The sequence below is a fragment of the Burkholderia singularis genome (assembly GCF_001718875.1).
Taxonomy (GTDB): Bacteria; Pseudomonadota; Gammaproteobacteria; order Burkholderiales; family Burkholderiaceae; genus Burkholderia; species Burkholderia singularis.
Genome location: NZ_CP013448.1, coordinates 3,440,676 through 3,498,346, shown reverse-complemented (window position 1 = coordinate 3,498,346; position 57,671 = coordinate 3,440,676). Strand labels below are relative to the sequence as shown.

Annotated in this window: 47 protein-coding genes (2 of these 47 cut by a window edge); 31 read left to right on the top strand and 16 right to left on the bottom strand. The window is 64.8% G+C overall.

The window, feature by feature from the left end; genetic code table 11:
- Window positions 1–182, top strand: the end of a protein-coding gene (locus AQ611_RS15430; RefSeq protein ID WP_069234998.1) for a putative bifunctional diguanylate cyclase/phosphodiesterase. The gene continues 1,993 nt to the left of window position 1, outside the view; the window shows 182 of its 2,175 coding nt (coding positions 1,994–2,175); its start codon lies beyond the left edge, outside the window; it ends in the stop codon at window positions 180–182.
- Between the two features lie 56 nt (window positions 183–238).
- On the opposite strand, the gene AQ611_RS15425 is transcribed toward AQ611_RS15430, so the two are convergent.
- The 4 genes from AQ611_RS15425 to AQ611_RS15410 all read right to left on the bottom strand — a co-directional run bounded on the left by AQ611_RS15425 (window position 239) and on the right by AQ611_RS15410 (window position 5,000).
- Complete coding sequence (locus AQ611_RS15425; protein ID WP_069234997.1) at window positions 239–1,516, bottom strand: flippase; 1,278 nt, start codon at window positions 1,514–1,516, stop codon at window positions 239–241.
- Between the two features lie 78 nt (window positions 1,517–1,594).
- A complete protein-coding gene (locus AQ611_RS15420) occupies window positions 1,595–2,791 on the bottom strand; it encodes a glycosyltransferase family 4 protein (RefSeq protein ID WP_069234996.1) in 1,197 nt (398 codons plus the stop codon).
- A gap of 29 nt (window positions 2,792–2,820) precedes the next feature.
- Window positions 2,821–4,401 (bottom strand): mannose-1-phosphate guanylyltransferase/mannose-6-phosphate isomerase, encoded by a 1,581-nt coding sequence (locus AQ611_RS15415; RefSeq protein WP_069234995.1) that lies wholly within the window; start codon window positions 4,399–4,401, stop codon window positions 2,821–2,823.
- Window positions 4,398–5,000: a GNAT family N-acetyltransferase gene (locus AQ611_RS15410; protein WP_069234994.1), complete on the bottom strand. Its 603-nt coding sequence runs from the start codon at window positions 4,998–5,000 to the stop codon at window positions 4,398–4,400. Before AQ611_RS15410 ends, AQ611_RS15415 begins: the two co-directional genes overlap by 4 nt.
- Before the next feature lie 383 nt (window positions 5,001–5,383).
- Here AQ611_RS15410 and AQ611_RS15405 point away from each other — a divergent pair, with 383 nt between their 5' ends.
- From AQ611_RS15405 to AQ611_RS15395, 3 genes are all read left to right on the top strand, one after another.
- Entirely contained in the window at window positions 5,384–6,661 is a 1,278-nt protein-coding gene (locus AQ611_RS15405; RefSeq protein WP_069234993.1) for a glycosyltransferase family 4 protein, read from the top strand.
- A 253-nt stretch (window positions 6,662–6,914) separates the two neighbouring features.
- The gene (locus tag AQ611_RS26740) at window positions 6,915–7,199 is read left to right on the top strand and encodes a phosphatase PAP2 family protein (RefSeq protein WP_374755091.1); all 285 of its coding nucleotides are present in this window, start codon (window positions 6,915–6,917) and stop codon (window positions 7,197–7,199) included.
- An 838-nt stretch (window positions 7,200–8,037) separates the two neighbouring features.
- On the top strand, window positions 8,038–9,426 hold the full coding sequence (locus tag AQ611_RS15395; RefSeq protein ID WP_069234992.1) for a sigma-54 dependent transcriptional regulator: 1,389 nt from the start codon (window positions 8,038–8,040) through the stop codon (window positions 9,424–9,426).
- Window positions 9,427–9,516: 90 nt separating this feature from the next.
- Here AQ611_RS15395 and AQ611_RS15390 read toward each other — a convergent pair whose 3' ends face one another.
- From AQ611_RS15390 to AQ611_RS15360, 7 genes are all read right to left on the bottom strand, one after another.
- Entirely contained in the window at window positions 9,517–11,373 is a 1,857-nt protein-coding gene (locus AQ611_RS15390; protein WP_059517844.1) for a serine aminopeptidase domain-containing protein, read from the bottom strand.
- Entirely contained in the window at window positions 11,370–13,892 is a 2,523-nt protein-coding gene (locus AQ611_RS15385) for a glycoside hydrolase family 2 protein (protein ID WP_069234991.1), read from the bottom strand. Before AQ611_RS15385 ends, AQ611_RS15390 begins: the two co-directional genes overlap by 4 nt.
- On the bottom strand, window positions 13,889–14,980 hold the full coding sequence (locus AQ611_RS15380) for a DUF1839 family protein (RefSeq protein ID WP_059518045.1): 1,092 nt from the start codon (window positions 14,978–14,980) through the stop codon (window positions 13,889–13,891). Before AQ611_RS15380 ends, AQ611_RS15385 begins: the two co-directional genes overlap by 4 nt.
- Entirely contained in the window at window positions 14,980–15,951 is a 972-nt protein-coding gene (locus AQ611_RS15375) for an amino acid--[acyl-carrier-protein] ligase (RefSeq protein ID WP_059517848.1), read from the bottom strand. The genes AQ611_RS15380 and AQ611_RS15375 overlap by 1 nt, the downstream gene beginning before the upstream one ends.
- Complete coding sequence (locus AQ611_RS15370; protein WP_059517850.1) at window positions 15,948–17,171, bottom strand: acyl-CoA dehydrogenase family protein; 1,224 nt, start codon at window positions 17,169–17,171, stop codon at window positions 15,948–15,950. The genes AQ611_RS15375 and AQ611_RS15370 overlap by 4 nt, the downstream gene beginning before the upstream one ends.
- A complete protein-coding gene (locus AQ611_RS15365) occupies window positions 17,168–17,419 on the bottom strand; it encodes an acyl carrier protein (RefSeq protein ID WP_059517852.1) in 252 nt (83 codons plus the stop codon). The genes AQ611_RS15370 and AQ611_RS15365 overlap by 4 nt, the downstream gene beginning before the upstream one ends.
- Window positions 17,420–17,657: 238 nt before the next feature.
- On the bottom strand, window positions 17,658–18,446 hold the full coding sequence (locus tag AQ611_RS15360; protein ID WP_059517854.1) for a Crp/Fnr family transcriptional regulator: 789 nt from the start codon (window positions 18,444–18,446) through the stop codon (window positions 17,658–17,660).
- A gap of 928 nt (window positions 18,447–19,374) precedes the next feature.
- Between AQ611_RS15360 and AQ611_RS15355 the strand changes: the two genes are divergently transcribed.
- From AQ611_RS15355 to AQ611_RS15330, 6 genes are all read left to right on the top strand, one after another.
- Window positions 19,375–20,178 carry a Crp/Fnr family transcriptional regulator gene (locus AQ611_RS15355; RefSeq protein WP_059517856.1) on the top strand — a complete coding sequence of 268 codons (804 nt, stop codon included), beginning with the start codon at window positions 19,375–19,377 and terminating at the stop codon, window positions 20,176–20,178.
- Window positions 20,179–20,233: 55 nt separating this feature from the next.
- Entirely contained in the window at window positions 20,234–21,610 is a 1,377-nt protein-coding gene (locus AQ611_RS15350; protein ID WP_069234990.1) for an undecaprenyl-phosphate glucose phosphotransferase, read from the top strand.
- A 48-nt stretch (window positions 21,611–21,658) separates the two neighbouring features.
- On the top strand, window positions 21,659–22,954 hold the full coding sequence (locus tag AQ611_RS15345) for a polysaccharide biosynthesis/export family protein (RefSeq protein ID WP_069235343.1): 1,296 nt from the start codon (window positions 21,659–21,661) through the stop codon (window positions 22,952–22,954).
- A gap of 171 nt (window positions 22,955–23,125) precedes the next feature.
- Entirely contained in the window at window positions 23,126–24,370 is a 1,245-nt protein-coding gene (locus tag AQ611_RS15340; RefSeq protein WP_069234989.1) for a glycosyltransferase family 4 protein, read from the top strand.
- 523 nt (window positions 24,371–24,893) lie between these two features.
- Entirely contained in the window at window positions 24,894–25,328 is a 435-nt protein-coding gene (locus tag AQ611_RS15335) for a CHRD domain-containing protein (protein WP_069234988.1), read from the top strand.
- Window positions 25,329–25,466: 138 nt separating this feature from the next.
- A complete protein-coding gene (locus AQ611_RS15330) occupies window positions 25,467–26,435 on the top strand; it encodes an alpha/beta hydrolase (protein ID WP_069234987.1) in 969 nt (322 codons plus the stop codon).
- Here AQ611_RS15330 and AQ611_RS15325 read toward each other — a convergent pair.
- A complete protein-coding gene (locus AQ611_RS15325) occupies window positions 26,405–27,304 on the bottom strand; it encodes an EcsC family protein (protein ID WP_069234986.1) in 900 nt (299 codons plus the stop codon). The genes AQ611_RS15330 and AQ611_RS15325 overlap by 31 nt on opposite strands.
- 106 nt (window positions 27,305–27,410) lie before the next feature.
- Here AQ611_RS15325 and AQ611_RS15320 point away from each other — a divergent pair, with 106 nt between their 5' ends.
- Both AQ611_RS15320 and AQ611_RS15315 read left to right on the top strand, forming a co-directional pair.
- Window positions 27,411–29,003, top strand: a complete 1,593-nt coding sequence (locus AQ611_RS15320) for an MFS transporter (protein ID WP_069235342.1) — start codon at window positions 27,411–27,413, stop codon at window positions 29,001–29,003.
- Between the two features lie 61 nt (window positions 29,004–29,064).
- Window positions 29,065–29,535, top strand: a complete 471-nt coding sequence (locus tag AQ611_RS15315; protein ID WP_069234985.1) for a MarR family winged helix-turn-helix transcriptional regulator — start codon at window positions 29,065–29,067, stop codon at window positions 29,533–29,535.
- Window positions 29,536–29,727: 192 nt separating this feature from the next.
- Here the strand turns inward: AQ611_RS15315 and AQ611_RS15310 are convergent, their stop codons facing one another.
- Complete coding sequence (locus AQ611_RS15310) at window positions 29,728–30,309, bottom strand: DJ-1/PfpI family protein (protein WP_069234984.1); 582 nt, start codon at window positions 30,307–30,309, stop codon at window positions 29,728–29,730.
- 304 nt (window positions 30,310–30,613) lie between these two features.
- Window positions 30,614–31,906, bottom strand: coding sequence for an amino acid deaminase (locus AQ611_RS15305; protein WP_059517874.1), 1,293 nt, complete (start codon window positions 31,904–31,906; stop codon window positions 30,614–30,616).
- A 163-nt stretch (window positions 31,907–32,069) separates the two neighbouring features.
- Here AQ611_RS15305 and AQ611_RS15300 point away from each other — a divergent pair, with 163 nt between their 5' ends.
- The 3 genes from AQ611_RS15300 (at window position 32,070) to AQ611_RS15290 (ending at window position 35,013) form a co-directional block, all read left to right on the top strand.
- A complete protein-coding gene (locus AQ611_RS15300) occupies window positions 32,070–32,963 on the top strand; it encodes a MurR/RpiR family transcriptional regulator (RefSeq protein ID WP_059517876.1) in 894 nt (297 codons plus the stop codon).
- A gap of 27 nt (window positions 32,964–32,990) precedes the next feature.
- Entirely contained in the window at window positions 32,991–34,472 is a 1,482-nt protein-coding gene (locus AQ611_RS15295; protein WP_069234983.1) for an N-acyl-D-amino-acid deacylase family protein, read from the top strand.
- Between the two features lie 151 nt (window positions 34,473–34,623).
- Window positions 34,624–35,013 carry a RidA family protein gene (locus AQ611_RS15290; protein WP_059518049.1) on the top strand — a complete coding sequence of 130 codons (390 nt, stop codon included), beginning with the start codon at window positions 34,624–34,626 and terminating at the stop codon, window positions 35,011–35,013.
- A 267-nt stretch (window positions 35,014–35,280) separates the two neighbouring features.
- Here the strand turns inward: AQ611_RS15290 and queF are convergent, their stop codons facing one another.
- Both queF and ilvA read right to left on the bottom strand, forming a co-directional pair.
- On the bottom strand, window positions 35,281–36,105 hold the full coding sequence (queF, locus tag AQ611_RS15285) for an NADPH-dependent 7-cyano-7-deazaguanine reductase QueF (protein ID WP_069234982.1): 825 nt from the start codon (window positions 36,103–36,105) through the stop codon (window positions 35,281–35,283).
- Between the two features lie 22 nt (window positions 36,106–36,127).
- Window positions 36,128–37,651 carry a threonine ammonia-lyase, biosynthetic gene (ilvA, locus tag AQ611_RS15280; protein WP_069234981.1) on the bottom strand — a complete coding sequence of 508 codons (1,524 nt, stop codon included), beginning with the start codon at window positions 37,649–37,651 and terminating at the stop codon, window positions 36,128–36,130.
- Between the two features lie 682 nt (window positions 37,652–38,333).
- Between ilvA and AQ611_RS15275 the strand changes: the two genes are divergently transcribed.
- From AQ611_RS15275 to AQ611_RS15200, 16 genes are all read left to right on the top strand, one after another.
- Window positions 38,334–42,356, top strand: a complete 4,023-nt coding sequence (locus tag AQ611_RS15275; protein WP_069234980.1) for a DUF3683 domain-containing protein — start codon at window positions 38,334–38,336, stop codon at window positions 42,354–42,356.
- A gap of 34 nt (window positions 42,357–42,390) precedes the next feature.
- Window positions 42,391–42,840: an HIT family protein gene (locus AQ611_RS15270; RefSeq protein ID WP_059519544.1), complete on the top strand. Its 450-nt coding sequence runs from the start codon at window positions 42,391–42,393 to the stop codon at window positions 42,838–42,840.
- Window positions 42,830–43,246, top strand: coding sequence for a gamma-butyrobetaine hydroxylase family protein (locus tag AQ611_RS15265; protein ID WP_059519546.1), 417 nt, complete (start codon window positions 42,830–42,832; stop codon window positions 43,244–43,246). Before AQ611_RS15270 ends, AQ611_RS15265 begins: the two co-directional genes overlap by 11 nt.
- 52 nt (window positions 43,247–43,298) lie before the next feature.
- Window positions 43,299–44,030, top strand: coding sequence for a bifunctional demethylmenaquinone methyltransferase/2-methoxy-6-polyprenyl-1,4-benzoquinol methylase UbiE (ubiE, locus tag AQ611_RS15260; RefSeq protein ID WP_059519548.1), 732 nt, complete (start codon window positions 43,299–43,301; stop codon window positions 44,028–44,030).
- 45 nt (window positions 44,031–44,075) lie between these two features.
- Window positions 44,076–45,128 (top strand): Tim44 domain-containing protein, encoded by a 1,053-nt coding sequence (locus AQ611_RS15255; protein WP_069234979.1) that lies wholly within the window; start codon window positions 44,076–44,078, stop codon window positions 45,126–45,128.
- A gap of 107 nt (window positions 45,129–45,235) precedes the next feature.
- Complete coding sequence (locus AQ611_RS15250) at window positions 45,236–45,883, top strand: ubiquinone biosynthesis accessory factor UbiJ (protein ID WP_059519551.1); 648 nt, start codon at window positions 45,236–45,238, stop codon at window positions 45,881–45,883.
- Between the two features lie 12 nt (window positions 45,884–45,895).
- Complete coding sequence (gene ubiB / locus AQ611_RS15245; protein ID WP_059519553.1) at window positions 45,896–47,473, top strand: ubiquinone biosynthesis regulatory protein kinase UbiB; 1,578 nt, start codon at window positions 45,896–45,898, stop codon at window positions 47,471–47,473.
- Between the two features lie 129 nt (window positions 47,474–47,602).
- Window positions 47,603–48,268, top strand: a complete 666-nt coding sequence (locus tag AQ611_RS15240) for a class I SAM-dependent methyltransferase (protein ID WP_069234978.1) — start codon at window positions 47,603–47,605, stop codon at window positions 48,266–48,268.
- Between the two features lie 101 nt (window positions 48,269–48,369).
- Window positions 48,370–48,741 (top strand): FmdB family zinc ribbon protein, encoded by a 372-nt coding sequence (locus AQ611_RS15235; RefSeq protein ID WP_069234977.1) that lies wholly within the window; start codon window positions 48,370–48,372, stop codon window positions 48,739–48,741.
- Window positions 48,742–48,811: 70 nt separating this feature from the next.
- On the top strand, window positions 48,812–49,471 hold the full coding sequence (locus AQ611_RS15230) for a DUF502 domain-containing protein (protein WP_069234976.1): 660 nt from the start codon (window positions 48,812–48,814) through the stop codon (window positions 49,469–49,471).
- Window positions 49,472–49,527: 56 nt separating this feature from the next.
- Window positions 49,528–51,330, top strand: a complete 1,803-nt coding sequence (gene aspS, locus AQ611_RS15225; protein ID WP_059519561.1) for an aspartate--tRNA ligase — start codon at window positions 49,528–49,530, stop codon at window positions 51,328–51,330.
- Window positions 51,331–51,576: 246 nt separating this feature from the next.
- Window positions 51,577–52,053 (top strand): dihydroneopterin triphosphate diphosphatase, encoded by a 477-nt coding sequence (gene nudB / locus AQ611_RS15220; RefSeq protein WP_069234975.1) that lies wholly within the window; start codon window positions 51,577–51,579, stop codon window positions 52,051–52,053.
- The gene (gene clsB / locus AQ611_RS15215; protein ID WP_069234974.1) at window positions 52,050–53,330 is read left to right on the top strand and encodes a cardiolipin synthase ClsB; all 1,281 of its coding nucleotides are present in this window, start codon (window positions 52,050–52,052) and stop codon (window positions 53,328–53,330) included. The genes nudB and clsB overlap by 4 nt, the downstream gene beginning before the upstream one ends.
- Before the next feature lie 190 nt (window positions 53,331–53,520).
- The gene (locus AQ611_RS15210) at window positions 53,521–54,120 is read left to right on the top strand and encodes a TetR/AcrR family transcriptional regulator (protein ID WP_059519567.1); all 600 of its coding nucleotides are present in this window, start codon (window positions 53,521–53,523) and stop codon (window positions 54,118–54,120) included.
- A gap of 58 nt (window positions 54,121–54,178) precedes the next feature.
- Window positions 54,179–55,966 carry an acyl-CoA dehydrogenase C-terminal domain-containing protein gene (locus AQ611_RS15205; RefSeq protein WP_069234973.1) on the top strand — a complete coding sequence of 596 codons (1,788 nt, stop codon included), beginning with the start codon at window positions 54,179–54,181 and terminating at the stop codon, window positions 55,964–55,966.
- A gap of 116 nt (window positions 55,967–56,082) precedes the next feature.
- Window positions 56,083–57,671, top strand: the 5' portion of a protein-coding gene (locus tag AQ611_RS15200; RefSeq protein ID WP_059519571.1) for a 3-hydroxyacyl-CoA dehydrogenase/enoyl-CoA hydratase family protein. It continues 847 nt past the right edge of the window; 1,589 of the gene's 2,436 nt are visible here — the first part of the coding sequence; its start codon is at window positions 56,083–56,085; the stop codon falls past the right edge of the window.

Here is a 57,671-nt window from a genome sequence, read left to right as displayed (position 1 = left end):
CCGCGAGCCTGGACATCGTCGCCTCGATCAACGATATCGGCCATGCGATGAACTGCAAGACGGTTGCCGAATACGTGGATAGCGAGGTGACGCTGCAAAAGCTTACCGCGTTGGGCGTCGATTACGCGCAGGGCTATTACATCGGGCGGCCGATGCCGTGGTGCGAGTCGGTGCGGCCGTAACGCAGGGCGCCGCGGCGGCAGAACGCAAGGGCGGGCGCAGCTGTTGAGCTGCGCCGTCAGTCAGCGGCGGGCCCGGCGGCGGGCCGCGTCGCGGGGCGGGCGAACAGCGACACGCGGCGCCGGTACAGCACGTAGGCGAGCGCGGCCGCGACTGCCGTTTCCGCGATCAGCACCGCGGCGGCCGCGCCTTGCTCGGCGAAGAATTTCGCGAGCAGCGGCAGCAGCGCGACGTTCAGGATGCCGGATGAAATCAGAATGCGGCTGAATGCGCTTTTCATGCCGAGCGGCAGCATAGTCTGCACGCCGAACAGATCGGTCATGCCGGCCATGAACGGAATGAACGCCATGCAGCGCAACACGCCAATGGTGGGCTCGTAGGTGGGGCCATACAGGATGTGCACGGCGAGCGGCGCGAGCGCGAAGATCGACAGCGAGATCGTGAGCACCATTGCGCCTTGCACGACGAGCAGCTTGCGCAGGAACGACATCGCATCTTCACGCGCATGGTGCATCAGGTAGCTGACGTGCGGATACGCGGCTGCCTTCAGCGGCTGCAGCAGGCTGATCGCCGAGCGGATCAGCTTGTCGCCGGCGGCGAAGTAACCGGCCGCGACGTTGCCCGATACGAAGCCGAGCAGCACGGTGTTCGTCGACGCGTAGAACGCGATCGACGTCGAGGCGAGAAACACCTGCCAGCCGCCTTTGAGCGATGCGACGATGTCGGACAGGCCGATGCGCGCGGGCACCACTTCGCGCTTGACGATCAGATAGCCGAACACGAGCACGCCGCAGATGAGCGGGACGGCCGCGTTGACCGCGACGGCCGCGATCAGGTCGGCGGGCGAGCGCACGAGCAGGAACATCGCGGGCACGCTGAGCGCGCGGCAGATGAAGAGCGTCGTGCTGTAAATGCGCAGTTTCTGAATGCCCTGGAAGTACCAGCCCGGCGTGAGTGCGGCACCGAGCGTCATTCCGAAGCCGATGATGAGCAGTGTGCGATCGAGCGCGAAACGTGCGATCACGAACGTCAGCGCGAGCAGGATGGCAAAGCCGGCGACGGTGATCGCGGCTTGCGCGGCGAAGGTCGCCCAGAAGATCTTCGAGCGCTCCTTGATGTCGTCGCGCGCGAGCGCGACGCGCGGCGTCGCGGTCAGATCGAAGCTGTAGTTCGTGAAGTTGATGAAGTACGTGATGACGGCCAGCACGAACGACAATTGCCCGTATCCGTCAGGCCCGAGCACGCGTGTGAGCAGCGGCAGCGTGACGAGTGGCACGACATAGGTCGAAATCTGCAGCGTCATCAGCAGCAGAAAATTCTTGCGAACGGTCGTCATGCTAGCCTTTCACGTCGCACCGGGGCGACATCGGATCGCGCACGCACGCAGCGTGCGCGACGGGATGAAACGGAACGATCAGTCGCATTGCGGTGCTAGTTCCTGTGCTTTGTCGGCGCTTAGCTGCAGCAGCGCGGCGAGACGCTCGGCGTAGTGCTGCCGAGTGTAATGCGACCAGTCGTAGCGGCGCTGCGGCTCGCGCAGATGCGCGCGCAGCGCGCCGAGCGCGGCCGCGAGGCTCGCGGCGTTGCCAGTGTAGCGGAATTTGTTGCCGATTTCGTTACCGAAACTCGACAAGCTGCCGACGTCATGAACGAGCACCGGCAGCCCGATCATCGCGGCTTCGACGATCACGAGCGGCGCATTCTCGGCCCAGACTGACGGCAGCAACAGCGCGTCATGTTCGCGTAAGGCGACGAAGAGTTGCGCGTGATCGAGCCGGCCGGCGAAGCGAAGCTGCTTGGCGGCAATCAGGTCTGCATACTTTTGTTCGAGCGCCGGGCGTTGGCTGCCGTCTCCATAGACGGTCACGCTCGCGATCTGGTCGAAATGCGTATCGCGCGCGAGCGCGAGGAATTCGTCGAGCCCTTTTTCGGGGTCGATACGGCCGACGAACGCGAGATCGAGTTTCTCGCGCTCGACGCACTTGGGCTCCTGCGGCGTCAGCGCGGTGCTGACCGGATTGTGCAGCAGCGCGGTGCGCGTCAGGCCGCGCTGCGCGAGCGCGTCGCGCATGTACGGGCTTGGGCAGAGCAGCAGGTCGAACACGTCGGCCGGATTCACGAGCGCGTCGACCGCATGCCAGTGCAACTTCTTGATTGCGTCGTGCAGCGCGCCGCGCGGGCTCGAACGCTCGAAGAACCGCGCGCCGCGCGCGAGCGTGGCGAGCGGCAACGGCGTGGGGCGGCCGCCCGGATAGGTCAGAAGATTCGGATTGTAGAAAACCAGGTGGTAATCGTGGCACGTGAGAAACACGCGGCAACCGGAGCGCCGCTTGTAGCGCGCGAGAACGGGCACGATCGAGGGCGACAGCAGGTTGTGATAGTTGTGCACGAGGATGCGCTGCGGCGCCTCGCGTTCGATCACCGCTGCGAGCGCGCGCGCGGCCGCCGCGTTCCATGCGCGAGACGTACCGCCCGAGCCGCTGTCGAAAGCGTGTTCGTCGAAGGTCGCGACCTCCACGCCGGGTTGCGCGCGCAACACGTCGACCGAGGTCCGATACACCTCTTCTGCGCCGCCCTTGCGGCCGAAATCATTGATGACGAGTACTTTCATACGAAAGGCGCGGCGAGCCGCGCGTTCATTCATTGGGTATCGGGCGCGCGCGCGGATTCGGCGGGCCGGGCGGATTCGGTCGGAACGGGCGGCTGTTGCGCGCCGGCGCGGCCGTAGCGATCGTCAAAACGGACAATGTCGTCCTCGCCGAGATAATTGCCTGACTGGACTTCGATGATCTCGAGGGGAACCTTGCCCGGATTTTCAAGCCGGTGGACCTCGCCGACTTCGATATACGTCGATTCGTTCTCGCTCAGCAGAAAGGTTTTTTCGCCGCGCGTGACCTTCGCGGTGCCGCTCACGACAATCCAGTGCTCTGCACGATGATAGTGCATCTGCAGCGACAATTGCTTGCCCGGATCGACGACGATGCGCTTGACCTGAAAGCGTTCGCCGCGGTCGATCGAATCGTAGTAGCCCCACGGGCGCTGCACCTTGCGGTGATCGCGCACCTGTTCGCTTTGTCCGGACTTCAGCCGCGCCACCACGGTCTTCACGTCCTGTACGCGATGTTTGTTCGCGACGAGCACGGCATCCGGCGTTTCGACGACCACCACGTCCTTGAGCCCGACGCACGCAACGAGGCGGCCTTCCGAGCGTGCGAAGCTGTCTTCGGTGCCTTCGAACAGAACTTCGCCGCGCGCGACGTTGCCGGCCTCGTCCTTGGGCATCAGTTCCCAAATTGCGTCCCACGAGCCGACGTCGGACCAGCCCGCCGTTAGCGGCACGATCACGCCCAGAATACCGAGTTCGTGCGAGCCGGACAGCCGCTCCATCACCGCGTAGTCGATTGAATCGGACGGGCACGCGTCGAACGCGGCCGCATCGATCTTGACGAACTCACCGTCCGTCACGCCTTTCTTCCACGCGGCTTCGCACGCTTCGTAAATCTTCGGGCGCAGCGCGCGGATCGCAGTGAGCCACGTCGACGCACGCACGACGAAGATGCCGCTATTCCACCAATAGTCGCCGGATTGCAGATATTGCTGCGCGAGTTCCTGGTGCGGTTTCTCGACAAAGCTGTCGATCGCGTGTCCGCCTTCGACACCCTGCGAATCCGCGAGCGGCGCGCCGACCTTGATGTAGCCGTAGCCGGTTTCCGCGCGGCGCGGCAGCACGCCGAGCGTGACGATCGCGCCGTCCTGCGCGTAGCGCGCGGCTTGCGCGATTGCTTCCTGGAACGCGCGCGTATCGGAGACCGCGTGATCGGCTGGCATTGCCGCCAGCACGAGGTCGCCGTGATGTTCGAGCGCGGCGAGCGCGGCAAGCGTGAGCGCGGGCGCCGTGTTGCGCGCGCTCGGCTCGAGCACGATGCGCGTTTTCAAGCCGCGCGCGCGGACTTGCGCGGCGCTCGTGAAGCGATGCTGTTCGCCGCACACGAGCAGCAGCGTATCGGCGAGCTTGGCGTTCGCAATGCCGCTCAACCGGCGGGCGGTCGCGGACAGCGGCGATTCGTCGGCGATCAGGTCGATGAGCTGCTTCGGATGATGCTCGCGTGACAGCGGCCAGAGACGCGTGCCGGAGCCGCCGGCGAGAATGACGGGCAGGATGTGAGGCAGCGTGTCGTGCGACGTGCCGGCGGAGGATTGAGTCGTGGTCTGTTCGGTCATCGGTTCGCCCCGGAATCGGCGGAAAGTCGGGCGGCGAAGGCATAGCGCTCGCCTTTGGTTACGGTTTCGTCGTCGGCATGCGACGCATCGGACGACGCCGCGCCGACGAGGTTGAGCAGATTGCGTGTCGTGTTGGACGGACGTTGCGCCGCGCGCTGCAGGCCCATGTACGGCACGCCATGCTCGAGGAACGGACCATCGACCTTGCGGAAGCCGAAACGGTTGTAGAACGCCTCGTGATGAACGGGTGCCTGAACGCGCACGGGCGCGTCGGGCCAGCGTGCATACGCGGCGGCGAGCGCGTGCTCGATCAGCGCGTCGATGGTGTTGTCGTCGCGATGCGCGGTGCTCGTCAGGATCTTGTCGATCGTCGTTTCGGGATCGATTTCATCGCCTGGCAGAAGACGCGCATAGGCGGCAATCGATGCTTGCTCGCCATTTTTATCGATGGCGAAAACATGGATCGCAAAGGTGTCCTTACCATCTATATCGAGATGCGAGTGCGCTTCTTCAACGACCAGGACCGCGTTGCGTGCGCGCAGGATCATGTAAAGCTCATTCGAATTCAGATGCCTGAATTCGCTGCATGTCCAGTCCATGATTAGGTTCCTCGTTGCTTTATGGCGCGGGCGTCGCGCGAGAATTTCGTTAAATTTCGTTAATCACTTAACTGAATGAATCCGATAGTGCCGGATGAATCAGACAGTGTTTCATGGTCGCCACGATACGAGCGGACACCTTGCTGTTCTGTTCGCGAGCGTACCGTGCTCGTGACAAGCGAAAAGCGCTGTCGAAAGGATGTCAGCACATGTCAAATCCGGCGTTATGGTGCGATGCCGTACAGAGGGTGTCCGGGCGTGTTTCGATAATGCGGCTCATCTTGAATGGCCTCGTGTCGTCATTTCGCGCACGACACGCGTAATCCGGCGTAATTGCCGCTCCATCCGACATGTTCGCGCGAATATCAAAAAGGATTCCCTGCGTGAAGGTCGCAATCGTTCACGACTGGCTGGTGGTGCATGGCGGTGCGGAGCGCGTGCTCGCACAAATGATCGACTGCTTTCCGCAAGCCGATATCTACAGCCTCGTCGATTTCTTGGAGGATCGCACGTGCTTGCGCGGGCGTCCGGTGCACACGTCGTTTATTCAGAAACTGCCTTTCGCGCGCAAGCGTTATCGCAACTATTTGCCGCTTTTCCCACTCGCCATTGAGCAATTCGATTTATCCGGTTACGACTTGATCATCTCGAGTTCGTATGCGGTCGCAAAGGGCGTGTTGAACGGGCCGGATCAATTGCATGTGAGCTATGTGCACTCGCCCGTGCGTTACGCATGGGATCTGCAACATCAATATCTGAACGAGGCGGGGCTCGCACGCGGCTTGAAATCGGGGCTCGCGCGCGTATTGCTGCATTACATCCGCAACTGGGATGCGCGTTCCGCGAACGGTGTCGATCTGATTGCCGCGAATTCGCGTTTCGTCGCCCGACGCATTCGCAAAACCTACCGGCGTGATGCCACCGTCATCTATCCGCCGGTGGATGTCGATCATCTCGCGCTGTGCGATAAGAAGGACGATTTCTACCTGACCGCATCGCGTCTCGTGCCATACAAGCGCATCGATTTGATCGTCGAGGCGTTTTCGCGCACACCTTCGCGAAAGCTCGTCGTAATCGGTGACGGACCGGAAGCCGACAAGATCCGCGCGCTCGCGGGCCCGAACGTCACGTTGCTCGGTTATCAGCCGTTCGACGTGCTGCACGATCATTTGCAGCGCGCGAAGGCATTCGTGTTCGCGGCCGAAGAGGATTTCGGCATCTCGCCCGTCGAGGCTCAGGCGTGCGGTACGCCGGTGATTGCATACGGCAAGGGCGGCGTGTGCGAATCGGTGCGTGCGACGGGGCCGGCGCCGACGGGACTGTTCTATGCGGAGCAAACGTGTGAATCGTTGATCGACGCACTCGATCGGTTCGATGCAATGCCGGCCGGCACGTTCGATTCGCGCGCCTGCCGCGAGAATGCGCAGCGCTTCAGTGCGCAGCACTTTCGCGACGCGTTTTCGCGTTTCGCGCTCGAAGGCTACGCTGCGTTGCAGGCGGAATTGCGCGTGGCGCCGGGCGCAAGTGCTGCGCCTGCCGCTGCCGGGCAAGCTGGCGTGCGCGCCGCGCAACATGACGCGGACGATGTAGCCGGGGAGTCCGCAGCCGCACCTGCGCCGGAAAACGACGCTGCCACGCACGAAACGTTTGCGCGCAGTTGAGCGCGCACGTTTGTCGCCTTTCGTGCAATGCGTATGTTTTTTTACTGACCCTTTTCGGCGATTCGTTCATCACCGGGCCGCTTGCGATGGCAGTGCTCGCTTGGTTTGCGGCGCCGGATACCGCCGCGCCCCGCTGTACTGAGTGTTGAGTTTTGCGGGCGGCGTCGGTTTGGTTGCTCTGACGAAATTTGTTTATTCGGGATGGGGAATCGGCATTGCCGCATGGCGATACGTCGGCATCAGCGGCGATACGATGCTCAGCGCGTCGGTTTATCCACGCGTTGCGCCCGTCTGCGCACGCGGGAAAATGGACCTGCGATTTGCGATCATAGCCGGGCTTACATTTGCGTTTTCAATCGGTGTGTCGCGGGTCGTACTCGGTTTTCATTCGTGGTCGGAAATTTTGCCCGGATGGAGGGTAGGCGCATGCGCTGCCGTATTCACGGTACCGTGCCGGCGAGTGCACGGGCGGCAGACCTGCTCGCACCGGGCACGGGGCGCTGCAACCCACCGGCCCGCGCATGCCAGGGACGAGTGAATCCACGGCCGGCGTGACGCGTTTTACCGCTGCATTCGTTGTCGTAGCATGTATTATTGCGATGTTGTTCTATGGGCGTAGCGTGCCATTCAGTACCTGGATTTCGCACGCCGCGCCCAAGGTTGCGCAATGGGGCCGAGGCTGGCTCGCCGCGCGTGCCGACGCGCAAGCATGACGGCCGCCCGATGAGATAGCCATCTTGTCTAGATAACTCGACTCCGCGTGCCGCGAGTCCGGCGCAATCCTCATGTTTCATTCATACACAAACATTACGGTTCGGCATCACACCAATGTCCGAATAACTCGGAAAATGCTTAACCTTGGCTTGTGCAACCGCCTGTTCAATGGTCAACGATGGTCAAATTAACGTTTGAATTCAAACGCAAATGGGCGTGAATGGTAGAGTAACTTCGACATTCGGTTTTATCAGTATGACGCTTTAAAGTTACTTTGAAAGCGAGGTGCCGAAGCTTGCGCAGCGGTGTGGCGCGCAAGCTGCCCGAACGAGTTTAGCGGGCCCGGTGACGGGGCTATCCAACGCGTTTCGCGGCTACCGATTGACAAGCTCGATGCCGCCGCCGCTTGCCCGGCGGGGTGCACGCGAAAAGCGCGGCCGGTATGCTCCGTCGCGGCTTCCTTTGCTAAATCGCATCTTCATACAGAGATCACCGAGACACCCGAGGTACGCTCCCGTATGACCCGAACGGGCGCATGCAGGCAGATGCGACGCGCGGTGCTGGCCGCACGCGCACGGCATCGTCCGCGCAGGTTTGCCGGCAGATAGCGCCAATGATCGGGTTTATGGGACCATAAGATTGCTCATTAATCGGAGGCACCAATGACGGCTAGCGCGATCATCGGGGGTCTCTCCACGAGATCTCTCCGACAACGTCCGCTGATTTACTGGACGCATCAGCCTTCGACGCTGCTGCGCAAGGAACTCTCGCGCCGTGACTGGCAGGTAAGCCTGGTCACGAGCGCGAATCAAGTCCGCACGACGGCCGGCGAAGTCACGGGCGGCATTCTCGATTTGAGCGCGGTGTCGATTGACGAGATGGTGGAGGTCGCGGCCGTTTGCTCGTCGGTGCGCAATGTTGCATGGGTGGCGCTCGTGGAGTCGCATCAGGCCGCGTTGCCCGATGTGCGCACGCTGCTGCGGGACTATTGCTTCGACTACATTACGCTGCCGGCGTCGCATCAGCGTATTGCGGATGCGGTCGGCCATGCGTATGGGATGGAGTGCCTGTTCGCGCCCAGCACGGCGCCGATCGCGTCCGCCGATCAAGGCATGGTCGGCACGTGCGATGCGATGCTCCAACTGTTCGATGCGGTGCGCCGGATCGCGCGCACCGACGCGCCCGTGCTGGTATCGGGCGAGACGGGCACCGGCAAGGAACTGACGGCGGCCGCGATCCATCAGCATTCGGCGCGTCGTGCTGGACCGTTCGTCGCGGTCAATTGTGGTGCGATTCCCCCGCATCTATTGCAGTCCGAATTGTTCGGCTACGAGCGCGGTGCGTTCACTGGCGCGAGCACGCGCAAGATCGGTCATGTCGAGGCGGCAAACGGCGGCACGCTGCTGCTCGACGAAATCGGCGATCTGCCGCTCGAAAGCCAGGCGAGTTTGCTGCGATTTTTGCAGGAGCGCACGATTCATCGGCTGGGCGGCAGCGATCCGGTGCCGGTCGACGTGCGCATCGTGTCGGCAACGCACGTCGATTTGCGAGGTGCGATGAACGACGGCCGTTTTCGGCCGGACTTGTACCACCGGCTGTGCGTGCTGCGAGTCGAGCAGCCGCCGCTGCGCGCGCGGGGCAAGGACATCGAGCTGCTCGCGCGTCACATGCTCGAGCGTTTTCGCGCGGATGCCCGGCACCGCGTGCGCGGGTTTTCAACCGACGCGGTATCCGCGCTGTACAAGCACGATTGGCCGGGCAATGTGCGCGAGCTGATCAATCGCGTGCGCCGTGCGCTCGTGATGGCGGAAGGACGGCTCATTACCGCTCATGATCTGGAACTCGATCATTGCATCGAGGTTGCGCCGCTGTCGGTCGCGGCGATTCGCAAATCGATCGAGCGCGAAGTGATCGAGCTTGCGTTGCTGCGTAATCGCGGGCGTCTTGCCGGCACCGCGCGCGAGCTTGGCATCTCGCGTGCGACCCTCTATCGATGGATGGAGGCTTACGGCATCGAGCGGCCGCGCAGCGCCGTCGCGTCCTCGAGCTGACCCGCGCTTCGCGCGCAGCGGTCCGGGCAAGCCGGCCGTGCGCGCCGTCGTCGAATCCTACTCTCCGTCAAATCCCGTGCTTGGCCTGCGTCAGGACGCGGCCGCTGCATCGGCCGCGCGTTGCGGCGTTTCATTTTGCAGCTTGCCGCTGCGACGCGCGTGCAATCGCGGCCCCGGCGTTTTACCGCCCCAGCCGATCAATGTATCGACGCAAATCGAGATGACGGTATCGGCCGCATAGGTTCCGTAAACCGAATGGTCGAGCAGGCGAATCGTCTCGACTTGCACCAGCGGCGAGCCTTTGAACGCGCTGCGCAGCGAGCCGAAGCTGCGGGTCAGTTCGTCCACGCCCGGATCGAATTCTCCGTACACGAGCATCGAGCGCACGTTGCGCTCGGCGAGCGTGTTCATCAGCGCGCGCGGCGTACCGCGCTTGGGCTGCCAGCCCAAACGTTCGGCGATCTGGGCGGCCGGCGCTTTCACGCGTGCCGTCAGATGGCGTTGCAGCGCATTCAGCACCGGACGAAGATCGCGCCCCTCGCGCAGCAGCCGGCGCCATTTGCTCCAATCGCGCAACGACGCGAGGTAGCCGCGCGTGGAATTCGTTTGCTGCTTGCGCGCTTCGAGCACCGTCAGCCCGCGCGGCCAGATGAAACGCGGCAGGTTGATCGCGATCACGCCACTGACCGATTGCGCGTGCGCGGCCGCGTGGATCGACAAGTAAGCGCCCGAGCATACGCCGAATGCGACCACTTGCCGGCCGCAGCGCGCAGCCAGCCAATCGGCGGACATCGTGACGTCCGAGACCGCCTGATCCGAGAACACCACTTTCGACTGATCGTCTGGCGCATGCGCGCCGCTGTCGCCGATGCCTTCGACATCGATGCGCAACGACGCGATGCCCTGCTGCGCGAGCGCGCGCGCGAGACGCACGCCGATGCGGCCGTCGGCGCTGCGCGGGTTGGCCGACGTGTTCGAGATCAACACGCACGGCGCGCTGGCGCGCGCGGGCGTCGCCGGCTCGCACAACGTGCCGACGAGTTGCTTTTCGCCGACGCGAACGAGCGTCTCCGTGATACCGTTGAACGCGAAGCGAACGGGCGCGTCGGTATCGAACGTATGTTCGGCGCGACGGGCGATCGGTTGTCCGATTTCCTGGGCGGCGCGGCCGCCGTTGCGGCCGATCCAGCGCGCGACCGAATCGAGCACCGTGTGCGGCAGGCGCGAGCGCACGCCCTCTTGCAATACGGTCGGCCAATCGGGAAACGGCACGATGTCGGTCGGCACGCCCCGCGCTGTCAGCGCATCGCCGAGCGCGGCGCTGTCGCCGTAGTCGGTATCGACGAGCAGCGCGGCGCGCGGCGGCGCAGATATCCGGGCGACTGCGTCACCCAGGTCGACGGTCTTGAGCGCCGCGACCAGGTCGGCCGGATAGCGGTGGCCGAGGATATTGAGCCAGGGCTCTTCATGATGCTGCTCGCGAATCGCGGGCGGCGTCGTATCGAGCCAGCGCTTTTGCACCATCGACAGCTCGCGCAAATAAGCCCGGCCGCGCACGACGGGCGCGAGCGCGACGAACGTGTCGACGGCCGGCGCATCGTCGCCCGTGAGCGCAAGCATCGCGAACGCGGCGCCCGCGCGCACGCCGACGAGCGTCACCTCATCGACCGGCGCATGCTCGCGCAGCACCGCCACCGCGCGCTGCACGCTTGCGACGCTTGCCTGCAGGCGCCCCGACGCCAGATCATCGCCCGCCGAGTCGCCCGCGCTCGGATAGTGAAAGCGCAGCACCCACATGCCGTCCGCGGCAAGGCGCTCGGCCAGTGCCCGGATGACCTTGTGGGTCCACATCGCTTCGTGTCCGAGCGCTTCGCAGAGGACGACACCGCGCTGCGAGCGCCCCTCGTGAAGCCATCCTAAGCATTGATCAAATCGAACCGGTTTCAATTTTCTATCCTCGGGCGAACGATTTTGTTGGAGTTCAACGCATGTACTTCGATCAACGGCGGGTTGGCCTGGCCAGCTTGGGAAGCGAGATCGAGGTTGGGCGCAACGGGCGAGAGCGGATCGGCGTCGAGTTCGATCCGCGCGGTGGCACCCGGCGCGAGATGGAACCAGTCGTCGGCGGGCAGCAGTCCAGGCGCACACACATGCACATAGCGCGCAAAGCCGTGTGTGTGCACGTCGAGCTGCCAGCGGCCGTCACGATGAGCGACGCGCGCGTCCAGCCCGATATCGCCGCGCTCGAACACGCTGGGCGCGGAGCGCTCGGGGAAATGAAACGCCTGCGACAACAGCGTGCCGTCGAGCGCATACAACGACGCGATCGTGACATCGTGTTCGCGCGGGCCGAAGCGGTACGCATAGGTGAAATCGAAAAAGCGGCCCAGCATCTCAGCCGAGTTCAGGCTCGTGCCGGCATGCGCGTCGACGCGCAACGTCCAGTGCGCGCGCACGATAGGCGTCTTGCCGTTGCGCAGCGCGAGCAGCTCGATGCGCGCGTCGAGCGGCGACGGTGCATCGTTGAGCACATGCACGTCGAGGCCGTTGAGCCCTTCGTCGGTCAGCAGAATCTGCCGCGGCTGCGACGTGCGCTTGAACGCGTGCCAAGCCGATTTCGGCCGGCCGTATGCGTCGACGAGGCCCCAGCCTGCGCCGGGCATCACGTCCTGGAATTGCCAGACGAGCGCGCCTGCGCATGACGAGCCGGCGCGCCGCCATTCGGCGAGCGTCTCGCCGATCAGATCGGCGACCACCGCGCGAGACAGCGTCAGATAGCGGGCCAGGTCGACGGTGCGCAGCCGCGCGGGCTCCACGCCGTACAACGTGCGCAGATAGTGGTCGCGCACGTCGTCGAAATCCCACGACGCGCCGGGATCGCGCGGCACGGCGCGTTTCCAGCGCGGCTCGTGCGGCGCGGGCGAGCCGATTGCGGCAAGCGTCGCATCGCATGGCACGTTGGCGAATGCAAGGCATTCGCTCGCGAAGCGCACGTTCGCGCGGCGCGCGTCCTCGGGCGGGCGCAGGTACGCGCCGACGCCGTAATAATGCGTGATGCCTTCGCGCGGCGCGAACGGCAGCACGCCGCCGTGCGGCGAACCGGGCACGTAGATCGCGTCCGGGCGATGGCGCGCGCAAAGCTCGGCGAGCAGATGATCGGCGATGGGCAGGCGGCGTTCGTCGGGCGCGAGCCCGACCATCGCCGCTTGCTGCGCGATTTCGCTGCCGCCGCACAGCACGGCGATCGATGGCCGTGCCGCGTGCCGGTCGAGAAACTGCGTCGCCTCGCAGGTGAGCGATTCGATAAAGCGCGTATCGGCCGACGGATAGTCGAAGTTCGCCAACATGAAATCCTGCCAGACGAGGATGCCCAGCTCGTCGCACAGCGCGTAGAACGCATCGGCTTCGTAGGTCATCGTGCCGCCGACGCGGATCATGTTGAAGCCTGCGTCGCGCGCGAGCGTCAGCGCACGGCGGTAGGCGGGCGCATCGGCGTGCAGGCGCAGCGGATCGAGGCTCGTCCAGCATGCGCCGCGCGCATGGATCGGCGTGCCGTTGATCGACAGCGCAAAGCCCGCGCCGTCGTCGCCGCGCTCGAGCGCGATCGCGCGAAAGCCCGTGCGGCCGAGCGGGAGCGTCGTCGTGTCGCCGATCGCGACGGCAATGTCGTACAGCGCCGGCTGGCCGTGCGTATGCGGCCACCACGGCTCGACGTCGGCAATCCTGAGCGTCGCGCGCAGTGTGCCCGCATTGGTCGACGTGAACGGCGCCGAGTGCGCGCCGCAGACCAGCCGTATGGGAGTGCCGCCGGCCAGCGGCGCAGCGAGCCTGATCGTCGCGTCGAGCACGCCGTCGCGGCCGTCGAGCGTGGTGCGCAGCGCGTGATGCGCGATCACCGGCGCACTGTCCGGCTCGAGAATCTCGATGTCGCGCCACGGGCCGATCGGCTCGATCGACGGAAACCAGCCCGGCATCCGGCCGAGGAAGGTCGTGCGCACGCCGCGCAGCGCGGGCGTATCGACGAGGCGCGTGCGCCAGCGCGCGCGGCCCCGCAGCGGATGGGCGGCAAGATGCCGGTCGAGCGAGCGAAAGCAGATCGACAGCCGGTGTTCGCCGGCCAGTGTCAGCTCGACGTCGTGCGACACGTACATATTGTCTGAGCAGAACAGCAGCGTGTCGTCGAGCCAGACCTCGGCGATTGTCGCGAGACCGTGAAAACGCACGATGCGCCGGCCGGTGCCGACGAGCGTCGTCCGATACCAATAATCGTTGTCGCCCAGCGGATACGGCTGGGCGGGGTCGAAGCGGTGCGCGGCGGCGAGCGCTTGTGCGACGGTGCCAGGCACGGGCGCGTCGCACCAGCCGGTTTCGGGGAGTTCGCCCGGCCGGGCGAGCGCTCCTGCTGGCGTGGCCGCCAGCATCCAAGCGGCAACGCCAGGCGTGCCGCGGTCCGCCTCGTGTTTCATCTGCTGATCGACGTAGATCTCGCCGGCATGTACAGCTTGCTAAACCGTGCGTTGGACTCGGTTTGGCTGACCGGCGTGATTTGCTCGACGCCGTCGAGCAACGACGTATAGGCGTGCTCGATCACGTCGAGGCTGCTTTCGCCTCGCTCCTCCACACCTTTGGCGCTGGCGCGCGCAAGGCGGAACTCGAGCACCATCGCTTCGGAGGCGATCGCGTCGCACGACGCGACGAGCTTGTCGAACGCGCCGTGGCAGCCGCTTGCCTCGAGCCAGCGCAGATAGCGGCCGAACAGCTCGAAATTGGCGCCGAGCTGCCGCAGCGTGTTGAACGAGTACGCATGGAAGTACGAGAACGAACGCGATGCGAGCGCTTTCGAGTCACGCGCGAGCTGATGACGGAACGCCGTGATCGGATTTGCCTTGGGCCGCCGCTTCAGGTGACGCGCGAGCAGCGCGAGCGATGCGTCGCACAGGTCGCGCTCGTCGAGCGCCTTGAACTGACGCTTCGCGCATTCGGCATACGGCATCAGTTGCGTCGGCGAATGCGTGCCGAACAAACCGTCGTAATCGTCGCCTTCGGCGATGTAGTAGCCGCTATTGTGGAAATAGCCGATGCGGCGTTGCTCGCGGTCGATCGCGTCGATGCCGATCGTCGTCTTCGTGTGCTGCGCGTGATAGCTGGTGCCGCGCGTATCCGGCAGATACCACGCGTCGACCTCGACCATCATGAGGTGGCCGCGCGCGACCTGGTTCTCGATATGCACGTCGACGGATTCGAAGATCGCGTGTTCCTGCACGACGATACCGTACAGCTTCTCGAGATCATCGTGCGGAAACTTGAAGAACGTGAACTGGTCGCCTTCGAAGTCGAGCGCGATCGTGAACGGCAGCGCTGCATACGGATTGAAGCCCCACCAGCTGAGTACCTCGATCCACATGTCGACATAGCAGTTGGTCTGCTTCCAGACCATTTGCGGCCCGTGCAGCGCGTGCGGCCGGTAGTGGTGCGCGCGATGACGCAGACCGGCGAAGATCCGCTCGAGCGGAGTGTTGTTGACAGTGGGCGAATCGATCAGAATCGCGCTCATCATTGCCTCCACAGCACGTCGCGTACCGCTTGCGGCCACGCGTCGAGATCAAAACCATGATGCCGGAACAGTCCGAGCGTCAGACGCTCGAGGCCGAAGCCGACGCAACCCGTGTGCGCGACAGCGGCATCGGCCGTCTTGATTCCCCACAGCAGGCCGAAATGGTCCATGTGGTAGTTGAAGCTCAGGCATGCGGTCAGGCGTTCGTCGTATTCGATCGGAACCAGCAATTCGAACTTCAGGTTCTGTTCACGCTGGCTGCTCGCGACGATCTTGCCGCCGCGGCCGAAGAACGGATCGTTCGCGAGATCGATACTGTTGGGCAATTGCAGCGCATCGATCATCCGCGTGCCGCGTTCGATCCAATTTTGGCGGAACGCGAGAATCTGCTCGGGCGTGCCGATGCGGATATATTCGCGCATCCGGAACAACTGCATGCGCGTGGGATCGAGCGACGGCTCGTGGCGGAAGCAATACGAGAATGCGTCGACGATCCGGCCGTCGGCAGGCAGCGCGCCACGCTGTGCGATCACAGGGTAGACCGGGTAGCAGGCGGCCGGCGTCATCACGACGTAGGTCGGTTTTTGGTCTTCGGTCCAGTCTTCGCCGCGATCGAGACATTGCAGCACGCGCTGATGCTCGCGCTCGCCGCCGCAGAAGCTATGCACGGTGCCGGCCAGTTGCGGGAAGCTCTTCAGATACTCGCTGCGCTCGAATTCGGGGCGGCTCATTGCGGGCGGAAAGCGCAGCACTTCCGCTTGCTGATCCGCGCCTTCGCGCGTGATGTAGGCATCGAGGGCTTCGACGACGCGCTCGAAGCGCTCGCTGCGGCCGAAGAGCCCTTGAATGCCGGTCGGTATCAAGAGCCCCGCTTCGACGAGCGCGTCGCGCAGCGCGTTTTCGCCGCTGCGATCGAGGGGCGCTTGCGCTGAGTCAACCGTGCGCCCCGACGGAATGGTCAGATTGTTCAAATCTCTCTCTCCAGCGTTGCGGAGCGCAACGCGAGCAGAAGGTTGGCCGTATTCGCTTCGATGCGGTCGTTGCTGATCATCAGCGGCGCGGAGTGCAAATCGCGAATGTGCCGGCCGAGCGTATAAGGCGTGCCGTTTTTGTACGAAGCCATGCCGCAAATCATCATCGCGTGCTTGACGACTTCGAGCGCGGTGGTCGACACGTAGGTCTTCAGCGTGTTGATCTCCGCTGCCTGAGCCATCGATGCGGACCACGTGCGCGCCGCACCCTGGCCATACGTGCGCAACGCGGCTTCGATGCGCGCTTGCATCGATTGCAGCAGCGCGAGCGCTTCGGCAATCCGGCGGCCGGACGGCGGCAGTGCGCCACCCTGTTTTTGCATTTGCGCGCGGAAGAACTGGTGCGCGCGCAGAAAGGCATCGGTCGCGATGCCGGTCCACACGGCCGACCAGAGGATGTGCGACGTGGGCACCATGCTGCGCTCGGCAATCTGCGCGAACGGCACGGGCAGAATCTGTTCGCACTGGCCGCGCGCGTCGAGCGCGAAACCTTCGCTGCACGTGCCGCGCATGCCGAACGTATCCCAGCCGCTGCGCCGCGTGAGCGTGACGTTTTCCTTGGGCAGCGTGACCAGCACCTGTTCGGCGGCCGGTGCATCCTTATCGCGCCGCGCGGTCACCAGGATCGCGTCGGCATGCGCGCCATACGAGATCGTCGGCGCAAGCTTCGACAGCGTGAACGTGTTGTCCTTGGCCTCGACCGCGCAACGGCTGTTGCGCAGATTGCCGCCCACTTCCTCTTCGGACGTGGCCGACGCGAGCAGCCATTCGCGCTGCGCGAGTTGCATGGCGAAGTTGCGATGCCAATCGTGGGACAGCGCATGATCGATGATGCTGGCCACTTGGGTCTGATGCATCGCATAGATCATCCCGGCCGACGAGCATGCCTGCCCGATGATTTGGCAGGCGCCGGCGACAGCGGCGAGCGACGCACCGCGGCCGCCCAGCTCGACGGGTACGAGCGCGCCGAGCAGATGTTCTTCGCGCATCGCATCGATGGCTTCGGTGGGAAAGCGCGCATCGCGATCCACTGCGTCGGCGAAACGTGCGGCGACTTGCGCAACGCGGCGAGCTGCTTCGTTCAAGGCTTGATCATCCACGAGCAAGGAGCCGACTACGGTAGCGCGCACGTTGCCGGTTTCGGCATCGAAGCGCTTCATGCTGAATGCGCAGCACGCTTCAATTGCGTGATCGCGCTCGCAAGCGAGTCGATGCTTTGAAACAGCTGGCGGTTCAGCATCTCGTCGGCAATTTCGATGTTGAAATGCTTTTCGATCGCGAGCATCAGCTGAATCGTGTTCAGCGACGACAGGCCTGCTTCATACAGATCATCGCTATCGGCGATGTGATCGATCGACGTCTCAAGGTGTGCGACGTCCTTGATGATTGTTCTTAATTCGTTTTTCATCTATTGGCTCCGGCTTGCATGAAAATCCCCGTCCCGGCAGTGACGCGAATGGCGTCCCGCTCGGCGTATGACTGGTTAAAGTAGACCATTGGAGGTGCGCAGGTTCTGTTCGGAACCTAACCGACTAAATAGAACAGAAAGGTTGTGTCTCAATTGCGGGACAAACCGTTGCATCCAGTGCATGATGCCGATGTCCGAGACGCGCGCGCCGAGATAAATATCCGGCGCGCGTTCCGTTTCAACTGCGCAGTTCGGTTGTCGTGCCGGCCGGGGCCGACAGGATCTTTTTCATTTCATCGCGAATGATCGCGTGGCATCCGCACGACTGTGCTTCGAGGCCCGGCAGATCAGCGAGAATGATCGAGCTGCGGTATTGTCGGATGAGACCCATCTTCTGGATTTCGCCCGCCGCATCGGTTACCGTCTCGCGGCGCACGCCGAGCATCTGTGCAAGCATGCTGTGCGTGACCTGGATCTCGACGCTGCGCGAACGATCGTATGCGAGCAGGAACCAGCGGCAAAGCTGGTTCTTCAATACGTGATGCCGGCTGCAGAACGAAATCTGCTTGGCTTGCGTCATCAGCAAATAGGTATAGCGAAACACCGTTTGACGAACCTGTGCCGATTCCTCCAGCAGGTTCGACAGCACACGCGGGCTGAGGCGATATGCGAAGCCGTCGCGGCAGGTGAGCACGCGGCACGGAATCGCACTGTCGCTGCCGACGAGTTGCGGGCTCACGATGCCTTCGTTGCCGATCTCTGCGATTTCAAGCGTCATTCCGTCGGACGACGCATACTGAATCGAGATGACGGTCGTGACCGGCAGGTAGACGTGCTCGAGCGGCTTGCCCGGCTCGCAGAGCACCTGGCCGGACTTGACGTGCACGAGCTGCATGTGGCTCGCGAGCGCGGCGCGCTCGGCCGCATCGAGCGACGCGATGAAACGGTTCGCGTCGGTGCGGTGCGGCAGTTCGATCATGACGCCGCCGGATCGGGCGAGCGGCTCTTTGAATTCGCGGTGTGTCACGGGAAGCTTCCTTACCGGATTCACGATCCGGAGCAACGGCGCGGGCTGTCGCCGGGCGCCACATGCAACCGAACTGGCACGATTAAGCAAGTCCGGTTAGTAATTTGTCAATTAGGCTTTACATTGAAAACCCGGATTTAAGGTTATCACGTAACCATTTTGATGAAGCGACTTTGCTGCCCATCTCACAAACTTTGACGTTCGAAGTGCATTAATAAATATATTCAACATCTAATTAAGCGCGATGTAAAACGTTAAATAATTTTAATGTAAACGGCGAAATTGGTTCCGTGTGAGAAGTAATGATTTGCTCGATTTAGGTATTCGCCAACTTTTACCGATTGGTAATAGAATGGTCTGGTGAGGTTTTTGAATCTCTGTTAAACGCTTAAAAATCAAATGGTTACATGAGAAATGTGCGTTATATCACAAAGTGTCAAATGTGCCGGATGACTCATCCGTGAGACAGTTTTAAGAATGTGAATACACTCTGCCGTTTCTCGGTTTCACTATGGTCATACAATTTCATCGATAACTGTTAATGTCTATATGGTATTGGGTTTGATGGGAAAATAGCCTGATGCGGGATGACCCTAAGATATTCCGAAAGTGTTAGATGTGACATAGGGTGTCGCGCAAGCTGTATCAAAGTGTCCGGTAATGAGACGGTTTTGGTTTTCGGGAAATGCCTGGCGCGGCAACGCGTGAGCCGACTCTTTATGTATTAAAGGTTTGCGGCAATTGGCACGGTAATCGCTAGAGAGTCGGTGCGCCCCGCACAGAGGGCAAATGCTTTTGTGCATGAGGACGACCAAAAGGCCGCCGACACGATTACGAGGATGTTTGATTCTCGCGGTGAACGTGTCTTGACAGAGCGGAATCCCGCGCCGTGATAAGCGATCGGCGCCGACGAACCAGGACACAGAACATGCTTCATCAGACAAATGGTTTCTACGCCAACGCCCTGCTGGGCTCGCTAACCGACGACAGCCTGCGTGCGCTCGCACCGCATCTCGAACTCGTGAAGATCAAGAGCGCCCAATTGCTCTGCGAAACCGACGAGCCGATGCGTCATTTGTACTTCCCGACCACGTCGATGATGTCGGTGCTGTACTTGATGGAGGACGGCGCGATGGTCGAGGTGGCCGCGGTGGGCAGCGAAGGAGCGGTGGGCGTGTCGTCGCTGGCTGACTACGGCTGTGGCGCAACGGTGGGCCGCATCGAGGTGCGCAGCGGCGGCTATGCGTACCGTGTGCCGACCCAGGTGTTCCGGCGCGAATTCGACCGCTCGGTCGATACCTTCCAACTGATGCTGCGCTACTGGCGCGTGGCGATGGCGCAAATCGCCCGCAGTGCGCTTTGCAATCGCCATCACTCGGTGAGCGAGCAACTGAGCCGCTGGCTGCTGCTCGCGCACGACCGCGTTGAAGGCGATGAGCTTGCGGTCACGCAGCAAACGATCGCAAACATGCTCGGCGTGCGCCGCGAGGGCATCACGGAGGCAGCCGGCAAGCTGCAGGAAGCGGGCCTGATTCGTCAGCGCCGCGGCCACATCACCGTGCTCGACCGGCAAGGTCTCGAAGCGCATGCGTGCGAGTGCTACGGCATGATCCGCGCCGAATTCAATCGGCTGGTAGCCGACGCGAAGCAGAGCGCGGATCGCGCGATTCCGGCCGAAGGCCGCCCGCTGCGCGTCGCAGGCTACCCGGAGCTGGCCCGCTCGGCCGCCTGAAGTGCACAACTCATACAAAGGCAAGCGATTGACGAAGGAAATCGGAGATACGGCGATGTGGGGATTTTTGAACAGATTGCTGGACGTTGTGCTGGTGGCGGCAGGCGCACTGCTGGCACAAATGCTGTATGAACACGGGATTCTCGACGTTTCCGACATGCAGCGTGCGGTTGTCGCGCTTCTGTGCGCGTTGACGCTGATCATTTTCTCGGCGCTGGGCGTCTACGACAGCATGCGCGAGCGGACCTCGCATTCCCGCGCGCTGCTCGGCTGGTTGGGGGTCAGCGTGATCGCGGCGACATTTACGCTGTTGCTGCACCGCGACGCCGACGTGTCGTTCGAGTGGCTTGGCCGCACGATCGTCGCGTCCGGCGCGATGCTGTTGATCGGCCGCGCGGCGATCCACGGCATCGCCGCGCGTATGCGCCGCTCGAGCAGCAAGCGGCGCGCGGTCGCGATCGTCGGCTCGGAGATCTACGGCCGCGCCGTGCTCGAACAATTGCGCGCGTCGCCGTCGCACAGCTACGAGCCCGTGTGCTTGTTCGACGAAAGCAGCGAGCGCACTGCCGCCGCGCAGCCGCAGGTGGGCGGCTTGCCGGTTGTCTCGGATCTGCGCGAGCTTAAGCGCCGCGTGCGCGCCGGCGCGATCGACGAGATCTGGCTTGCGTTGCCGCTGTCGCATGAGCGGCAGATTCAGCGGATCGTTCGCGAATTCCGTCACGATTTCGTGAATCTGCGCTTTCTGCCCGATGTGCGCGGGCTCACGGCATTCAACCGTTCTGTCACCCACGTGGCCGGTTTGCCGGCGATCAATCTGGCGACGAGCCCGCTGTCGGTCCCGCAATTGTGGCCGAAGCTCGTGTTCGACCGCCTGTTCGCCGCCGCCGTGCTGATTCCGCTGCTGCCGGTGCTCGGCGTGCTCGCGCTTGCGGTGAAGCTGTCGTCGCCCGGGCCGGTGCTGTTCCGCCAGAAGCGCAAGGGCGTCGACGGTCGTGAATTCGAAATCTTGAAGTTCCGCTCGATGCGTGTGCATACTGAGGAAACGGGCGTCGTGCGTCAGGCCTCGCGCAATGACACGCGGATCACGAAGGTTGGCGCGTTCCTGCGCCGCACGTCGCTCGACGAGCTGCCGCAGTTCTTCAACGTGCTGTTCGGCCAGATGTCGATCGTCGGGCCGCGCCCGCACGCGCTCGAACATGACGATATTTACAAGGAGCTTGTCGACGGCTACATGCTGCGCTACCGCGTGCGTCCCGGCATCACCGGCTGGGCGCAGGTGAACGGCTACCGCGGCGAGACGCGCAAGGTCGAGAAGATGGCCGCGCGCGTGAAGTTCGATCTGTTCTACGTGCAAAACTGGACGTTCTGGTTCGATATCAAGATCATCATGATTACGCTGGTCAAGGGATTCGTCGGACGTAACGCATTCTGAGCGCCGCCGCTATCCCGTTTCACACGCTACAAGGAGTACTACAAGATGTTGAAGAAACGCCTAACGTGGGCGGCCGCCATTGCAGCGGCAGCCTTGTCGGGCTGCGCGCTTGCGCCGGGACCTTCGCTCGATTCGAAGCGCATGCATGACGATCTCGGCGCACCGACCGATACGACGGTCTACGACGTCAAGCTGATCACTCCCCAACTGATCTACGCGCTCAAGCAGGCCGACGAAGCCGATGCGGTCACCAAGCAAGCGAGCTTGTCGACGCAAGCATTGCCGGCCGAATCGGCCGACTACCGCGTCGGGCCCGACGACGTGCTCGGCATTTACGTCTACGATCACCCCGAGCTGACGCGCGGCGCGAGCGGCAATGCGGGCAACGACATGTCGCCGCTCGTCGATATCGGCACGTTGCAGGCATCGGGTGGACTGGGCGGCGTGCTGCCGCAGCAGATCAGCGCGCTGGGCACCAACGGCCAGGGCGAAGTCGATACGTCCGGCCAGCGGGTTGCCGCGAACGGCACGATCTTCTTCCCGACGCTCGGCCGCGTGCACGTCGACGGAATGAGCACTCAGCAGATCGCCGCGCTGCTGACGCGCCGGCTCGGCTCGCAGATCAAGAATCCTCAAGTCGACGTGCGCGTGATGCAGTTTCGCAGCCAGCGCATCCAGGTGACGGGCGACGTGAAGAATCCGGGGCAACTGTCGCTGACGGGCTCGGCATTGCGCGTCGTCGACGCGATCAATCGCGCGGGCGGCGGCAACCCCGACGCCGATCTGCAGCGCGTGCTCGTCACGCGCGGCAATCGCGTGATGACGATCGACGTGAACAACATCTTGAATCGCGGCGATTTGCGGCAGAACATCGCGTTGCAGTCGGGCGACATCGTCCACGTGCCGGACCACACGCAGAACCGCGTGTTCGTGTTCGGCGAAGTGCCGAAGCCGCAGACCGTGTTCATGAATCAAGGGCGTCTGTCGCTGGCCGACGCGCTCGCGGCCGCAGGCAGCATCGACACGATGAACGCCAATCCGCGGCAAGTGCTGGTGATCCGTCATCCGAATCCGCCGCTTGCGCAGTTGGACGGCACGCAAGGCACGGTGCAAGAGGGCTTGAAGAAGGTCAGCTATGCGCCCGAATACAACAAGCCTGAAGTGCTGCGCCTGGACATGACGCAAGTGGATTCGATGATGCTTGCCACGCAGTTCGACATGAAGCCGCTCGACGTCGTCTATGTCGGCACGGCGCCCGTCTCCCGCTTCAACCGCGTGCTGACGGAAATCATGCCGACCGCGCAATCGATGTTCATGCTCTGGTCGATTGCCCGCAACCGTTGATGCATCGATACGCGGCGCGCACGAAGGTCGGCGCGCCGCGGTTTGTGCGAAGCAGCGCACCGACCGTGCGCATCGGAACGACGACACTGGAACGTATATAGCGCGCATGCTGCGCGCGCTCGACGCGCAGCATGCGCGCCCGTCAACCAGGTGCCGTGACATCCTGCCGCCATGAATCCGTCTCCCACATACAAGCCGTCGCTGCGCACGCCGCGCAACGATAAGGAATCCAATCTAACCGCGCCAGGCGTGTCGTTTGCCGCGCGGGCGGTGCCCGACGCCGCCCGCCGCGTGGCGGCCGCCGGCGAGCGCGAGGCCGGACTCGTGCTGCCGTCGCCCGTGGCGATCAACGGCAAGTTCACGTCGCAGCGGCTGACCGGCGTGCAGCGCGTCGCGCATGAGTACACGTCGGCGATCGCCCGCCTGTTTCGCGGCGAGCGCAATCCGACGCTCGTCGTGCCGCGTGATCATGCGAGCGATGCACTGCCGCCCGCCATCGCGCGCCGCGTCGTGCCACGTCTGCGTGGCGTGCTCTGGGAGCAGCTCGCGCTGCCGTTCGCGACGCGCGGGCAGACGCTGTTGAGCCTCTGCAACATCGGCCCGCTGTTCAAGCGCAACCAGGTGCTGATGATTCACGACGTCGCGGTGTTTGATTTTCCACAGGGCTATTCGCGCGCGTTCCAGCTTTGGTATCGCTTTGCGTTCTGGGTGCTCAAGCACAACGTCCGGCATATCGTGACGGTGTCGCATTTCTCGAAAGAGCGCATCGTGGCCCGTCTCGGCGTTTCTCCGTATAAGGTATCGACGGTCGTATCCGGCATCGATCACTTCGACCGGATCGCGAGCGATGCATCGGTGCTCGAGCGGCTGGGGCTTGCTTACGACGGCTACGTGCTGATCGTCGGCTCGCTGGCGCCGGGCAAGAATCTCGCGCGCACGCTCGAGGCGATTTCGCTGCTCGAACGCACTCATCCCGAACTGAAATTCGTGATTGCGGGCGGCTCGAACGTCAAGATTTTCGGTGCATCGGCACTGGGCGGCGGACAGAACGCCCGCAATGTCATTTGGGCAGGCTACGTGAGCGACGGCGAACTGAAGGCGCTTTACGAGCATGCCGGCTGTTTCGTGTTTCCTTCGCTGTACGAAGGGTGGGGGCTGCCGCCTGTCGAGGCGATGCACTGCGGATGTCCGGTGATTTCGTCGCGCGAGGCGTCGCTGCCCGAAGCGTGCGGCGATGCGGCGCTTTATTGCGACGCGCACGATGCGGCCGACATTGCCGCGAAGATCGCGCAGTTGATGGGGGACGCAGCGCTGCGCAGCGAGTTGCGCGAAAAGGGGCGGCGGCACTCGGCCCAATTCCGCTGGGACATTGCGGCGACGCAGTTGGTCAACGTGCTGCGCCAATTCGGACGATAACGACGAGCCGGCCGGTATGCGGCGCCGGTGCGCTGAACGCGAACGCCGCGAGGCGGCGGCCGACGCGGAGCAGGCCGGGCGGCGCGATACGATTATTGGGCCGGCAAGCAGTGCTGTGTCGGACGTTGTCGATCCCGGAATCGGTCGCGACGAGCGCGACAAGCGCGTCGTGCCAGGCACGGCCGTGACGTGACGCGCCGTAACCCCGCGCCAAGCGGCCAATTAGCTGGTAAAAAAAAGCGCGGCCCGAGGGTCACGGGTCGCGCCGATCAAGAGCAGAAGATGCTAGCCGGACGGAAGGAAGCAAACTAGCAAGCAACTTGTTTCTGCAAGTACGCAGTGTAGCGAAAGCGCTGCTGCGTATTCAGCCGGCTCCGTGCAACTGTCTTTCCATCTTTCGCTTCTTGTCGCCACTTGCGCAACAGCGCGGCGGCGTGGCCGCGCGCGGGATCGACTATGATCGGGGTTCGAATCCGCGCCGGGCGTGACGCCACGGCGCGGCCGACAACCGCCAGGAGGTTTCATGCTGATATCGCGCAGGATTGGGATCGGCGTGCTCGCATGTGCGCTCGCGGCCGGCGTCGCGCGCGCCGAAACGGTGACGCTCGTCGCGGATCTACAGCCGTCGAGCGAAGTGCCGCCGACCACGAGCAAGGGTTCCGGCCGGCTGAACGCGGCCTACGACACGGCCACGCATACGCTGCGTTGGACGGTCGAGTACCGTAATCTGACCGGCCCCGCTACCGCCGCGCATTTCCACGGCCCCGCGCCCGTGGGACAGAACGCGGCCATTCAGGTGCCGATTCCGAAGGACGCGCTCGCGAGCCCCATCAGCGGTGAAAAGGCGCTGACCGATGCGCAGGTGGGTGATCTGATGGCGGGCAAGTGGTACTTCAACCTTCATACGCAGGCCCATCCGGCCGGAGAGATTCGCGGCCAGGTCCGGCCGGTGAACTGAGCCCGGCGGCGGGTGCGGGGAGCCCGCGCCGGCCTGCCGCACGGCGACGATCGGAGCGAAGAGTGGCATCGGCGGGCGGTGATCGCGCGCCGAGTCATACGTAGTATCGTCGTACTTTTCCGGTTCGGAGTGCGTCCGATGAGTTGGCAAAACATGGTGGCGTGCTGGCTGCTGCGCCGGCATTTCCGTCCCGAGACGCTGCGTCCGGTGATCGATCCCGCGCGTGCACGGCGTTTGTCGGGGCTGCGCACGCGCGTGCCGCACCGCTTGCCCGCCGGTTGGCGGCTGCGCGAGCGCTACGGGCCGGCCGACATGCCGTTGCGCGGCGAATGGCTCGAGCGTGCCGATTCGCCCGCCGGCCGTGCGCCGCAGAGCCGGATGCTGCTGTATTTCCACGGTGGCGGCTATTATTTCTGCTCGCCGCAAACGCACCGCCCGCTTGTCTTCGCGTTGACCAAATACGCGGACGTGCGTTCGTTCTCACTCGATTACCGGCTCGCGCCCGAACATCCGTTTCCGGCCGCGCTCGACGACGCGCTCGCGGCCTATCGGCATCTCGTCGCGACGGGCACGCCGCCCGAGTCGATCGTATTCGGCGGTGATTCGGCGGGCGGCGGGCTCGCACTTGCCACGCTCGTGGCGCTGCGCGACGCCGGCGAGCCTTTGCCGGCGGGCGCGGTGCTGTTCTCGCCGTGGACGGATCTCGCCGCAACGGGCGATACGCTGCGCACGCACGACGGCATCGATCCGGTGTTCGCCGGCATTGCGCTCGGCCGCGCGGCGCGCCTTTATCTCGGCAGCACGCCCGGCGATCATCCATACGCGTCGCCGGTATATGCGGATCTGAGCGGGCTGCCGCCGCTTTTCATCCAGGTGGGCAGCACCGAGGTGCTGCTCGACGATGCGCGTCGCGTGGCCGAGCGCGCGCGCGCGGCGGGCGTGCCGGTCGAATTCGAAATATGGCCGCAGATGCCGCACGTCTGGCAGATCTACGTGCCGTTCGTGCCCGAGGCGGCGCGCGCGCTCAAGCGCGCGGCCGTGTTCGTGCGGCGCGTCGCGCTCGAGCGCCCGGCGGCTCAGCGCGCGGCCGACATATCGATGGCCTGATAAGCGGCCTTGACGGCCGCTTGCCCGTACTTGCGTTCGAGCCGGCGCACCGCGAAGTGGCCGTGCGCGGCCTGCTGGAAGTGGTCGATGAATAGCGTGTTGACGGTGGCGCCGAGCACCGCGCCGATCGCCGGGATCGATTTCGCCGCGATCTGCTCGGTCACCTGCACCGAAAAACGGGAGGCGATCGTTTGCAGCAGCCGGAAGAGCGCCGTCGAGCCATGTATCGTGAAGCCCTTCGACGCGATCTCCGACGACGCTTTCGACACCGCCTGCGCGAGCGCGCCGCGCAGCATGAAATAGCCGATATCGGCATCCTCGTCGGCAGCGCCGCCCGGCTGGGGCGGCACGCTGCCGTCCGCGCCGCCGCGCGCACGGCCGAAACCGCCGCCCATCCCGAGCACGGCGAGACACTGCAGTTGCGCTTCGGCGTTCGACAGATCCTCGCCCTCGCTGCGCGCGATGTCGCAGATCGAGCGGAACATCAGTGTCGTCGTGACCGGCAGCTCGACGGGCAGCGCGAACAGGCCGAACGCACCGCCCGCCGCGCCCGTGGTCGCGACGGCGAGCTTGTGCAGCAGGTTGCTGGGCTTGTTCGGCATCTCGTGCGCGCCGGCAACCCCGCCCGATTTGCCCAGCGTGCGCAGCGCGATGTGCAGACACTTGCGCAGTGCGAGCTGGGTGGCGTCGTTGATTTTGTCGGACGCGAAACCGGGCAGCTTCGCGATCATCTTCTCGATCGGCGCGCCGACGATGCTCGTCAACTTGACCGTCAGCGGCGGGCTTTCGAGCGCGATCTTCGCGCGCCGCAGCGTATCGAGATCTTCGGCCGACAACGTCGGCCCGGCAACGGGGGTGAGCGGTTCCATCTAAGTCCTTTGCGATGCGCGCAGCCTGGGAGCGTGCCGGCTAGATTACTCGATGCGTGATAGACTGTTCAATTGATTGATGTATCAAATATTGCGTGATCAAAAAATGGCCGTCGATATCGCAGCCCGCCATTCGAGCGGGCAAGTTCTGCCGTTTCGCGAATCGCTGCTCGCGATGCTCGGCATTTCGTTCGTCACGATGCTTGTCGCGCTCGACCAAACCGTGGTCGGCACCGCGCTGCCGACGATCGTCGGGGAACTGCACGGCTTCGATCTGTACGCGTGGGTCGCGACGTCGTATCTGCTCGCCTCGGTGATCACCGTGCCGATCTTCGGGCGGCTCGGCGATTATTTCGGGCGCAAACCGTTCGTGATCGCGTCGATCGTGGTGTTTAGCGGCGCGTCGGCGCTATGCGGGACCGCGCAGACGATGATCGCGCTCGTGCTCGCACGCGCGCTGCAAGGCATCGGTGGCGGGATGCTGGTCGGCACGGTGTTCGCGTGCATTCCCGATCTTTTTCCCGATTCGGTCGTGCGGCTGCGCTGGCAGGTGATGATGAGCACGGCGTTCGGTATCGCGAACGCGGTCGGCCCGTCGCTGGGCGGCGTGCTGACCCAGCATTACGGCTGGCGCTCAGTGTTCTACGTGAATTTGCCCGTCGGCCTGTTGTCGCTTTTTTTCGTTTGGCGATATCTGCCGCATCTGCGGCACGCCGAGCATGGCAAGATACGGCTCGATTGGCCCGGCGCGCTGCTGATTGCCGTGACGCTCGGCGCGGTGCAGCTATTCGTCGAATGGCTGCCGAAATACGGGGCCGGCGGCTGGCCGCTGCTTCTTGTCGCGGTCGCGCTCGCAGGTGGCGTGGCGCTCTGGCGCTGGGAAAAGCGCGCCGCGCAGCCGATCCTGCCGCTCGAAATGTTCACGAACCGCGCGCTGTCGACGCTCTTTATTCTGTCGCTGCTCGGCGGCTTCGCGATGTTCTCGCTGGTCTTCTACGCGCCGCTGCTGTTCCAGGGCGGCTTCGGGATGTCGCCGCAGCAGGCGGGCGTCGTGATCACGCCGCTTGTCGTGTTCATCACGATCGGCAGCATCATGAACGGCCGGGTCATCACGCGGATGCGCCATCCGAACGCGATGTTGCATGCCGGTTTTCTGCTGTTCGCGCTCGCGTGCGTGGGCATCGTCGCGTCGACGCACCGTACCCCTGCGTGGATGCTGATGGCATGGATGGTGGTAGGCGGCGTGGGGCTGGGCTTCGTGCTGCCCAACCTGACCGTGTTCGCGCAGCAGGCGGCGGGACGCTCGCACGTCGGCATCGCGACGGCGCTGCTCCAGTCGCTGCGGATGGTGGGCGGTATGGGCGGCGCCGCATTGACGGGCACGCTCGTCAACGCGTTTTACGGGCGCGGCGTGCGCGTTGCGCTCGCCGCCGACGGCGCGCTGCCATGGCAGGCCCGGCTCGCCGATCCGCATGTGCTGATCGATCGCGCGGCGCAGGCGCGAGTCGTGGACGAGTTGGCGCGCGCCGGGCATCATGGTGCATTCATGATCGACGCGGCACGCGACGCGCTCGTCGGCGCGATTCATCTGGGCATCGGCGTGGGCGCGGCCGTTGCGCTGTTCGGGGTTTGGCAAAGCCGCCGCGTTCCGCCTCTGGAGCTGCGCCGCACGCTCGAGCCCGCGGTTGCCGCCGAGTAGGCGCGCGCCGGGTCGATCGTTTGATCTTTTTGTTGTTTGCCGCCGGAGTTGAAGTTAGCGCATGGAAGAACAGGACCGCATCGCGATTTTGCAGCAATTCGGACGGACTTATCGGACGTTCATGGCTGCATTCGAGACCCATGTGGGGCAGCCGCTGCCGCGTTGGCGCATCATGGTCGCGTTGAACGGGAACGACGGCGTGTCGTCGCAGAAGCGGCTCGTCGAATTGCTGCGCGTCGATCCGGGCGCACTCACGCGGCAATTGAAGACACTCGAGACGCTGGGCTGGATCGAGCGTGACGCCGATCCGCGCGACAACCGCGTGACGAACGTGAAGCTGACGGCGGCCGGGCGGCAGGCCTTCGAAGCATGCCTGCCGCGCCGCAATGCGTTTCTGCATGACACGATGGCCGCGCTGCCGGACGACGTGCTGGGCGCGCTGTCCAGCGCACTCGCGCTGCTCGAGGCGCGCGTTGCCGAGGTCGCGCGGGTTGCGCCGGCGAAGGCTGACGGAGCCGCCGGCCAGGGCTGAGCGGGCACGCCGGCGGAGCGGGTTGCATGGCCGGGGGCGGAGCAGATCGGGCAGGCGGGGGGGGGGGGGGGCTGGTCGGCCAAGACGGCCGAGACGGCCGATTCGGCCCGATGGCTGCCGCGTCGGCTTTGCCCGACCGCCCATGGGCTCGGCGGCGCGACGCGCGGTCGTGCCTGCGCCCGCGCGGTTTCGTCAAAGTTCGATCCGCGTGCCAAGCAGCGCGAGGAACTGCGCGAGCCATGCCGGGTGCGCGGGCCACGCGGGCGCGGTGACGAACGGTGCGTCGGTGACGGCGGCGTCGACGGGAATGTCCGCATACTCGCCTCCCGCGAGACGCACTTCGGGCGCGCATGCCGGATATGCGGCGATCCGCTTGCCGCGGATCACGTCGGCTGCCGCCAGCAATTGCGCGGCATGGCAGATGGCGGCGATCGGTTTGTGCTCGTCGGCGAATGCGCGCACGAGCGCGATCACTTTCGGATCGAGGCGCAGATATTCGGGGGCGCGCCCGCCCGCGATCGCGAGCGCGTCGTATCGTGCCGGGTCGACTTCGTCGAACGCCGCGTTCAGCGTGAACTGGTGGCCGGGCTTTTCGGTGTAGGTCTGGTCGCCCTCGAAATCGTGGATCGCCGTTTTCACTTTGTCGCCTGCCCGTTTGCCGGGGCATACGGCGTCGACCTGATGGCCGATTGCCAGAAGCGCCTGGAACGGCACCATCGTTTCGTAGTCTTCGGCGAAATCGCCCGTCAGGAACAGAATTTTCTTGGCTGCCATGATGATCTCCAGTGTCGATGGGAGCGAGCGCTTTCTCGCTTACTCCCGGGGGCATGACGTGATTGTCTGCCGTGGGCGTTGGCGCGGGTTTTCCGTCGCATGCAAAGCACGCAGGCCGAAACCGCCGTCGAACATGGGCGCCCGCCCAGCCGGCACGTGCGGATGCGGGGCAAAAAGCAGTTTACTCCGCCGCTTCGACGCGCGAATGACGCGTGCGCGAAGCAACCGTGACAGGCCGTCGCCCGTACCTCGCCCGCAGAGGCGGCGTGCGCCGTTTCGCCCGCCGTCCGCCATTGGCGCCCGCTCAGAAATACGTCTCGATCACTTCGGCCACCCGATACTTTTCATCGACCACGAGCAACTGCCGCCATTTGTCGAACGTGAGACATGGATGCGAGATGTCGAACGCGATCATGTCGCCGACCTTCAGGTCTGCGCCCGCGGGGATTTTCAGGTACGCATGCTGATCCATCATCGCCGTGACCGCCCAGCCTTCGCTGGCGGCAATCTCGCGCGGCATCGCGCCGGCCTGCGAGCCTGCCACCGAGCCCGGCCGGAAATGGCGCGCGGGCTCGGGCAGCCCGGCGTCGAACGCGGCGTCGCGCTTGCCGAGTGCGACGATCGCGCATTCGGGCTCCGGAATCGATTGCACGTATGCCCACACATGCAGCGCGGGCAGCAATCCCGCGCCCATTTTCTGTGCGATCGGGTTGCGCGCGAAAATGTCCGCTTGCGCTTTCTTGTAGATGCCGACGTCGTGCGTCAGATAACAGCCGGGGCGCAACACGATGTCGATGTCCTCGCGCGCGCGCGCGAACTCATCGGCCACGACGTCGTACCACGCGGAGCCCGCGCCGGACAGAATCGCCGGCGTGCGCCGGATACGGCCGGCCGCCGCCAGTTCGCGGGTGAGCGCGAGTGCGCGCTGGAGGAACGCGCGCACGTCGCTCTCCTGCTTCAGCACGCCTTCGTATAACTCGATTCCGGCGAGCTTCAGCACCCGCGGATAGCGTTCGAGCGCCGCGAGCACCGCGTCGCGCTGCGCATCGTCGCGCACGCCGGTACGCCCGCCCGGCACGCCCAATTCGAGCAGTACGTTGAGCGGCTTATTCGCGGCGTCGAAGAAGCGGCCGAGCTGTTCCGCGCCATCGGCCGAATCGACGAGACAGAAGAATTCGAAATCGGGATCGCTCAACAACTCGGCGATCATCGCCATGTTGCGTTTGCCGACCAGCTGGTTGGCGAGCAGCACGCGCCGCACGCCGCCGCGGTACGCCGCGCGCACTTGATGCGCGGTCGCGAGCGTGATGCCCCACGCGCCCGTTTCGAGCTGGCGGCGAAATAGCTGCGGTGCCATCGTTGTCTTGCCGTGCGGCGCGAGCTTCACGCCATATTCGGCGACGAACGCCTGCATCCACTTCAGGTTGTGCTCGATGCGCTGCGCGTACAGCACCGCGGCGGGCAAACTGACATCCTCGTCGAGCAGATTCCATTCGAGGCGGCCGGCATCGGCAAGCGGCACGCTCGTGCCGGGCACGTTGCCCAGACCCTTGCCGGTCGGCTCGATTGCCGCTTGTTGATAGTTTGTAACTTTCATTTTATCTCGCTCCATCATGCTTATATATCGGCGTAAAGTTGACTTGACGATAGTACAGAAAGTAGCATCCGTTCGAAAATGTTATTTATTAACCTGGGCTGGCCCACCCTGGATCATCCGCTAGCCATCCGATCAGCCGGCCGACGCCGGTCGAGCGCGCCCCATGCATTCGTCCCCCGAACCGTCCGCTTTCGATGTCGTCGCCAGGATCGCCGAGCGCGCGCCTGAGCTGCGTGACGCCGAGCGCAAGGTCGCCGCGTGGATACTCGACGATCTGGCCCGCGCCGCGCACGCGAGCATCGGTGCGCTTGCCGCGCAGGCGGGGGTGAGCGTTGCGACCGTCACGCGTTTTGCGAAGGCGGTGGGCTGCCGCGACGTGCGCGAACTGAAGCTGCGGCTCGCGCAGGCCGCGGCCGTCGGCCAGCGCTTTCTGACGCCGTCCGCGGGTGCCGACGGGTACCACCCGACGCCTGCCGAACGCGTGTTCGACGACGTGCAGGCCGCGCTCGAGCAGAATCACCGGCTGCTGTCGCAGACGCCGTTCGACGCCCCGGCCGCCGCACTCGCCGGCGCGCGGATGATCTACGTGTACGGGCAGGGCGGCGGCTCGACCGCGCTCGCCGACGAACTGCGCTTTCGGCTCGTGCGCTTCGGCTTGCCGGTTGCCAGCTATCAGGATGCGCTGCTGCAACGCATGGTCGCGAGCACCGTCGCGCCCGATTGCGTCGTCGTCGCGCTGTCGGTCACCGGGCGCGTGCCCGAGCTCAACGACAGCTGCGCGCTTGCCAAGCAATACGGCGCCGTGCTCGTCGCGCTCACCGCGCCCGCGTCGCCGCTCGCGCAGCTTGCCGATCATCTGATTCCGGTCGTTGCATTCGAAACCGATTTCATTTTCAAACCGTCGGCTTCGCGCTACGCGATGATGATGGCGCTCGACGTGCTCGTCACCGAGGTCGCGCTCCAGCTCGGCGACGGCAGCCGCGAGATGCTGCGGCGGGTCAAGCATGCGCTCGACGTGCATCGCGGCGGCGGCGAGCGCCAGCCGCTCGGAGATTGAAGGACTTGACGTGAAGGAGACAGCGACATGCACTCGCACCCCGAAGCCGCCGACACGCTGATCGTCGGCGCGATGCTCTACGACGGCAGCGGCGCGCCGCCGGTGGCGCGCGACGTCGCGATCCGCGATGCCAAGATCGTCGCGATCGGCAATCTGACGAACTGGCTCGCGCAAGACGTGATCGAAGCCGGCGGCCGCGCGCTCGCGCCCGGCTTCATCGACGTGCACACGCACGACGATACGAACGTGATCGACGCGCCGCAGATGCTGCCGAAGATCTCGCAGGGCGTGACGACGGTGATCGTCGGCAACTGCGGGATCAGTGCGTCGCCGGTGGCGCTCAAAGGCGAGCCGCCCGATCCGATGAACCTGCTCGGCGCGCGCGCGGCGTTTCGCTATCCGACGTTCGCCGCGTATGTCGACGCGGTGAATGCCGCGCGGCCGGCCGTCAACGTCGCGGCGCTGGTCGGCCATACCGCGCTGCGCAACAACCAGATGGACCGGCTCGATCGCGCGGCGAACGATGCCGAGATCGCCGCGATGCGCGCGCAGCTTGAGGAAGCGCTCGCGCATGGCGCGCTCGGCTTGAGTTCGGGGCTCGCGTATGGGTCCGCGTTCGCCGCGCCGACCGAGGAGGTGATGGCGCTCGCCGAGCCGCTCGCGCAGGCCGGCGCGGTTTATACGACGCACATGCGCACCGAGTTCGACGCGATTCTCGATGCGATGGACGAGGCGTACCGGATCGGCCGCCACGCGCGCGTGCCCGTCGTGATCTCGCACCTGAAGTGCGCGGGGCCGTCGAACTGGGGACGCAGTGGCGAAGTGCTCGCGTCGCTCGAGCGCGCGCGGCGGCTGCAACCCGTCGGCTGCGACTGCTATCCATACAGCCGCAGCTCGACGACGCTCGCGCTCAAGCAGGTGACGGGCGATATCGACATCACGGTCACGTGGTCCGAGCCGCACCCGGAAATGGCGGGCAAGCTGCTGAAGGCGATCGCCGCCGATTGGGGCGTGACCGAACAGGATGCGGCGCGCCGCCTGATGCCGGCCGGCGCGGTCTATCACAACATGGCGGAGGACGACGTACGCCGAATCTTGTCGCATCCGGCAACGATGGTCGGCTCCGACGGCCTGCCGAACGATCCGCTGCCGCATCCGCGGCTTTGGGGCGCGTTTGCGCGCGTGCTCGGCCACTATGCGCGCGACGAGGGGCTGCTGCGGCTCGAGGAGGCGGTGCGCAAGATGACGTCGCTGTCAGCGCGGCGTTTCGGGCTCGACGGGCGCGGCGAGGTGCGCGTCGGCTATCACGCGGATCTCGTGCTGTTCGATCCGGCGCGGGTGCGCGATGCGGCGACGTTCGAGCGTCCGCAGCAGCCGGCGCAGGGCATCGACGCGGTATGGGTAAACGGCGTGCTGTCGTATTGCGACGGCGCGCTCACGGGCGAGCGCGCGGGGCGCTTCGTCGCGCGTGGCGAGCGCCACGCGGCGACGCCGGCCGACGCGTTCTGAGCAGGCGCGCAACGCGCGCTGCGGGACCGGCGGGCGCGGCAGGCGTTTGCGCGCCGGTTTCGCGAGTGACGATTGGGTGCCGCCGGCATCGCGCCGGCGGCGTGGATGCGGCAAACGAGCAAATCAGCAAACGAAGCAAAGGAGCGAAACGATGAAGCGATATGGCGTGGGTGAGGCCAAGGGCACGGGCGGCCAGGTGATGCCGTTCGCGCGCGCGGTGCAGACCGACGACGGGTGGCTGTACGTGTCCGGACAGACGCCGATGGTGAACGGCGAGGTCGTCGAGGGCGGGATCGTCACGCAATCGAAGCAGGCGATCGAGAACGTGATCGCGATCCTGAACGAGGCCGGCTACGGGCTCGAGCACGTCGTGCGCTGCGGCGTATGGCTCGACGACGCGCGGGACTTCGCGTCGTTCAACAAGGTGTTCGTGTCGTACTTCGGCGCGCATCCGCCCGCGCGCGCGTGTGTGCAGTCGAGCATGGTGATCGACTGCAAGGTCGAAGTCGATTGCGTTGCGTACAAGGCGCCGGCAAAGTAATCGTTGCCGCCGCGGCGCGTGCCGCGATAGTCGAACGGGGCCCCTGCGGCCCCGTTTTCATGTGCGCAGGCCCAGCGCGCGCCGCGCTTGCCGGCGAAAGGGCTTCGGCGGCTCGAATCGCGGTCAAATTGCCGTCAAACCGCTGTCGATTCGCCGTCGAATCGCCTTCCGCGCTCCCGCCTGCCGCGCGGCACGAAACAGGGGCAGGAGCGGGCCGGACATCCGCCGGCGCCACCCGGCGGCGTCCGGCGTGGTCTGCCGCGTGCGTCATTGCCGCGCGGTGCGCGCGTTGTCGGGCATCGGCTGGTTGTAGTTGGTGCGGAACGGATTGATGTCGAGCCCGCCGCGCCGCGTATAGCGCGCGTAGACCGCGAGCTTGACCGGCTTGCACGCGTTCAGGATGTCGATGAAGATCCGCTCGACGCATTGTTCGTGAAAGCCGGTGTGATCGCGATACGAGATGATGTAGCGCAACAGCCCCGCATGATCGATCGGCGCGCCGACGTAGCGAATCTGCACGCTGCCCCAGTCGGGTTGACCGGTGACCGGGCAGTTCGATTTCAGCAAATCGGAGACCAGCGTTTCCTCGACGGGCGCTTCGTCGTGCGACGCGGCGAGCAGCGACGCATCGGGATGGTAGATGTCCGCCTCGAGGTCGAGCCGATCGAGCGACAGCCCGTCGAGCTCGTCGAGGCTGAGCTTGCGGAAATCGGCGGGTGCCGCGAGCTGCACGCCGACGTTCGCGCCGCACACGGCCGATACGTCGCGCTTGATCGTGTCGCGCACCGCTTCGATCGATTCAAACGCCGTCTGAGCGAACGAGCCGAGATACAGCTTGAACGACTTCGATTCGACGATGTTCGGCGATTCGGCGGGCACGTAGAAGGTCGCGATCGCGACTTGCGGCTTGCCGCGCGCATTAAGCCACGAAAGCTCGTAGGCATTCCAAATATCGGTGCCGAAGAACGGCAGCGACGCGCCTATGCCGATCTGCTCGCGCGAGCCTGCGCGCGGAATCGGGAACAGCAGCGATGCGTCATACTGGTTCGAGTAGACGGTCGTCTTGCCGAGCGGGGAGTGTTCGGGATTCATGAATGGGTCCGTGTGATCGAGGTTACGACAGGAACAGGTGGTACGCCGGATTGCTGCTCTCTTCCCAGAACGGATAGCCGAGCGCGACCAGGAAGCGCTCGAACGCCGCATGGTCGGCCGGCGGCACTTGCAGGCCGACCAGGATCGAGCTGTAATCCGCGCCCTGATTCCGGTAATGAAACAGGCTGATATTCCACTCCGGCGCCATCGCCGACAGGAACTTCATCAGCGCGCCCGGGCGCTCCGGAAACTCGAAGCGAAACAGCCGCTCGTCGCGCGCGAGCGGCGAGCGCCCGCCGACCATGTAGCGCACGTGCTGCTTGGATAATTCATCGCCCGTCAGGTCGACCGTGGCAAAGCCGTGCGCGGCGAAGTTCGCCGCGATCGCGTCCGATTCGCCGCGCTGCCGGATCTGCACGCCGACGAAAATATGCGCGGTCTGCGCATCCGCAATCCGGTAGTTGAACTCCGTGACGTTGCGCTCGCCGATGAGCGCGCAAAAGCGCCGGAAGCTGCCGCGCTCCTCGGGCAGCGTCACCGCGAACACCGCCTCGCGCGCCTCGCCCACTTCCGCGCGCTCGGCAACGAAGCGCATCCGGTCGAAGTTCATGTTCGCGCCCGAGGTGATCGCCACCAGCGTCTTGCCGGCCAGCCCCTCGCGCTGCGCATACGCCTTCGCGCCCGCCACCGCCAGCGAGCCGGCCGGCTCGAGCACGCTGCGCGTGTCCTGGAACACGTCCTTGATCGCCGCGCACAGCGCGTCGGTATCGACCGTCACGACCCCGTCCAGATGCGCCGCGCACAGGCGGAACGTCTCGTCGCCGACCAGCTTGACCGCCGTGCCGTCCGAGAACAGCCCGACCTCGCTCAGCTCGACGCGCCGCCCCGCCGCAAGCGATTGCGCCATCGCGCACGAATCGTCCGTTTGCACGCCGATCACCCGGATCTCGGGCCGCACTGCCTTCACGTAGGCGGCAACGCCCGCCGCCAGCCCGCCGCCGCCGATCGGCACGAAAATCGCATGGATCGGCCCCTGGTGCTGGCGCAGAATCTCCATCGCGACCGTGCCCTGGCCCGCGATCACGTGCGGATCGTCGAACGGATGAACGAACGTCAGGCCGCGCTCGGCCTGAAGCCGCAGCGCGTGCGCATACGCGTCGCTGTACGACTCGCCCGCCTGGATCACCTCCACGCCCGGCCCGCCGTGCGCGCGCACCGCGTCGACCTTCACCTGCGGCGTGGTGACCGGCACGACGATGATCGCGCGCACGTTCATCCGCGCGGCCGAGAACGCGACGCCTTGCGCGTGGTTGCCCGCCGACGCGGTGATCACGCCGCGCGCGAGCGCCTCGGCGTCAATATGCGCCATCTTGTTGTACGCGCCGCGCAGCTTGAACGAAAACACCGGCTGGTTGTCCTCGCGCTTGAGCCACACGTCGTTGCCCAGCCGCACCGACAGGTTGCGCGCGCGTTCAAGCTCCGTTTCGCGGGCGACGTCGTATACGCGAGCGGTCAGGATTTTCTTCAGGTAATCGTGCGAGGCCATGTAAGAAGGGGCAAAAAGCGTCGATGCGGCGCAAAAGGCAATGAGGTAATAAGGCGATGAAAGAATAATGATAGCGCCAACTCGCGTCGCTTCGATCTCAGCCGCATGGCCGACCGCGCGCTGGGCAGCGCCAATCGGCGCAATTGGCGCAATTGGCCACGTGGTTCGTCGACCGTCCGGACGGTCATTCGATGCGCGCTTGACGATTAACGCGTTGGTCTAACCTGGGTTAGAATTCCGACTTAAATCAAGGATCGGAAGATGCAAAGGCAGCCTCGGATCGCCATTTTGAAGCCATCGCCGCGCGCAGCTTGCCCTGCGGCGGAGCGGCACGCGCGCCGTGCGCGATCGTGACGCTGATTTCGAGCGCCGCCAGGCCGTGTCGATCCGGAGTTAGCGCTTTTAGCGCTTACTCCGGTCCCATGCAAGGCTGTCGATCCGGAGCTAGCACTTCTAGCGCTTACTCCGGTCCCAAGTCAGGTTGTCGTCCAGAATGGATGCTGCAGCGCTTTGCCCCGGAATGACGTTTTCGCGTCCGACCCGGTGCCGCGCAGCGGACTCGGGCCTCATGCAACACTGTCGCGCGCCTGGTAATAGAAGATTTCCCCAAAATCGCGCACCACGCGCCTGCCGGTTTCGCGCTCGATTGAAGCGCGTGAGCGGCTTTTGAATCGTCCGAACAATGAACGCACCGCAAGTTTTCGATCCGCACGGCGCGGCAGCTGCCGTCGTCGCCGACCCCGCTCCGCGCTTGCGCGAAATCCCGTACAACTACACGTCGTTTTCCGATCGCGAGATCGTGATTCGCCTGCTGGGCGAAGAGGCTTGGGCGGCACTCGACGAGCTGCGCGCCGAGCGCCGCACCGGCCGTTCGGCGCGGATGCTGTACGAAGTGCTGGGCGACATCTGGGTCGTGCGCCGCAATCCGTATCTGCAGGACGACCTGCTCGACAACCCGAAACGCCGCGCGCTGTTGATCGAGGCGTTGAACCATCGGTTGACCGAGATCGAGAAGCGCCGCCATGCCGATTTGTCCGAACACGGCGACGAGGCGGGCCGCGAGCGCGCCGCGCGCGTCGGCATGCTCGCCGCGGCCGCGCATCGCGCGGTCGACGATTTCGCGCAGGAATTCGACCGGATGGCCGAGTTGCGCCGCCGCGCGACGAAGGTGCTCGGCCGCTGCACGCAAAAGGACAACATCCGCTTCGACGGCCTCGCCCGCGTGTCGCACGTGACCGACGCAACCGACTGGCGCGTCGAATACCCGTTCGTGATCCTGACGCCCGATACCGAGGCCGAGATCGCCTGCCTGGTGAAGGCATGTTTCGAGCTTGGCCTGACCGTGATTCCGCGCGGCGGCGGCACCGGCTATACGGGCGGCGCGGTGCCGCTCACGCCGTTTTCCGCCGTCATCAACACCGAGAAGCTCGAGCAACTGGGCGCCGTCGAGCTGACCGAGCTGCCGGGCGTCGCGCACAAGGTGCCGACGATCTTTTCCGGCGCGGGCGTCGTCACACGCCGCGTGACTGAAGCGGCCGAGGCGGCCGGCTACGTGTTCGCGGTCGATCCGACCTCGCTCGATGCGTCGTGCATCGGCGGCAACATCGCGATGAACGCGGGCGGCAAGAAGGCGGTGCTGTGGGGTACCGCGCTCGACAATCTCGCGTGGTGGCGAATGGTCGATCCGGACGGCAACTGGCTCGAAGTCACGCGTATCGACCACAACCTCGGCAAGATTCACGACGTCGCGATCGCTCGCTTCGAACTGAAGTGGTTCGACGGCGCGCGCGCGCCGGGCGAAAAGCTGCTTCGCACCGAGACGCTCGACATCGAAGGCCGGCGTTTTCGCAAGGCCGGGCTCGGCAAGGACGTCACCGACAAATTCCTCGCCGGCCTGCCGGGCGTGCAGAAAGAAGGTTGCGACGGCCTCATCACGTCCGCGCGCTGGGTGCTGCACAAGATGCCCGCGCACACGCGCACCGTGTGCCTCGAATTCTTCGGCCAGGCGCGCGAGGCGATTCCGAGCATCGTCGAAATCAAAGATTATTTGTTCGAGACGTCCAAGCGGGGCGGCGCGATTCTCGCGGGCCTCGAGCACCTCGACGAGCGCTATCTGCGCGCGGTCGGCTATGCGACGAAAAGCAAACGCCAGGCGTTCCCGAAGATGGTGCTGATCGGCGACATCGTCGGCGACGACGCGGATGCGGTCGCGATCGCGACGTCCGACGTGATCCGGATGGCCAACGGCAAGAGCGGCGAGGGCTTCGTCGCGGTAAGCGCCGAGGCGAGAAAGCGTTTCTGGCTCGACCGCAGCCGCACCGCCGCGATCGCGAAGCACACCAACGCGTTCAAGATCAACGAGGACGTCGTGATCCCGCTCGACCGGATGGGCGAGTACACGGACGGCATCGAGCGGATCAACATCGAGCTGTCGATCAAGAACAAGCTGCAGCTCGTCGATGCGCTCGAGGCATTCTTCAGCGCGGGCAACCTGCCGCTCGGCAAGAGCGACGACGCGAACGAGATTCCGAGCGCCGAGCTGCTGGAAGATCGCGTGCAGCAGGCGCTCGACCTGCTCGGCCGCGTGCGTGCGCGCTGGACGTACCTGCGCGATTCGCTCGACAAACCGCTTGCCGATGCACAGCACGATCTCGTCGCGCTCGGCTACGCGGCGCTCGCGGAGAAGCTCGCCGATCGCGTCGACGCGCAAGCCGGCGCGCGCGTCTTCGACGTCGCGCAGGACCGCACGTTGCGCGTGTCGTGGAAGCAGGAGATTCGCGCGGAACTGCGCCAGATCTTCAACGGCGGCGCGTTCAAGCCGATCCTCGACGAGGCGCAGGCAATCCACAAGCAGGTACTGCGCGGCCGCGTGTTCGTCGCGCTGCATATGCACGCGGGCGACGGCAACGTCCACACCAACCTGCCGGTGAACTCCGACAACTACGAGATGCTGCAGGATGCGCACGCGGCGGTCGCGCGGATCATGGCGCTCGCGCGTTCGCTTGACGGCGTGATCTCCGGCGAGCACGGCATCGGCATCACGAAGCTCGAGTTCCTGACCGATGCCGAAATCGGTGAATTCCGTGCGTACAAGCAGCGTGTCGATCCGCAAGGGCGCTTCAACAAGGGCAAGCTGCTCGACGGCGCGGACCTGCGCAACGCGTACACGCCGAGCTTCGGGCTGATGGGCTACGAATCGCTGATCATGCAGCAGTCCGACATCGGCGCGATCGCCGATTCGGTGAAGAACTGCCTGCGCTGCGGCAAATGCAAGCCGGTGTGCGCGACGCACGTGCCGCGCGCGAACCTGCTGTACAGCCCGCGCAACAAGATCCTCGCCACGTCGCTGCTCGTCGAGGCGTTCCTGTACGAGGAACAGACACGCCGCGGCGTGTCGATCAAGCACTGGGACGAGTTCAACGACGTCGCCGATCACTGCACCGTCTGCCACAAATGCGCGACGCCGTGCCCGGTGAAGATCGATTTCGGCGACGTGACGATGAACATGCGCAACCTGTTGCGCAAGATGGGCAAGAAGAAGTTCAACGCGGGCAGCGCGGCCGGGATGTTCTTCCTGAACGCGACCAATCCGCAGACGATCAACGCGGCGCGCGCGGTGATGATGGGCGTCGGCTACAAGGCGCAGCGCCTCGCGAACGACATGCTGAAGAAAGTCGTGCAGAAGCAGACCGCGCACCCGCCCGCGACGACCGGCAAGCCGCCCGTGGTCGAGCAGGTGATTCACTTCGTCAACAAGAAGATGCCGGGCAACCTGCCGAAGAAGACGGCGCGCGCGCTGCTCGACATCGAGGACAACAAGATCGTGCCGATCATCCGCAATCCGAAGACGACGACCGTCGATTCGGAGGCGGTGTTCTACTTCCCCGGCTGCGGCTCCGAGCGGCTGTTCTCGCAGGTCGGGCTCGCGACGCAGGCGATGCTGTGGGAAGCCGGCGTGCAGACGGTGCTGCCGCCCGGCTACCTGTGCTGCGGCTATCCGCAGCGCGGCTCGGGCCAGTACGACCGCGCCGAGCAGATCGTCACCGATAACCGCGTGCTGTTCCACCGCGTCGCGAACACGCTGAACTACCTCGACATCAAGACGGTGGTGGTGTCGTGCGGCACCTGCTACGATCAGCTCGCCGGCTACGAATTCGACAAGATCTTCCCCGGCTGCCGGATCATCGACATCCACGAGTTCCTGCTCGAAAAGGGGCTCAAGCTCGACGGCGTGAAGGGCACGCGCTACATGTATCACGACCCTTGCCACACGCCGATCAAGACGGTCGACCCGGTCAAGCTCGTCAACGACCTGATGGGCGCCGAGAAGGACGGCTACAAGATCGCGAAGAACGACCGCTGCTGCGGCGAATCGGGCACGCTCGCGGTCACGCGCCCGGACGTTTCGACGCAGGTGCGCTTCCGCAAGGAAGAGGAGATCCGAAAGGGCGTGGCGAAATTGCGTAACATTCCGGTGGTGTCGGGCGGCGGTGCGAGCGGCCAGACGCCGGCGGGCGATCAGGACGTCAAGATTCTGACGAGCTGCCCGGCGTGCCTGCAAGGTCTGTCGCGCTACAGCGAGGACGCGGATATCGAAGCCGATTACATCGTTGTCGAGATCGCGCGCCACATGCTCGGCGAAAACTGGATGGCCGATTACGTCGCGCGTGCGAACAGCGGCGGGATCGAGCGCGTCCTGGTGTAAGGTGACGGACGGGCCACCCGTTGAGGATTTGACGATGGATTGCATATTCTGCCGCGAAGACGGCGGCGAGCTGCTTTGGAAGGACGACGCGGTGCGCGTCGTCCTGGCGACGAACGAAACCGACTATCCGGGCTTTTGCCGGGTGATCTGGCAGGCGCACGTTGCCGAGTTTTCCGATTTGTCCGATGCCGAGCGCACGCATTTGATGCGCATCGTCTATGCGGTCGAGCGCGCGGTGCGGCGCGTGATGCAGCCGACCAAGGTGAATCTCGCGAGTCTCGGCAATCAGGTGCCGCATCTGCACTGGCACGTGATTCCGCGCTTTTCGAACGATGCGCATTTCCCGCAGCCGATCTGGGCACCGCGCCAGCGCTCGGTGTCCGACGCGATGCTGCGCCTGCGCGCCGCGCAGGCCACGCTTTTGCACAGCGCGGTGCAGGAAGAGATCGCGCTGTTTGCCGACGGAGGCGCGAATGAGCGCTGATACGGCCGCGGCGGCGCCCGTGCCGTCGGGCATCATCGTGCATGCGGTGTCGCGCGTGCTCGAGCTTCAATATCCGGGCGGCGATACCTACCGCGTGCCGTTCGAGCTGATGCGCGTTTATTCGCCGTCCGCCGAGGTGCGCGGCCACGGCCCCGGCCAGGAAACGCTGCAAACCGGCAAGCGCGACGTGACGATCACGGCGCTCGAGCCGGTCGGCAACTACGCATTGAAGCCGACGTTCTCCGACGGCCATTCGACCGGCATTTATTCATGGGCGTGGCTGTACGAGCTGGCGACCCGGCAAGACGCGCTCTGGCGCGAATATTTCGACAAACTGAAGGCGGCGGGCGTCGAGCGCGACGCGCCGATGCCGGCGGACACCGTGCCGCACGGCCACCGCCATTGAACGACGACGGCGCCGCCACGGCGCCGTTTGCGATGAATAGAGGATCAACGCGATGAGCAAAACCCACTTCGGCTTCGAAACGGTCGACGAGAACGAGAAGGCACAGAAGGTCGCGGGGGTGTTCCACTCGGTCGCGAGCAATTACGACGTGATGAACGACCTGATGTCGGCGGGCCTGCACCGTGCGTGGAAGGCGTTCACGGTCACGCAGGCGAATGTCCGGCCGGGCTTCAAGGTGCTCGACATCGCGGCCGGCACGGGCGACCTGACCAAGGCGTTCGCGAAGGCCGCGGGGCCCACGGGCGAGGTTTGGCATACCGACATCAACGAATCGATGCTGCGTGTCGGCCGGGACCGGTTGCTCGACAAGGGCGTCGTCACGCCGTCGCTGCTATGCGATGCGGAAAAGCTGCCGTTTCCGGACAATTATTTCGACATCGTCACCGTTGCGTTCGGCCTGCGCAACATGACGCACAAGGAGGTGGCGCTGGCCGAGATGCGCCGCGTCACGAAGCCGGGCGGCCGGGTATTCGTGCTCGAATTCTCGAAAGTCTGGGCGCCGCTGAAAAAAGCTTACGATGTCTATTCTTTCAAAGTATTACCGTGGCTTGGCGACAAGATCGCAAAAGATGCCGACAGTTACCGGTATCTTGCCGAATCGATCCGGATGCATCCGGATCAGGACACGCTTAAGGCGATGATGGAACAAGCGGGCCTCGATGCCGTCAAATATTACAATTTGTCAGGTGGCGTGGTAGCTTTACACATCGGAACCAAGTACTAAGGGGTTCTGTCCATACATTTTCCTTACAGTAAGCAGGAGGCTAGCATGTCCGAAACCCGTCCGTCGTTCAACCGAAGCAGGCAGCCGAAGTCGTGGGCGCGACGCATCGGCACGTTCGTGATGGTCGGCCTCCTCGCAGCCGGCACGTTCGCGTCGCTCGATGCCGAAGCCAAGCGCATGGGCGGCGGCCGCAGCATCGGCCGTCAGTCGCAGTCGTTGCAACAGCGGCAGGCGACGCCGCCCGCGCAGCAGCAGCCGATGCAGCAGGCGGCGCCGGCTCAGCCGCCGCGTGCGCAGCCCGCGCCGGCGGCTCAACCCAATCGGTCGCGTTGGCTTGGGCCGATCGCCGGTTTGGCGGCCGGCCTTGGCATTGCCGCGCTGCTATCGCATTTCGGGCTGGGCGGCGCGTTCGCGAGCATGATGGCGAACGTCATCGTGATCGCGCTGCTCGCGATGGTCGGCATTTGGTTGTTCCGCAAACTGGCGGGCCGGCGCGCCGCCCAGCAGCCGGCGTATGCGGGCGGTCAGCCTTCGTCGCTGAACCGCGGCGGCTATGACGCGGCCGATGCGCGTTCGGGTGCGTCGAATGGCGCGTTCGGCGGCGCATTCGGCAGTGCGTCGGCGGGCGCATCGACCAGCGCATCGACCAGCACCGGCAGCGCCTACGCAGGCGAAGCGCAGCGCGTGTTCGGCGGCGGGGTTGCCGCGGCCGTCGCGCCGTCGGTGCCGGCCGGTTTCGACACCGAGACGTTCCTGCGCAACGCGAAGGTTTACTTTGTGCGTCTGCAGGCCGCGTGGGATGAGGGCAATCTGGCCGACATCCGCGAATTCACGACGCCCGAGATGTTCGCCGAAGTGAAGATCGACCTCGACGGGCGCGGTGCCGCCGCGAACCAGACCGACGTCGTGCGGCTCGACGCCGAGTTGCTGTCGGTCGAGGATCGTGGCAGCGAGCACGTCGCGAGCGTGCGCTTCCATGGTCTGATCCGCGAAGCGGCGGGCGCGCCGGCCGAGCCGTTCAACGAAGTGTGGAACCTGTCCAAATCGGGCAGCGCCGGTTGGCTGCTGGCGGGTATTCAGCAGGTAACCGAGCACTGATCGACGTCAGCCGGCGCGTCGCGCCATGCGAGGCCCCGCCCGAACCGACGTTACAATAGAAGCCCGCGCAGGCGCCTTGCCTGCGCGGGCTTTTCTTTGCCAACCAGATGACTTTAGCCGCCAAGCCTTTTGCAGCCGCCGTCAATCATTTGCTCGCCCGTGAGACCTGGGCGCGCGAACGCCTGATTCCCTATGCCGGCAAGACCGCCCGGCTTGACGTTTCACCCGTTGTCCTCGTGCTGCTCGTGCAGCCGGACGGCTATCTCGCCGCGCTCGACGAGCCCGACGCGGGCCATGTCGATGTGTCGATCGCGCTTGCCGGCCATGCGGGCGGCGGCTCATGGGACGCGCTCGGCGCGTTTTTGACGGGCGGCCAGGCGGCGATGATGAAGCATGTGAAGATCGACGGGGACGCTGAGTTCGCGACGCAGATCGCGAAACTCGCCGAGCATTTGCGCTGGGAGCCGGAGGAGGATTTGGCGAGATTCGTCGGCGATGCCGCCGCGCACCGGATCGCGGCATCCGTGCGCTCGGCGGGCGGCCATGCGCGCCGGGCCGGCCGTAACGTGCTCGATTCGATCGCCGAATATTGGCTCGACGAAAACCCGCAGGTAGTGCGCAAGCGCGCGCTTGCCGATTTCGACGCCGAGCTCGCGCGTGCCCGCGATGCGCTCGCGCGCGTCGACAAGCGGATCGAACGGCTGGAGCAAAAAATCGACGCGCGCGCGGGCGGTAGCCCGCGACGCGCGCAATGAGGGCCGCAGGGCATGCGCATTTTCCGTTTCATCAAGATTCTCTATACCGTCGCGCGGTTTGGCCTCGACGAGGTGATGCTGTCCGGCATCCAGAGCCGGCGCGTGAAGCTTCTGCTGCGCATCATGACGATCGGCCGGCGTTTTTCCGATCCGCCGGCGGTGCGGCTGCGCCGCGCGCTCGAAAGCCTCGGGCCGATTTTCGTGAAATTCGGCCAGGTGCTGTCGACGCGGCGCGATCTGCTGCCCGTCGATTTCGCGAACGAGTTGACGAAGCTGCAGGATCAGGTGCCGCCGTTCGATTCGGCGGTGGCGATTGCGCTCATCGAGAAGGCGCTAGGCGCGCGCATCGACGAACTGTTCGACGAGTTCGAGCGTGAGCCGGTTGCGAGCGCGTCGATCGCGCAGGTGCATTTCGCGAAGCTCAAGCAGGGCGTGCATGCGGGCAGGGCGGTCGCGATCAAGGTGTTGCGGCCGAACATGCTGCCCGTCATCGATTCCGATCTCGCGCTGTTGCGCGACATCGCGACCTGGGCCGAGCGGCTGTGGGCCGACGGCCGGCGGCTGAAGCCGCGCGAGGTGGTGGCCGAGTTCGACAAGTATCTGCATGACGAACTCGACCTGATGCGCGAGGCGGCCAACGGCAGTCAGTTGCGCCGCAATTTCGCGGGGCTGGACCTGCTGCTCGTGCCGGAGATGTTCTGGGACTACTCGACCTCGAACGTGCTCGTGATGGAGCGCATGGAGGGCGTGCCGATCGGCCAGATCGATACGCTGCGCAACGCCGGTGTCGACATCAAGAAGCTCGCGCGCGAGGGCGTGGAAATTTTCTTCACGCAGGTGTTCCGCGATGGTTTCTTCCATGCGGACATGCATCCGGGCAACATCCGGGTGAGCCTCGATTCGAAGCACTTCGGCCGCTACGTCGCGCTGGATTTCGGGATCGTCGGCGCGCTGTCCGATTTCGACAAGAACTATCTCGCGCAGAATTTCCTGGCGTTTTTCAAGCGCGACTACCACCGCGTCGCGACGCTGCACCTCGAATCGGGCTGGGTGCCGGCCGATACGCGCGTCGAGGAGCTGGAGAGCGCGATTCGCGCGGTGTGCGAGCCATACTTCGACCGCGCGCTGAAGGACATTTCGCTCGGCCAGGTGCTGATGCGGCTTTTTTCGACGTCGCGCCGCTTCAACGTGGAGATCCAGCCGCAATTGGTGCTGTTGCAGAAGACGATGCTGAACGTCGAGGGGCTCGGCCGCTCGCTCGATCCGGATCTCGATCTGTGGAAGACGGCCAAGCCGTATCTCGAGCGCTGGATGACCGAGCAGATCGGGCTGCGTGGCTGGTACGAGCGCTTCAAGGTCGAGGCGCCGCAATGGAGCAAGACGCTGCCGCAGTTGCCGCGCCTCGTTCACAACGCGCTCGCCGCGCAGCACGATGCGCCGCGCGCGGCGAGCGACGAGCTGATCCGGCAGATTCTCGTCGAACAGAAGCGAACCAACCGGCTGCTGCAGGCTTTGCTCGTGTTCGGGCTCGCAGTCGGCGCGGGCGCGGTGATCGCGCGCGTGCTGATCGTGCTGGCATCGGCGACCTGACGGCGCGGGCGCTGGCGCCGGGGCGCGTCAGCGTGTGGGCAGCGCTCGCGCACGACGAACGCCACCGGCGTTTCGTTTCGTAGGCGAGCGCCGCTGACGTAGGCAAATCCGGGAAAGGCCGGTCAAGCGATGAGTGAGAAAACGAAGACGGACCACGCGGATGGGCGGCGCGCGCTCGACTCGGCGCAGACGAATTCGGCAGCGGCGAATTTGACGACGCGCAATCCCGCCGACGCCGCATTCTGGGACGAGCGCTACGAGCACAGCGTGACGCCGTGGGATCTCGCGAAGGTGCCGGATGCGTTCGCCGCATTCGCGTCGAAGCTCGCGCCGTGCCCGGTGTTGATTCCCGGCTGCGGCAGTGCATATGAGGCGCATTGGCTCGCGCAGGCGGGTTGGCCTGTGCGTGCGATCGATTTCTCCGCACAAGCGGTCGACGCCGCGCGCCGGCAGCTCGGCGAGCATGCCGGCGTGGTCGAGCTGGCGGATTTCTTCACATACGAGCCGCCGCTCGCGCCACAGTGGATCTACGAGCGCGCGTTCCTCTGCGCGATACCCAAGGCGCTCTGGCCGGATTACGCGCGCCGGGTCGCGGCGCTGCTGCCGGCGGGCGGGTTGCTGGCCGGTTTCTTCCTGCTGGGCGCGACGCCGGGCGGGCCGCCGTTCGGCATCGAGCGCGCGCAGATCGACGCGCTTCTCGCGCCGTCGTTCGAACTGATCGACGACGCCCCGGTTGACGAGTCGCTGCCGGTTTTCGGCGGCCGCGAGCGCTGGCTTACCTGGCGCCGGACCTAGCCGCGGTTCGCCCCCGCGCATGCCGGCGGCAGCATTGCGCGTTCGGCTATAATTCGGAGCTTTGCAAGCTTTTCATACCGGTTTTTCTGCGGGAAGATGCCATGCCGATCTACGCCTATCGTTGCGAAGCCTGCGGGTACGCGAAGGATGTGCTTCAGAAGATGAGCGACGCGCCGTTGTCGCAGTGCCCGGAGTGCGGGAAGGATACATTTCGTAAACAGGTCACGGCGGCGGGGTTCCAACTGAAGGGCTCCGGCTGGTACGTGACCGATTTCCGCGGCGGCTCGGGCGGTTCGAACCAGGCGAATCAGGCGCAGGGCGCCGCTGCGGCGGCCGGCGAGACGGCCGCCGGACAATCCGGCGGCAACGCGAACGCGGGCGGCGAGAAGCCGGCGTCGGCCGACAGCTCGGCAGGCAGTGCGGGCGCGGCCAGCACGCCTGCGCCGGCCGCCGCGCCCGCGAGCAGCAGTTGATCGTCGCGCCGCCCGTGTCGGCGGCGCGTTCCGCGCTTGACGCCCCGGCGCGATCTTTCGACGTCAGACGATGAAAAAGACGACCCTCAAATCGGTGTTCCTGACCGGACTTCTCGTTCTCGTGCCGCTCGCGATCACGCTGTGGGTGCTCGGACTCATCATCGGCACGATGGATCAGACCCTGCTGCTGCTGCCGCAATCGTGGCAGCCGGAGCGGCTGCTCGGCTTCCGGCTGCCGGGGATCGGGGCCGTACTGACGCTCGCGTTCATCTTCATCGTCGGGCTCGCGACGCAGAATTTCGTCGGCCAGAAGCTCGTTACCTGGTGGAATGCGGTGGTGCGCCACATTCCGGTCGTCGGGCCGATCTATACGAGCGTCAAGCAGGTGTCCGACACGCTGCTGTCCTCCAGCGGCAATGCGTTCCGCAAGGCGCTGCTGATCGAGTACCCGCGCCGCGGCTCTTATACGATCGCGTTTCTGACCGGCACGCCGGGCGGCGACGTGGTCAATCATCTGAAGAAAGAGTACGTGAGCGTGTACGTGCCGACGACGCCGAACCCGACGTCCGGCTTCTTCCTGATGGTGCCGAAAAGCGAGGTCGTCGAGCTCGATATGTCGGTCGACGCCGCGCTCAAGTACATCGTCTCGATGGGCGTCGTCGCGCCTGCCACACCGGTTGCCGCGCCCGCGCCCGCGCCCGCGCGCCGTCCCGTCGAGCCGCCGATGTAATACCCGGGAGAGAGTGCGGCTCTTCCCGTTGATCACTACGAAAGAAAGCAAACATCATGTCGATGCGAACTGAATACTGCGGTCTCGTGACCGAACACCTGATGGGCCAGACGGTGTCGCTGTGCGGCTGGGTCCACCGCCGCCGCGACCACGGCGGCGTGATCTTCATCGACTTGCGCGATCGCGAAGGTCTCGTGCAGGTGGTGTGCGATCCGGATCGCGCGGAGATGTTCGCGACCGCCGAGGGCGTGCGCAACGAGTTCTGCATCCAGGTCAAGGGCCTCGTGCGCGGCCGGCCGGAAGGCACGATCAACGCGGGCCTGAAGAGCGGCAAGATCGAGGTGCTGTGCCACGAGCTTACCGTGCTGAACGCGTCGGTCACGCCGCCGTTCCAACTCGACGACGACAACCTGTCGGAGACCACGCGCCTTACCCATCGCGTGCTCGACCTGCGCCGTCCGCAGATGCAGCATAACCTGCGGTTGCGCTATCGCGTCGCGATCGAGGCGCGCAAGTATCTCGACGAGCAGGGCTTCATCGACATCGAAACGCCGATGTTGACGAAGAGCACGCCGGAAGGCGCGCGTGACTACCTGGTGCCGTCGCGGGTGAATGCGGGCCAGTTCTTCGCGTTGCCGCAGTCGCCGCAGCTCTTCAAGCAATTGCTGATGGTCGCGAACTTCGACCGCTACTACCAGATCACGAAGTGCTTCCGTGACGAGGATCTGCGCGCCGACCGTCAGCCGGAATTCACGCAGATCGACTGCGAGACGTCGTTCCTCGGCGAGCAGGAAATCCGCGATCTGTTCGAGGACATGATCCGTCACATCTTCAAGACGACGATCGACGTCGAACTCGACGCGAAATTCCCGGTGATGCCGTACTCGGAAGCGATGGCGCGTTTCGGCTCGGATAAGCCGGACCTGCGCGTGAAGCTCGAATTCACCGAGCTGACCGATGCGATGAAGGACGTCGACTTCAAGGTGTTCAGCACGCCGGCCAACGCGAAGGACGGCCGTGTCGCGGCGTTGCGCGTGCCGAAGGGCGGCGAGCTGTCGCGTGGCGATATCGACGGCTACACGGAGTTCGTGCGCATTTACGGCGCGAAGGGGCTTGCGTGGATCAAGGTCAACGAGCGCGCGAAGGGCCGCGACGGCCTGCAAAGCCCGATCGTGAAGAACCTGCACGATGCGTCGATCGCCGCGATCCTCGAGCGCACGGGCGCTGAAGACGGCGACATCATCTTCTTCGCGGCCGACCGCGCGAAGGTCGTCAACGACAGCCTCGGCGCGCTGCGCCTGAAGATCGGCCATTCGGAGTTCGGCAAGGCCAACGGCCTCGTCGAGGCTGGCTGGAAGCCGCTGTGGGTGATCGATTTTCCGATGTTCGAATACGATGACGAGGAAGCGCGCTACGTGGCCGCCCATCATCCGTTCACGAGCCCGAAGGACGAGCATCTCGAATATCTCGAGACCGATCCGGGCCGTTGTCTCGCGAAGGCTTACGACATGGTGCTCAACGGCTGGGAAATCGGCGGCGGCTCGGTGCGTATCCACCGCGAGGAAGTGCAGAGCAAGGTGTTCCGCGCGCTGAAGATCGGCCCGGAAGAAGCGCAGGCCAAGTTCGGCTTCCTGCTCGACGCGTTGCAATACGGCGCGCCGCCGCATGGCGGGATCGCGTTCGGCCTCGACCGGATCGTCACGATGATGGCCGGCGCCGATTCGATCCGCGACGTGATCGCGTTCCCGAAGACGCAGCGCGCGCAGTGTCTGCTCACGCAAGCGCCGAGCCCCGTCGACGAGCGCCAGTTGCGCGAGCTGCATATTCGCTTGCGTCAGCCGGAACAGCCGAAGGCGTGAGCGTGTAGCCGCCGTCGCGAGACGGCTCGGGCCCGCGTTTGCGCGTCGGCGCATGCGGCGGGCCGGCCACGTTGGCGGGCCGATCGAACGAACCGCTCCGGCAATGCAGGCCGGACCACATACAAAGGGCGCAGATGCGCCCTTTGTGTTTTTTCGTCGTCATTTTGCGGTACAGTCGGCGTCATGGCTTCTTGACGGCGCTGCGTCATCCGCCGCATCGAGCGGGCGGGCGCCGATAACATCCTGATGACGAAACCGCCGAAAATTCCCGAATCCGTTCTCGTCGTGATCCACACGCGCGCGCTCGACGTGCTCATCATCAAGCGTGCCGATCAGCCCGATTTCTGGCAATCCGTGACAGGATCGAAGGACACGCTGGATGAGCCGCTCGCTTTGACCGCCGCGCGCGAAGTCGCCGAGGAGACGGGTATCGTCGTCGGCAGCGCGGGCGTGCCGGCCGACGCGCTCGTCGATTGGCGGCACCAGATCGAATACACGATCTACCCGCATTACCTGCACCGCTACGCCCCTGGCGTCACGCGCAACACCGAGCATTGGTTCAGCCTCGAGGTGCCGGCGCGCATCGACGTGACGTTGTCGCCGCGCGAACACACCGACTACCTGTGGCTGCCTTACCGCGAAGCCGCCGCACGCTGCTATTCGCCGTCGAACGCCGAAGCGATCCTGCAATTGCCGCAGCGCATCGGCGCACGCGCCGCATGAGCGCGCGCGCGCGGCGCCGGCTCGCGCAGTGGCGGCGGATGTTCGCGCGACAGCGCGGTTCCGCGTCGCGGCTCGCGTTCACGTCCGGCAATACGGTGCGGCTTTGCCAGGGCGGCGAAGCATTCTTTCCCGCGCTGATCGCACGGATCGACGCGGCGCGCAGCGAGGTCGCGCTCGAAACCTACATATTCTGCGACGACCCGGTGGGACGCGCGGTCTCCGATGCGCTGTTGCGCGCGGCGCAGCGCGGCGTGCGCGTGCGGGTGATCACCGACGGCATCGGCACGGCGCGGCTGCCGCTGTTTGGCGAGTGGGCGTCGGCGGGCATCGAGCACCGGATCTACAATCCTTATCTGTTCGGCCGTTTCGGCTTCTCGCGCACCCATCGCAAGCTCGCGTTCATCGACGATGCCCATGCGTTCTGCGGCGGCATCAACATCGTCGACGACTACGACCAGAACGGCACGCGGCTGCCGTTTCCGCGCTGGGATTTCGCGCTGGAACTGCAAGGGCCTGTCGTTGCCGACGTGCGCGCCGCGTTCGAAGTTCAGTGGTATCGGATCGCCGTCGGGCACAAGCGCTATGCGGACGATCTTTTGCCGGGCAGTCATGCCGACCGCGCCGCGTTTGCCGCGCGCTTTCGCCGCTGGATGCGCAGCCACCGCTGGGTGAAGGCGGGTGCGTTGCGCGTCGTGACCGAGCCGAGCGTCGCGTTCGTCGCGCGCGACAACGTGCTGAACCGTCGCGCGATCGAAAAGGCGTATCTCGCGGCGATCGGCCGCGCGCGGCAGGCGATTCTGCTCGCGAATCCGTATTTCATGCCGGGCAGAAAGCTGCGGCGCGCGCTGACCGGCGCCGCGCGCCGTGGCGTCGACGTGCGGATTCTGATCGGACGCAACGAGTTCGCGTCGCTCGATATGGCGGTGCCGTTCCTCTATCATGCATTGCTGCGCGCGGGCGTGCACGTGGCCGAATACGACAAGACGATGTTGCACGGCAAGGTCGCGGTGATCGACGATCACTGGGCGACGGTCGGCTCGTCCAACCTCGACGCGCTGAGCCTGATGTTGAACAATGAGGCGAACGTTGTGCTCGTCAGACATCGTGACGAAATTGCCGCGCTGCGCAATGCGATCGCCGACGCATTCGCCGACGGCCGCGCGATCGATCCGGCACGCTATGCGGTGCGGCCGGCGGTCGAACGGTTCGTCAATTGGTTTGCCTATACCGTGTATCGTGGCGCGATGAAGCTGCTCACGGTCGGCGGCTACGACTAAGCGCCCGCTTAATTGCGTGCGCGTGCCGGGATTCCCGCGGGGTCCCGCTCATCGGTGAACGGGCTTTGTGAAACGACGGGCCGGTTAGAAACCGATTTCTAATAATTTCCTTGTTTCGCCAGCGGCCGCACTCAATAATAGTACGGCCGTTCGATTTTATTCAGCCAATAGGAACGGTTACTAAAAAGCTATGCGAAAAGGCGAACAGACGCGTGCCGCAATCCTCGATGCAGCGTTGGACTTGGCGAGCCGTGACGGGCTCGAAGGCCTGACGATCGGCATGTTGGCCGAACGGATGCAAATGAGCAAGAGCGGTGTGTTTGCGCACTTCGGGTCGCGCGACGATTTGCAGGTCGAGGTCGTGCGCGAGTATCACCGCCGCTTCGAGGAGGAGGTGTTCTTCCCGAGCCTGCGCGAGCCGCGCGGTCTGCCGCGCTTGCGTGCGATGCTGGCTCGCTGGATGGAGAAGCGCATCCAGGAGGTGACGACGGGATGCATCTACATCAGCGGGGCTGTCGAGTACGACGATCGTCCGGACAGCCCCGTGCGCGAACAACTGTTCGCGAGCGTGCGGACCTGGCGCACCGCGTTGCTGCGAGCGATTTCGCAGGCGAAGGAAGAGGGGCATCTGCGCCCGGATACCGATCCGGACCTGATGCTGTTCGAGTTGTACAGTTTCACGCTCGGTCTGCACCACGACGCCCGTTTCCTGCATCTGCCGGGCGCCGTGAGCCTCACGTGGGCCGCGCTTGAAAAGACGATTGTTTCGTACCAGAGCGAGAGCCGTTAGCGGTCATCAGTGAGTCCGCCGGGAGCTTGAGCCGATTGCCATTCTTGGAGAGAGAGTCATGGGACAGTACGCCGCGCCGTTGCGCGACATGCAATTCGTGTTGCACGAGCTTCTGAATGTCGAAGCCGAGGTCAAGCAGATGCCGAAGCACGCGGATCTCGACGCCGACACGATCAACCAAGTGCTCGAGGAGGCGGGCAAGTTCTGCTCGGAAGTGATTTATCCGCTCAACCAGGTTGGCGATCGCGAAGGCTGCACCTATGCCGGCGATGGCGTCGTGACGACGCCGACGGGTTTCAAGCAAGCGTATCAGCAGTACGTCGAGGCCGGCTGGCCGGCACTCGGCTGCGATCCGGACTACGGCGGCCAGGGGCTGCCAGCGTTCGTCAACAACGCGCTGTATGAAATGCTGAACTCGGCGAACCAGGCATGGACGATGTATCCGGGCCTGTCGCACGGCGCTTACGAGTGCCTGCACGCGCACGGCGCGCCCGAGTTGCAGAAGCAATATCTGCCGAAGCTCGTTTCCGGCGAATGGACCGGGACGATGTGTCTGACCGAGCCGCACTGCGGCACCGATCTCGGTATCCTGCGCACGAAGGCCGAGCCGAACAGCGACGGCTCGTATGCGATCTCCGGCACCAAGATCTTCATTTCGAGCGGCGAGCACGACATGTCGTCGAACATCGTCCACCTCGTGCTCGCGCGCCTGCCGGACGCGCCCAAGGGCACGAAGGGCATTTCGCTGTTCATCGTGCCGAAGTTCATCCCCGATGCGTCGGGCGAGCCGGGCGAGCGCAATGGCATCAAGTGCGGTTCGATCGAGCACAAGATGGGCATTCACGGCAATTCGACCTGCGTGATGAACCTCGACAACGCGAAGGGCTGGCTGGTCGGCGAGCCGAACAAGGGCTTGAACGCGATGTTCGTGATGATGAACGCCGCGCGTCTGGGCGTCGGGATGCAGGGCCTGGGCCTTACCGAAGTCGCGTATCAGAATTCGCTCGCCTATGCGAAGGAGCGGCTGCAGATGCGTTCGCTGACGGGCCCGAAGGCGCCGGACAAGCCGGCCGATCCGATCATCGTTCATCCGGACGTGCGCCGCATGCTGCTCACGCAGAAGGCCTACGCGGAAGGCGCGCGCGCGTTCACTTACTGGTCGGCTCTGCAGATCGACAAATACCTGTCGCATTCGGACGAAGCGGTGAGAAAGGATGCGGACGATCTCGTCGCGCTGCTCACGCCGGTCATCAAGGCGTTCCTGACCGACAACGCGTTCGAATGCACGAACCACGCGATGCAGGTGTTCGGCGGCCACGGCTTCATTTCCGAATGGGGAATGGAGCAGTACGTGCGCGACGCGCGGATCAACATGATCTATGAAGGCACGAACTCGGTTCAGGCGCTCGACCTGCTCGGGCGCAAGGTGCTCGGCGACATGGGCGCGAAGCTCAAGAAGTTCGGCAAGATCGTCACCGAGTTCGTCGAGGCCGAAGGCGTGAAGCCGGAGATGTCCGAATTCATCACGCCGCTGGCCGACATCGGCGAGAAGGTGCAGAAGCTGACGATGGAAATCGGCATGAAGGCGATGCAGAACCCGGATGAAGTCGGCGCGGCGGCCGTGCCGTACCTGCGCACCGTCGGCCATCTGGTGTTCGCGTATTTCTGGGCGCGCATGGCGCGCATCGCGCTCGACAAGGAAGCGTCGGGCGATCCGTTCTACAAATCGAAGCTTGCGACCGCGCGTTTCTATTTCGCGCGTCTGTTGCCGGAAACGGCCGCGTCGATCCGCCTCGCCCGCGCAGGCTCGAAGACGTTGATGGAAGTCGACGAAGCACTGTTCTGATGCGACGAGATCCGGGCGGCGGCCGCCGCCCGGACAAACCGAATTCGTAGCACTCATTTGCCGCACGCGGCGCTTACCGCCCCGCGATTCGCGGCTCAATCCGGAGAGAGAGTACTGTGAGCAAATTCAACATTCGCAAGGTCGCCGTGCTGGGCGCCGGCGTGATGGGAGCGCAGATCGCCGCGCATCTCGTCAATGCGCGCGTGCCGGTGCTGCTGTTCGATCTGCCCGCCAAGGAAGGTCCGAAGAACGGCATCGCGTTGAAGGCGATCGAGGGCTTGAAGAAGCTGTCGCCGGCGCCGTTCGGCGTGAAGGACGACGCGCAATATCTCGAGCCCGCGAACTATGACGACGACATCGCGAAGCTCGCCGAATGCGATCTCGTGATCGAGGCGATTGCCGAGCGGATGGACTGGAAGCACGATTTGTACAAGAAGGTCGCGCCGCATATCGCGCCGAACGCGATTTTCGCGACCAACACGTCGGGCCTGTCGATCACGAAGCTGTCCGACGGTTTCGCCGACGAGTTGAAGGCGCGTTTCTGCGGCGTGCATTTCTTCAACCCGCCGCGCTACATGCACCTGGTCGAACTGATCCCGACCGCCCATACGCGCCCCGAGATTCTCGACCAGCTCGAGACCTTCCTGACGAGCGTCGTCGGCAAGGGCGTGGTGCGCGCGAAGGATACGCCGAACTTCATTGCGAACCGCGTCGGCATCTTCTCGATTCTCGCGGTGATCACCGAGGCCGAGAAGTTCGGCCTGCGTTTTGACGAAGTCGACGATCTGACGGGCAGCCGTCTGGGCCGCGCGAAGTCGGCGACGTTCCGCACCGCGGACGTGGTCGGCCTCGACACGATGGCGCACGTGATCAAGACGATGCAGGACAATCTCGCCGACGATCCGTTCTTCCCGGTCTACAAGACGCCGGCCGTGCTCGCGAAGCTCGTCGAGCAGGGCGCGCTGGGTCAGAAGTCGGGCGGCGGTTTCTACAAGAAGGAAGGCAAGGCGATCAAGGTGCTCGATCCGAAAACGGGCACCTACGTCGACGGCGGCGCCAAGGCGGACGAGACCGTCGCGCGCATTCTGAAGCGCCCGCCGGCCGAACGCCTGAAGCTGCTGCGCGAGACGCAGCATCCGCATGCGCAGTTCCTGTGGTCGATCTTCCGTGACGTGTTCCACTACATCGCGTTCCACCTCGAATCGATCGCCGACAATGCGCGCGACGTCGACCTCGCGATCCGCTGGGGCTTCGGCTGGAGCGACGGTCCGTTCGAAGGCTGGCAGGCTGCGGGCTGGAAGCAGATCGCCGAGTGGGTGCAGGAGGACATCGCGGCCGGCAAGACGCTTGCGAACGTGCCGCTGCCCGCATGGGTGCTCGAAGGCCCGGTCGCCGAGAAGGGCGGCGTGCATACGGAGGAAGGCTCGTGGTCGCCGGCCGCGAAGGCTTTCGTGCCGCGCTCGACGCTGCCCGTCTATGAGCGTCAGGTATTCCGTGCGCCGCTTCTGGGCGAAACCGGCCGCGATCCGCTCAAGTTCGGCAAGACGCTCGCCGAGAACGATTCGGTGCGCATCTGGGTCGATGACCGCGCGGGAGAGGACGATGTCGTGATCGTGTCGTTCAAGACGAAGATGAACACGATCGGCGCGGGCGTGATCGACGGCCTCGCGCAGGCGATCGAGTTGGCCGAGAAGGATTACAAGGC

What these genes read in the sequence shown, in the direction of transcription:
- AQ611_RS15425 (WP_069234997.1), bottom strand. Translation starts at nt 1,516, where the DNA reads ATGACGACCGTTCGCAAGAATTTTCTGCTGCTGATGACGCTGCAGATT.
- AQ611_RS15420 (WP_069234996.1), bottom strand. Translation starts at nt 2,791, where the DNA reads ATGAAAGTACTCGTCATCAATGATTTCGGCCGCAAGGGCGGCGCAGAA.
- AQ611_RS15415 (WP_069234995.1), bottom strand. Translation starts at nt 4,401, where the DNA reads ATGACCGAACAGACCACGACTCAATCCTCCGCCGGCACGTCGCACGAC.
- AQ611_RS15410 (WP_069234994.1), bottom strand. Translation starts at nt 5,000, where the DNA reads ATGGACTGGACATGCAGCGAATTCAGGCATCTGAATTCGAATGAGCTT.
- AQ611_RS26740 (WP_374755091.1), top strand. Translation starts at nt 6,915, where the DNA reads ATGCTCAGCGCGTCGGTTTATCCACGCGTTGCGCCCGTCTGCGCACGC.
- AQ611_RS15395 (WP_069234992.1), top strand. Translation starts at nt 8,038, where the DNA reads ATGACGGCTAGCGCGATCATCGGGGGTCTCTCCACGAGATCTCTCCGA.
- AQ611_RS15385 (WP_069234991.1), bottom strand. Translation starts at nt 13,892, where the DNA reads ATGAAACACGAGGCGGACCGCGGCACGCCTGGCGTTGCCGCTTGGATG.
- AQ611_RS15380 (WP_059518045.1), bottom strand. Translation starts at nt 14,980, where the DNA reads ATGAGCGCGATTCTGATCGATTCGCCCACTGTCAACAACACTCCGCTC.
- AQ611_RS15370 (WP_059517850.1), bottom strand. Translation starts at nt 17,171, where the DNA reads ATGAAGCGCTTCGATGCCGAAACCGGCAACGTGCGCGCTACCGTAGTC.
- AQ611_RS15365 (WP_059517852.1), bottom strand. Translation starts at nt 17,419, where the DNA reads ATGAAAAACGAATTAAGAACAATCATCAAGGACGTCGCACACCTTGAG.
- AQ611_RS15355 (WP_059517856.1), top strand. Translation starts at nt 19,375, where the DNA reads ATGCTTCATCAGACAAATGGTTTCTACGCCAACGCCCTGCTGGGCTCG.
- AQ611_RS15350 (WP_069234990.1), top strand. Translation starts at nt 20,234, where the DNA reads ATGTGGGGATTTTTGAACAGATTGCTGGACGTTGTGCTGGTGGCGGCA.
- AQ611_RS15340 (WP_069234989.1), top strand. Translation starts at nt 23,126, where the DNA reads ATGAATCCGTCTCCCACATACAAGCCGTCGCTGCGCACGCCGCGCAAC.
- AQ611_RS15335 (WP_069234988.1), top strand. Translation starts at nt 24,894, where the DNA reads ATGCTGATATCGCGCAGGATTGGGATCGGCGTGCTCGCATGTGCGCTC.
- AQ611_RS15330 (WP_069234987.1), top strand. Translation starts at nt 25,467, where the DNA reads ATGAGTTGGCAAAACATGGTGGCGTGCTGGCTGCTGCGCCGGCATTTC.
- AQ611_RS15325 (WP_069234986.1), bottom strand. Translation starts at nt 27,304, where the DNA reads ATGGAACCGCTCACCCCCGTTGCCGGGCCGACGTTGTCGGCCGAAGAT.
- AQ611_RS15320 (WP_069235342.1), top strand. Translation starts at nt 27,411, where the DNA reads ATGGCCGTCGATATCGCAGCCCGCCATTCGAGCGGGCAAGTTCTGCCG.
- AQ611_RS15315 (WP_069234985.1), top strand. Translation starts at nt 29,065, where the DNA reads ATGGAAGAACAGGACCGCATCGCGATTTTGCAGCAATTCGGACGGACT.
- AQ611_RS15310 (WP_069234984.1), bottom strand. Translation starts at nt 30,309, where the DNA reads ATGGCAGCCAAGAAAATTCTGTTCCTGACGGGCGATTTCGCCGAAGAC.
- AQ611_RS15305 (WP_059517874.1), bottom strand. Translation starts at nt 31,906, where the DNA reads ATGAAAGTTACAAACTATCAACAAGCGGCAATCGAGCCGACCGGCAAG.
- AQ611_RS15300 (WP_059517876.1), top strand. Translation starts at nt 32,070, where the DNA reads ATGCATTCGTCCCCCGAACCGTCCGCTTTCGATGTCGTCGCCAGGATC.
- AQ611_RS15295 (WP_069234983.1), top strand. Translation starts at nt 32,991, where the DNA reads ATGCACTCGCACCCCGAAGCCGCCGACACGCTGATCGTCGGCGCGATG.
- AQ611_RS15290 (WP_059518049.1), top strand. Translation starts at nt 34,624, where the DNA reads ATGAAGCGATATGGCGTGGGTGAGGCCAAGGGCACGGGCGGCCAGGTG.
- queF (WP_069234982.1), bottom strand. Translation starts at nt 36,105, where the DNA reads ATGAATCCCGAACACTCCCCGCTCGGCAAGACGACCGTCTACTCGAAC.
- ilvA (WP_069234981.1), bottom strand. Translation starts at nt 37,651, where the DNA reads ATGGCCTCGCACGATTACCTGAAGAAAATCCTGACCGCTCGCGTATAC.
- AQ611_RS15275 (WP_069234980.1), top strand. Translation starts at nt 38,334, where the DNA reads ATGAACGCACCGCAAGTTTTCGATCCGCACGGCGCGGCAGCTGCCGTC.
- AQ611_RS15270 (WP_059519544.1), top strand. Translation starts at nt 42,391, where the DNA reads ATGGATTGCATATTCTGCCGCGAAGACGGCGGCGAGCTGCTTTGGAAG.
- AQ611_RS15265 (WP_059519546.1), top strand. Translation starts at nt 42,830, where the DNA reads ATGAGCGCTGATACGGCCGCGGCGGCGCCCGTGCCGTCGGGCATCATC.
- ubiE (WP_059519548.1), top strand. Translation starts at nt 43,299, where the DNA reads ATGAGCAAAACCCACTTCGGCTTCGAAACGGTCGACGAGAACGAGAAG.
- AQ611_RS15255 (WP_069234979.1), top strand. Translation starts at nt 44,076, where the DNA reads ATGTCCGAAACCCGTCCGTCGTTCAACCGAAGCAGGCAGCCGAAGTCG.
- AQ611_RS15250 (WP_059519551.1), top strand. Translation starts at nt 45,236, where the DNA reads ATGACTTTAGCCGCCAAGCCTTTTGCAGCCGCCGTCAATCATTTGCTC.
- ubiB (WP_059519553.1), top strand. Translation starts at nt 45,896, where the DNA reads ATGCGCATTTTCCGTTTCATCAAGATTCTCTATACCGTCGCGCGGTTT.
- AQ611_RS15240 (WP_069234978.1), top strand. Translation starts at nt 47,603, where the DNA reads ATGAGTGAGAAAACGAAGACGGACCACGCGGATGGGCGGCGCGCGCTC.
- AQ611_RS15235 (WP_069234977.1), top strand. Translation starts at nt 48,370, where the DNA reads ATGCCGATCTACGCCTATCGTTGCGAAGCCTGCGGGTACGCGAAGGAT.
- AQ611_RS15230 (WP_069234976.1), top strand. Translation starts at nt 48,812, where the DNA reads ATGAAAAAGACGACCCTCAAATCGGTGTTCCTGACCGGACTTCTCGTT.
- aspS (WP_059519561.1), top strand. Translation starts at nt 49,528, where the DNA reads ATGTCGATGCGAACTGAATACTGCGGTCTCGTGACCGAACACCTGATG.
- nudB (WP_069234975.1), top strand. Translation starts at nt 51,577, where the DNA reads ATGACGAAACCGCCGAAAATTCCCGAATCCGTTCTCGTCGTGATCCAC.
- clsB (WP_069234974.1), top strand. Translation starts at nt 52,050, where the DNA reads ATGAGCGCGCGCGCGCGGCGCCGGCTCGCGCAGTGGCGGCGGATGTTC.
- AQ611_RS15210 (WP_059519567.1), top strand. Translation starts at nt 53,521, where the DNA reads ATGCGAAAAGGCGAACAGACGCGTGCCGCAATCCTCGATGCAGCGTTG.
- AQ611_RS15205 (WP_069234973.1), top strand. Translation starts at nt 54,179, where the DNA reads ATGGGACAGTACGCCGCGCCGTTGCGCGACATGCAATTCGTGTTGCAC.